This window comes from Saccharothrix sp. ST-888, from assembly GCF_000955975.1.
Classification (GTDB): domain Bacteria; phylum Actinomycetota; class Actinomycetes; order Streptomycetales; family Streptomycetaceae; genus Kitasatospora.
This window is the reverse complement of record NZ_JYJF01000036.1, coordinates 1-56341: the sequence shown is the minus strand read 5'-3', so window position 1 is coordinate 56341 and position 56341 is coordinate 1. Positions and strand designations below refer to the sequence as shown.

General features: G+C 69.7%; 43 protein-coding genes and 5 pseudogenes. 21 read left to right on the top strand and 27 right to left on the bottom strand.

All coding sequences use genetic code 11. The features are described from left to right. A partial coding sequence (locus UK12_RS14430) for a transposase domain-containing protein (RefSeq protein WP_197084854.1) occupies positions 1 to 446 on the bottom strand: 446 nt, incomplete at its 3' end. A 691-nt stretch (positions 447 to 1137) separates the two neighbouring features. Between UK12_RS14430 and UK12_RS14425 the strand changes: the two genes are divergently transcribed. The 3 genes and pseudogenes from UK12_RS14425 to UK12_RS14415 all read left to right on the top strand — a co-directional run bounded on the left by UK12_RS14425 (position 1138) and on the right by UK12_RS14415 (position 4218). Next, positions 1138 to 2265 (top strand): serine/threonine-protein kinase, encoded by a 1128-nt coding sequence (locus UK12_RS14425; protein ID WP_045303333.1) that lies wholly within the window; start codon positions 1138 to 1140, stop codon positions 2263 to 2265. 101 nt (positions 2266 to 2366) lie between these two features. Beyond that, positions 2367 to 2768 carry a hypothetical protein gene (locus tag UK12_RS14420; RefSeq protein WP_045303332.1) on the top strand — a complete coding sequence of 134 codons (402 nt, stop codon included), beginning with the start codon at positions 2367 to 2369 and terminating at the stop codon, positions 2766 to 2768. Between the two features lie 187 nt (positions 2769 to 2955). Beyond that, positions 2956 to 4218 (top strand): annotated as a pseudogene (locus tag UK12_RS14415) (ISL3 family transposase). Between the two features lie 811 nt (positions 4219 to 5029). Here UK12_RS14415 and UK12_RS41245 read toward each other — a convergent pair. The 6 genes and pseudogenes from UK12_RS41245 to UK12_RS45030 form a co-directional block, all read right to left on the bottom strand. Continuing rightward, positions 5030 to 5863 (bottom strand): endonuclease domain-containing protein, encoded by an 834-nt coding sequence (locus tag UK12_RS41245; RefSeq protein WP_197084853.1) that lies wholly within the window; start codon positions 5861 to 5863, stop codon positions 5030 to 5032. A 726-nt stretch (positions 5864 to 6589) separates the two neighbouring features. Next, positions 6590 to 7417: an IS21-like element helper ATPase IstB gene (gene istB, locus UK12_RS14400; RefSeq protein ID WP_045303329.1), complete on the bottom strand. Its 828-nt coding sequence runs from the start codon at positions 7415 to 7417 to the stop codon at positions 6590 to 6592. Further along, positions 7417 to 8682, bottom strand: coding sequence for an IS21 family transposase (gene istA, locus UK12_RS14395; RefSeq protein WP_045303328.1), 1266 nt, complete (start codon positions 8680 to 8682; stop codon positions 7417 to 7419). Before istA ends, istB begins: the two co-directional genes overlap by 1 nt. 138 nt (positions 8683 to 8820) lie before the next feature. Beyond that, positions 8821 to 11115, bottom strand: a complete 2295-nt coding sequence (locus tag UK12_RS14390; RefSeq protein WP_082119608.1) for a 2OG-Fe(II) oxygenase — start codon at positions 11113 to 11115, stop codon at positions 8821 to 8823. A gap of 829 nt (positions 11116 to 11944) precedes the next feature. Beyond that, a pseudogene (locus tag UK12_RS37950) lies at positions 11945 to 12232 on the bottom strand (IS5/IS1182 family transposase); the annotation flags it as partial. A 244-nt stretch (positions 12233 to 12476) separates the two neighbouring features. Beyond that, positions 12477 to 12917: a transposase gene (locus UK12_RS45030; protein ID WP_197084851.1), complete on the bottom strand. Its 441-nt coding sequence runs from the start codon at positions 12915 to 12917 to the stop codon at positions 12477 to 12479. Between the two features lie 380 nt (positions 12918 to 13297). Between UK12_RS45030 and UK12_RS14375 the strand changes: the two genes are divergently transcribed. Beyond that, positions 13298 to 14155 (top strand): alpha/beta fold hydrolase, encoded by an 858-nt coding sequence (locus UK12_RS14375; RefSeq protein WP_082119607.1) that lies wholly within the window; start codon positions 13298 to 13300, stop codon positions 14153 to 14155. Between the two features lie 298 nt (positions 14156 to 14453). After that, positions 14454 to 15230, top strand: coding sequence for an SDR family oxidoreductase (locus UK12_RS14370; protein ID WP_045303324.1), 777 nt, complete (start codon positions 14454 to 14456; stop codon positions 15228 to 15230). 550 nt (positions 15231 to 15780) lie between these two features. Here the strand turns inward: UK12_RS14370 and zwf are convergent. The 5 genes from zwf to UK12_RS14345 all read right to left on the bottom strand — a co-directional run bounded on the left by zwf (position 15781) and on the right by UK12_RS14345 (position 20162). Continuing rightward, entirely contained in the window at positions 15781 to 17229 is a 1449-nt protein-coding gene (zwf, locus tag UK12_RS14365) for a glucose-6-phosphate dehydrogenase (protein WP_045303323.1), read from the bottom strand. A 35-nt stretch (positions 17230 to 17264) separates the two neighbouring features. Further along, complete coding sequence (locus UK12_RS14360) at positions 17265 to 18182, bottom strand: Cof-type HAD-IIB family hydrolase (protein WP_197084850.1); 918 nt, start codon at positions 18180 to 18182, stop codon at positions 17265 to 17267. 105 nt (positions 18183 to 18287) lie between these two features. Then, complete coding sequence (locus tag UK12_RS14355) at positions 18288 to 19514, bottom strand: cytochrome P450 (protein WP_045303322.1); 1227 nt, start codon at positions 19512 to 19514, stop codon at positions 18288 to 18290. 39 nt (positions 19515 to 19553) lie between these two features. After that, the gene (locus UK12_RS14350; protein ID WP_045303321.1) at positions 19554 to 19922 is read right to left on the bottom strand and encodes an oxidoreductase C-terminal domain-containing protein; all 369 of its coding nucleotides are present in this window, start codon (positions 19920 to 19922) and stop codon (positions 19554 to 19556) included. A 12-nt stretch (positions 19923 to 19934) separates the two neighbouring features. Continuing rightward, positions 19935 to 20162: a ferredoxin gene (locus UK12_RS14345; RefSeq protein WP_045303320.1), complete on the bottom strand. Its 228-nt coding sequence runs from the start codon at positions 20160 to 20162 to the stop codon at positions 19935 to 19937. 615 nt (positions 20163 to 20777) lie between these two features. On the opposite strand from UK12_RS14345, the gene UK12_RS14340 reads away from it, so the two are divergent. The 3 genes from UK12_RS14340 (at position 20778) to UK12_RS14330 (ending at position 23892) form a co-directional block, all read left to right on the top strand. Then, complete coding sequence (locus UK12_RS14340; RefSeq protein WP_082119606.1) at positions 20778 to 22082, top strand: PP2C family protein-serine/threonine phosphatase; 1305 nt, start codon at positions 20778 to 20780, stop codon at positions 22080 to 22082. A 21-nt stretch (positions 22083 to 22103) separates the two neighbouring features. After that, positions 22104 to 23021, top strand: a complete 918-nt coding sequence (locus tag UK12_RS14335) for an NAD(P)H-binding protein (protein WP_045303319.1) — start codon at positions 22104 to 22106, stop codon at positions 23019 to 23021. A gap of 277 nt (positions 23022 to 23298) precedes the next feature. Next, positions 23299 to 23892 carry a transposase gene (locus UK12_RS14330; RefSeq protein ID WP_231591206.1) on the top strand — a complete coding sequence of 198 codons (594 nt, stop codon included), beginning with the start codon at positions 23299 to 23301 and terminating at the stop codon, positions 23890 to 23892. A 3-nt stretch (positions 23893 to 23895) separates the two neighbouring features. Here the strand turns inward: UK12_RS14330 and UK12_RS14325 are convergent, their stop codons facing one another. Both UK12_RS14325 and UK12_RS14320 read right to left on the bottom strand, forming a co-directional pair. Then, positions 23896 to 24432, bottom strand: a complete 537-nt coding sequence (locus UK12_RS14325) for a response regulator transcription factor (RefSeq protein WP_082119605.1) — start codon at positions 24430 to 24432, stop codon at positions 23896 to 23898. Positions 24433 to 24592: 160 nt separating this feature from the next. Next, positions 24593 to 24835: a hypothetical protein gene (locus tag UK12_RS14320; protein WP_197084849.1), complete on the bottom strand. Its 243-nt coding sequence runs from the start codon at positions 24833 to 24835 to the stop codon at positions 24593 to 24595. Between the two features lie 189 nt (positions 24836 to 25024). Here UK12_RS14320 and UK12_RS39700 point away from each other — a divergent pair, with 189 nt between their 5' ends. The 4 genes from UK12_RS39700 (at position 25025) to UK12_RS14305 (ending at position 29096) form a co-directional block, all read left to right on the top strand. Beyond that, the gene (locus tag UK12_RS39700) at positions 25025 to 25306 is read left to right on the top strand and encodes a hypothetical protein (protein WP_156178718.1); all 282 of its coding nucleotides are present in this window, start codon (positions 25025 to 25027) and stop codon (positions 25304 to 25306) included. A 500-nt stretch (positions 25307 to 25806) separates the two neighbouring features. After that, positions 25807 to 26559: a TetR/AcrR family transcriptional regulator gene (locus UK12_RS14315; protein WP_045303317.1), complete on the top strand. Its 753-nt coding sequence runs from the start codon at positions 25807 to 25809 to the stop codon at positions 26557 to 26559. Positions 26560 to 26639: 80 nt separating this feature from the next. Continuing rightward, complete coding sequence (locus tag UK12_RS14310) at positions 26640 to 28085, top strand: MFS transporter (protein ID WP_231591205.1); 1446 nt, start codon at positions 26640 to 26642, stop codon at positions 28083 to 28085. A gap of 99 nt (positions 28086 to 28184) precedes the next feature. Next, positions 28185 to 29096, top strand: coding sequence for an NADP-dependent oxidoreductase (locus UK12_RS14305; protein WP_045303315.1), 912 nt, complete (start codon positions 28185 to 28187; stop codon positions 29094 to 29096). Between the two features lie 69 nt (positions 29097 to 29165). Here UK12_RS14305 and UK12_RS14300 read toward each other — a convergent pair whose 3' ends face one another. Beyond that, a complete protein-coding gene (locus tag UK12_RS14300) occupies positions 29166 to 30050 on the bottom strand; it encodes an SDR family oxidoreductase (protein WP_045303314.1) in 885 nt (294 codons plus the stop codon). Between the two features lie 111 nt (positions 30051 to 30161). Between UK12_RS14300 and UK12_RS14295 the strand changes: the two genes are divergently transcribed. Further along, on the top strand, positions 30162 to 30782 hold the full coding sequence (locus tag UK12_RS14295; RefSeq protein ID WP_045303313.1) for a TetR/AcrR family transcriptional regulator: 621 nt from the start codon (positions 30162 to 30164) through the stop codon (positions 30780 to 30782). Between the two features lie 183 nt (positions 30783 to 30965). Here UK12_RS14295 and UK12_RS14290 read toward each other — a convergent pair whose 3' ends face one another. Continuing rightward, positions 30966 to 32108 carry an FAD-dependent oxidoreductase gene (locus UK12_RS14290; RefSeq protein WP_045303312.1) on the bottom strand — a complete coding sequence of 381 codons (1143 nt, stop codon included), beginning with the start codon at positions 32106 to 32108 and terminating at the stop codon, positions 30966 to 30968. Between the two features lie 142 nt (positions 32109 to 32250). Here UK12_RS14290 and UK12_RS41235 point away from each other — a divergent pair. After that, positions 32251 to 32457, top strand: a pseudogene (locus UK12_RS41235) (helix-turn-helix domain-containing protein); the annotation flags it as partial. On the opposite strand, the gene UK12_RS37935 reads toward UK12_RS41235, so the two are convergent. Then, complete coding sequence (locus UK12_RS37935) at positions 32447 to 33307, bottom strand: LysR substrate-binding domain-containing protein (protein WP_231591204.1); 861 nt, start codon at positions 33305 to 33307, stop codon at positions 32447 to 32449. The pseudogene UK12_RS41235 and the gene UK12_RS37935 overlap by 11 nt on opposite strands. Before the next feature lie 683 nt (positions 33308 to 33990). Here UK12_RS37935 and UK12_RS14275 point away from each other — a divergent pair. Continuing rightward, positions 33991 to 34939 (top strand): annotated as a pseudogene (locus UK12_RS14275) (transposase); the annotation flags it as partial. A 155-nt stretch (positions 34940 to 35094) separates the two neighbouring features. Here UK12_RS14275 and UK12_RS14270 read toward each other — a convergent pair. After that, on the bottom strand, positions 35095 to 35541 hold the full coding sequence (locus UK12_RS14270) for a nuclear transport factor 2 family protein (protein WP_045303309.1): 447 nt from the start codon (positions 35539 to 35541) through the stop codon (positions 35095 to 35097). A gap of 117 nt (positions 35542 to 35658) precedes the next feature. Between UK12_RS14270 and UK12_RS14265 the strand changes: the two genes are divergently transcribed. Continuing rightward, positions 35659 to 36210, top strand: a complete 552-nt coding sequence (locus UK12_RS14265) for a TetR/AcrR family transcriptional regulator (RefSeq protein ID WP_045303308.1) — start codon at positions 35659 to 35661, stop codon at positions 36208 to 36210. A gap of 726 nt (positions 36211 to 36936) precedes the next feature. Here the strand turns inward: UK12_RS14265 and UK12_RS14260 are convergent. Continuing rightward, positions 36937 to 38577, bottom strand: a complete 1641-nt coding sequence (locus tag UK12_RS14260) for an FAD-dependent monooxygenase (protein ID WP_197084848.1) — start codon at positions 38575 to 38577, stop codon at positions 36937 to 36939. Positions 38578 to 38660: 83 nt separating this feature from the next. Between UK12_RS14260 and UK12_RS14255 the strand changes: the two genes are divergently transcribed. Then, positions 38661 to 39647, top strand: a complete 987-nt coding sequence (locus UK12_RS14255; protein ID WP_045303307.1) for an Lrp/AsnC family transcriptional regulator — start codon at positions 38661 to 38663, stop codon at positions 39645 to 39647. A 40-nt stretch (positions 39648 to 39687) separates the two neighbouring features. Here the strand turns inward: UK12_RS14255 and UK12_RS14250 are convergent, their stop codons facing one another. From UK12_RS14250 to UK12_RS14235, 4 genes are all read right to left on the bottom strand, one after another. After that, positions 39688 to 41277: a carboxylesterase/lipase family protein gene (locus UK12_RS14250; RefSeq protein ID WP_045303306.1), complete on the bottom strand. Its 1590-nt coding sequence runs from the start codon at positions 41275 to 41277 to the stop codon at positions 39688 to 39690. Continuing rightward, on the bottom strand, positions 41274 to 42176 hold the full coding sequence (locus UK12_RS14245; RefSeq protein ID WP_045303305.1) for an MBL fold metallo-hydrolase: 903 nt from the start codon (positions 42174 to 42176) through the stop codon (positions 41274 to 41276). Before UK12_RS14245 ends, UK12_RS14250 begins: the two co-directional genes overlap by 4 nt. Before the next feature lie 47 nt (positions 42177 to 42223). Then, a complete protein-coding gene (locus UK12_RS14240) occupies positions 42224 to 43228 on the bottom strand; it encodes a hypothetical protein (protein ID WP_197084847.1) in 1005 nt (334 codons plus the stop codon). Positions 43229 to 43314: 86 nt separating this feature from the next. Continuing rightward, positions 43315 to 43746: an organic hydroperoxide resistance protein gene (locus tag UK12_RS14235; RefSeq protein WP_045303303.1), complete on the bottom strand. Its 432-nt coding sequence runs from the start codon at positions 43744 to 43746 to the stop codon at positions 43315 to 43317. A gap of 764 nt (positions 43747 to 44510) precedes the next feature. Between UK12_RS14235 and UK12_RS14230 the strand changes: the two genes are divergently transcribed. Both UK12_RS14230 and UK12_RS14225 read left to right on the top strand, forming a co-directional pair. Next, positions 44511 to 45755, top strand: coding sequence for a DMT family transporter (locus UK12_RS14230; RefSeq protein WP_156178716.1), 1245 nt, complete (start codon positions 44511 to 44513; stop codon positions 45753 to 45755). A 64-nt stretch (positions 45756 to 45819) separates the two neighbouring features. Further along, complete coding sequence (locus UK12_RS14225) at positions 45820 to 46743, top strand: helix-turn-helix domain-containing protein (RefSeq protein WP_045303302.1); 924 nt, start codon at positions 45820 to 45822, stop codon at positions 46741 to 46743. Between the two features lie 122 nt (positions 46744 to 46865). Here UK12_RS14225 and UK12_RS14220 read toward each other — a convergent pair whose 3' ends face one another. Together UK12_RS14220 and UK12_RS14215 are read right to left on the bottom strand one after the other, a co-directional pair. Continuing rightward, entirely contained in the window at positions 46866 to 48047 is a 1182-nt protein-coding gene (locus UK12_RS14220) for an IS630 family transposase (protein ID WP_231591202.1), read from the bottom strand. Between the two features lie 243 nt (positions 48048 to 48290). After that, positions 48291 to 48866, bottom strand: coding sequence for a TetR/AcrR family transcriptional regulator (locus UK12_RS14215; protein WP_045303301.1), 576 nt, complete (start codon positions 48864 to 48866; stop codon positions 48291 to 48293). Between the two features lie 291 nt (positions 48867 to 49157). On the opposite strand from UK12_RS14215, the gene UK12_RS14210 reads away from it, so the two are divergent. Then, positions 49158 to 49919: an SDR family NAD(P)-dependent oxidoreductase gene (locus tag UK12_RS14210; protein WP_045303300.1), complete on the top strand. Its 762-nt coding sequence runs from the start codon at positions 49158 to 49160 to the stop codon at positions 49917 to 49919. A 251-nt stretch (positions 49920 to 50170) separates the two neighbouring features. Further along, positions 50171 to 51435, top strand: a pseudogene (locus UK12_RS14205) (transposase); the annotation flags it as partial. A 130-nt stretch (positions 51436 to 51565) separates the two neighbouring features. Here the strand turns inward: UK12_RS14205 and UK12_RS14200 are convergent. Continuing rightward, positions 51566 to 52798, bottom strand: a complete 1233-nt coding sequence (locus UK12_RS14200; RefSeq protein WP_045303299.1) for an LLM class flavin-dependent oxidoreductase — start codon at positions 52796 to 52798, stop codon at positions 51566 to 51568. Positions 52799 to 52872: 74 nt separating this feature from the next. Then, entirely contained in the window at positions 52873 to 56328 is a 3456-nt protein-coding gene (locus UK12_RS14195) for a condensation domain-containing protein (RefSeq protein WP_269432014.1), read from the bottom strand. Positions 56329 to 56341 lie beyond the last annotated feature (13 nt).

Sequence of the window (56341 nt, the reverse complement as noted above, 5' to 3'; positions counted from 1 at the left end):
GCCGCGTTCTGCTCGCTATCCGGCACGTCCCACTCCACCCCGTCGATCGCCACCAGGCGCCACGGCCCGAGGAACGCGCCCGGCGTGAGCAGGTCCGCGGCCGGCTCGGCGACCCGCTCGAACACCTCCCGCAGCACCTCCGCCCCCAGCCGCTGCCGGGCCTGGGTGATCCCACCCGTCGTCGGTGGCACCCACCCCACACCCACACTGCCCCAGGAGACCAGGGCCTGCGTCAGCCGGGCCATGACCTCCTCGTAGTCGTCATTACCGAACAGCGCCAGCGCCATCGCGAAGTACACCACCACATGCGGCGGCAGCTTCCCACCCGCCCGCTGGGCCTGCCGCCCGCACACCGCGACCGCCTCATCGACCACGTCGCGCGGCACCGACGCCGCCAGCACCCCGATCGAGACCTGATCCGACAGGCCACCAACTCGCTGACTCACAATCAGCAACGTAGCCCATGCCACAGCTTCGCCCGGCAAGCGCCCATCGACACAAGATCAACTTAAGCTAAGCGGCATTGGGTCAAGGGGTCGCAGGTTCAAATCCTGTCGTCCCGACAGGGGTTCGCCCCATTGTCGCAGGTCAGAGGCCGTTTTCTCCTTCGCGAGGAAGCGGCCTTCGGCGTGTTCCAGGGCCTGCCTCTCACATTGGTCTCACGGTTTTCACGGTCCGGCGGCGGGGCTGGGGACCGCGCGGCGTCGCAAAGTCGGTGACTGTATGCGCTTTTTCTCCTACATGCCGGACTTGGCGATCACCGCAATGGGTTCGATGGTCACTTGCCGTGATCGGCGATTCTGGTTAGAGGGTTCGCACTTGACGTATCCGCCATCGATCAAGTGCGCGCCGGTAGGTCCAGCAGCTTCCCAGGCATCGGGCGAGTTGGGTGGCGATGGGGCGGCAGCGGCTGCCTTCATCGAAGGAGTGCGCGACGTCGAAGGGCAGCACTCCTGGCGCGGCGTCATGTACCTGCTACCTCAAGAGACCACTCCTCGGCGCGTAACCGACGCCCTGGGCTGGGGGTGGGCCAGCGACTGCCCGTAGGCCGACACGGAAAGTGATCCAGAACCAGTGCCGGATATCCTCGGGGTTTCCAGGGAGACCGGGGAGACCCCGGATGAAGGAGACCCGACTGTGAAGCCGCTGGAGGACACCGATCCGCGTCAGTTGGGAGGCTGGCGCATCGTCGCCCGGATCGGCGAGGGCGGCATGGGCATCGTGTACCTCGGTGTGTACCTGGACGACGATCCGCCGCTCGGGCTGTTGGAGTCGATGACGCCGCCGGTGGACCCGTTCTTCGAAGCCCAGATCGGCCGACTGAACCCGCCGCTCCTTACCCCCTGGAATCTGGTCCGGCGTGGTCCGGTTGCCATCAAGACGATCAGCCCCCGATATGCCGGCGATCCTTCGGCACGTGAGCGGTTCAGGAGGGAGGTCGCGGCCTGCGAGAAGTCGCACGACTGGGCAGCTACCGGCAGGGACGCCGCGCACTACCGGCATGAAGGCTTCGACCTCCGTGACGGTACTGCGGTCCTGCCGATGTTCGAGGAAGGCCCGCGGTTCATCCGACCCAATGACGCTCCCCCGATGCCAATTGCTCGCGGCGAGGAGCCGATTCCTTGGTTCGCCATGCAGTACATGCCCGATCCCAGCCTTGCCGAACTGCCTGGGCTGGGTATCGAGCTGGACTGCTGCGACCGCTTCCGCCTCCTTCACTCCGCTGCTCAGGATCTGAGTTGGTTTCACAGCCTGGGCCTCGTGCACCGCGACATCAAGCCTTCGAACGTCGCCTACACCGACAACTACGAAACCATCCTCTTCGACCTCGGCATTGCCCTGGACAGCAATAACGTCCCGCTGACGACAGTGGGCGCGGTGATCGGGACGGTGGCCTTCATGTCGCCCGAGCAGGTTGAGGGCAAGCCTGTGGGGCCGGCCTCGGACCTGTTCTCGCTGGCGTCCACGGTGGTCTGGACGGTGACTCGGAAGAGCCCGTTCTCGGGGACGTCGAGCATGGCGACGATGTACGCCATCTGCACCGCGGAGCCGGATCTGGCCGGCGTGCCCGACGACCTTGCGATGATCCTGCGTCAGTGCCTGGACAAAGCCCCGGAGAAGCGACCCACGGCCGCAAAGCTCGCGGAGGTGACGTACGAAGGTCATCCGTCCGACTGCCCCGGACGGAAGTACAGCACGCCGAGCATCGGCGACATCGAGGACGCTCGATGGAACGAAGCACTCAGGCTCTGCGGCTTGGACTAGCCGGAAGCCCAACCCCCTCCGGCAGCCGGTGATGGCTGGGACTATCACGCCGTGGGAAACACATCTACGACTGCTACGCGGCCACTGGCGACGCACAGGCCTTGGGCGTCTTCGAGGACAGCCGGATCGACTACCCCTTCGGCACGGTCGACCTCAAGGGCGCCGATCCCTACCTGCAGCTCGGAGCCGTCGAGGCGCACCTGACGGGAGTGCCCAAGGAACAGGTGGAAGCCGCCCCACGCTTCTGCGAGCTGCTGAGCGATCCTCAGCACGAGGGCCACTGGCTAGTCTCGCTTACGGACAGCCTTCGCGACGCGCTCGCGGTGGCCACCAGCGGGCGGCTGCAGGAGGTGGCGTCCGTCTGGACGCTCACCGAGAACCGTGCGGGGCAGGACGCGGGGCTGGTGACCGACTTCCTGCGGCGGCTGGCCGACCTCGCCCGCGACGCCAAGCAACGCGGCGTCCGTTCTGACCCTCGTCGTCTGGGCCCAGAGCACCAGTGACCTGCCCACCGTTCTTGTGGTATTAGGTGGTCTGGTAGGAATTCTTGTGGAACAGCGGCGCCCACCCGAATTCCCGCTCTTCTGCTCCATCTGTGGGTCGGTGCGGAGCGCCTGACACAGCACACGCCGTCCCCTGTGCAGATCTTGAGGTGTTGAGGCCCGAGATCGGTCGCGCAGGGAGAACGGCGTGCGGTTCACCACGGTATTGAAGTCGCTGGTCGGATGCGAGCAGGCGGTGCCGGAGGATGCCTGATTCGATGAGGAAGCGCAGGTCATGGTGGTGGCGGTGCGGCCGAGGTCCCGGGCGCGTCGCCGCTGCGGGATCTGCCGCAGCCGCTGTCCGCGGTTCGATGCCGGGGCGGGACGCCGGCGGTGGCGGCACCTGGACGCGGCCGGGCTGCAACTGTTCCCGGAGGCCGACGCCCCGCGTGTGTCGTGCGAGCGGCACGGGGTGGTGGTCGCGGCGGTGCCCTGGGCCCGGCACGACGCCGGGCACACGTACGACTTCGACCAGCAGGTCGCCTGGCTGGCCACCGAGTGCTCCAAGTCGGCCACCGCGCAGTTGATGCGGGTCGCCTGGCGCACCGTCGGCGCGATCCTGGCCCGCTACCAGCGTGATGCGGACGCCGGGATCGACCGCCTCGCCGGGCTGTGACGGATCGGGATCGACGAGATCTCCTACCGCAGGGGCCAGAAGTACATGACCGTGGTCGTCGACCACGACACCCGGCACGTGGTGTGGATGGCGGACGGCCATGGCAAGGACGTCCTGCGCTCGTTCTTCGACGCCCTGGGTGCCGAGCGCGCCCACCGGCTCACGCACATCAGCGCCGACGGCGCGGAGTGGATCGCGGACGTGGTCGCCGAGCGGGCCCCGAACGCCGTGCGCGCGATGGACCCCTTCCACGTGGTCGCCTGGGCCACCGAGGCGCTGGACGAGGAACGCCGCGCGAGCTGGAACCGGGCCCACCGCCAGGCCGCGGACCCGGACCTGGCCCGCAGGCTGAAGCACTCCCGCCACGCGCTGTGGAAGAACCCCGAGGACCTCACCGACCGGCAGACGGCCAAACTCGCCTGGATCGCCGCCAACGACCCGCGCCTGCACCGCGCCTACCTGCTCAAGGAGGGACTGCGCACGATCCACCGAATCGCCAGGACCGAGGGCGTCCACGCCGCAGTCGAGGCGCTGGACCGCTGGCTGTCCTGGGCCAGACGCTGTCGCATCCCCGCCTTCGTCGACCTCGCCCGCAAGGTCCGACGCCACCACGACGCCATCCTGCACGCGATCGTCGAGGCGTTGAGCAACGGGCTGATCGAGGCCACCAACACCAAGACACGCCTGATCATCCGGCGAGGGTTCGGCTTTCGCAGTGCCGAGGCCATCATCGCCCTCGTCATGCTTTGCCTCGGCGGCACCCGGCCTGCCCTGCCCCGCCGCCAACTCGCCTGATCACACCCACAGATCCAGCAGAAGAGCCCGAATTCCTGTCCGGCCTTGACCTTCACGGGCTCCGTGGTAGTGACCGTGTTCGCATCGGTCGTGGCGTCGGTCGTCTGGTTGCCCGTCTCGGTGGTGGTGTTCCAGGTCCCCTCGGCCTCGACCTTGACGACGTCCCAGGCCTCCAGCGATCCGGCGATCTTCCGGCCTTCGGACTTGGTGGTCTTGTCAGCGAGTTGCTTGGTCCACTGCTTGGTCTTCGACCTGCTCTCGGTGAGCTGTTTGACCGTGTCCTCCTTTGCCATCCCCACTTCGCATTCTCGCGGGCGAGCTGCAGGATCAACTTCTTGAGTGCCGACCTGGTTGGCGGTCGTCCGGTGCGGGTGCGCCGCGCGCTGTAGTCCCACTTCGCCGTGACGAGTCTGCGATGCCAGGCCAGCAGAGTGCCGGGCGTGATCGCGAAGACCTCCGCCACCGGGGACGGGGTATCAGGCTGGAGAGCGCGGCCAGCCAGAAGCGGTCGGGGCTCGTAGCGGACTGGGTCGGTGAACTGACGACGCAGTACCGCGTTCTCATGCCGGAGCACGAGCAACTCGGCATCCTTCGCCGTGTCGCGGCGCGGCAGCACCTTGGGGACGGACAGCAGCTCCGGCACCGTAGACGCTGGCCTGCCACCTGGGGTCCTCACCGTGGCCATACGGCTCACGCGGCCCGGCCGGAGCCGACACCGCTCAAGGCCCGGTCTCCCCAGCCGTCAGCGAATTCACCAGCTCTGACGTGTCCTGTCCCACCTGACCGGGGAGGAACACGCCCCCGACTGCGCTCAGAACAGCGCCAGGCCCTCGCTGCTGGTGTCCGGAACGACGGGTCGGAACTGCGCGGGGACGGTGTCATGGCGGCCGGGCCCCGCGGCAGCGGCCACCGGCGGGGCTGTCTCGGCCAGCCAGGTGCGGAATCGGTCGACGGCTTCGCGGTAGGGGACTTGCGCCAGGATGCGGTGCTCCCCGCTGGGACAGTAGTCCACACTCAGGGTGATCATGCAGGAGCCGGGCGCGTTGTGACTGCCCATCCAGGAGGCACGCAGTTCACCGCAAGGCTTGCGCCCGCGGGAGCTGTGGGGGGCGCGGTGGGTCGGGCGCAGCGGTTCGCCGACCAGGAGCGCGGTCAGTGCCGCCAAGTGCGGCAACGGCAGTGTGGTGCGGGCGCGGCAGCCGGGGCAGCGGTGCCAGTGCCGCAGCCAGTCCTCGGCGTGGGCATGGAAGAGGGGCGCGTAGCGGCTGGTCACGTAGACGTCGTTGTTGTAGAGGTAGTTCGGCCGTTCCCGCGTGTTGCAGGACTGGCAGACGGGCGCGCGGACGTAGCCGTGCTCGTGGCAGTGGTCGACAGCGAAGGCCGGTGCTTGTCGGCAGACGGCGCACCTCCACCTGGACACCTCCAGCTTGGCGCGCTTCTTGCTGAGCACCGAGTAGACGTGGCCTTCGAGCTCCCCGTTGTACGGGCGAAGCGTGGTTGTGCGGCAGTCGGGGCAGATCGTCTGCCAGCTGCTGCCGGCTGGGATCCGCCACTGCTCGGGCTGATCCGCCACGGAGCCGCACCTCTGGCAGGTCCGCGCGGCCAGCAACCACCGCTGCTCGGCGTGCTCGGCCGTGTCCAGCACCTTCACCAGCGTGCGAGGTAGCCACCACGTGTCCCCTGCCCCGGCTCCGGTCCGCTCCATCAGAGACCGGTGCCAGTCGATCCCCGCCAGATGCGGCAGATGGTCGCTGCCGCGCAGCAACCGCCCAGGGGTAGCATCGACGCGGGCTCGGGCCCATTCCTGGCCCAGGCGCTGACGCCACCGCAGCGCCGGCCCGTCCCTCTGCCCCGCTTTCAGTGACCCGCGGAAAGGAGCGACACGGACCAGGCCGACCCCGCTCACCGTGACCGCACGCAGCTCCTCGGCCGCCCGGCGCACATCGGCCTCTTGGACATGCCACCGGCCGCCGACTCCCTTCACCGTCGGCACCGCACGTGCGCCAAGCAGCACGTACCCCACCCGCGGATTGGCAGGGAGGCCGGTGAACGCTTGCCCAGCGGCCGGGAACACACTGTCGGCCATCAACTCGGGCCACAAGGCATCAGCGACGGCCAGGGGCAAAAGGTGGCCAGTGCGGCGCGGAGTGGCGCGGTGCGGCATGCCCGGCACGCTATCAGGCACCACGGACACGAAGGTCCGACACTGGTAGTGCTTGCGGCCCTGCGGGCTCGTGAGGTAGCGCGCGATCTCGCGGCCAGCGCCCGCCCAGGCCAGCTCGCTGGCTGGGCGACCCGATGTCGGCGGCGGTTGAACCGTGACCCACTCTGGCCGGTTGAGTTCTGACCCTCGCGTCGTTGGTTGTCTTGGTTAGTTGTTGTCGGTGGTTGTGGTGGAGCTGCGGCCGAGTTCACGGCCGCGCATGCGGTAGGACTCGCCCTTGAGGGAGTGGACCTCGGCGTGGTGGACGAGCCGGTCGATCATGGCGGCGGCGACGGTCTCGTCGCCGAAGACCTCTCCCCACCGGCCGAAGGGCTTGTTCGAGGTGACGATCACACTTGCCCGTTCGTATCTGTTCGATATGAGCTGGAAGAACAGGTTCGCGGCCTCGGCCTCGAACGGGATGTATCCGACCTCGTCGATCACGATCAGTGGGTAGCGGCCGAGCTTGACCAGCTCGTCCTGGAGCCGGCCGCTGTGGTGGGCGGCGGCGAGCCGGTCGACCCACTGGGCGGCGGTGGCGAACGCGACGCGGTGTCCGGCCTGGCAGGCCCGGACCGCGAGCCCGGTCGCGAGATGGGTCTTGCCGGTCCCGGGTGGGCCGAGGAAGACGACGTTCTCCTTGCCCGCGATGAAGTCCAGTGTTCCCAGGTGGGAGAGTTGTTGGCGCGTCAGGCCGCGCAGATGGGTGACGTCCAGTTCTTCGATGGTCTTGATCGCGGGGAAGTGGGCGGCTCGGATGCGGCCCTCGCCGCCGTGGCTGTCGCGGGCGGAGACCTCGCGTTGCAGGCAGGCGACGAGGTATTCGGTGTGGGTCCAGGACTCGGCCTGGGCGCGTTCGGCCAGGCGCTCGGCGGCGTCCAGCAGGGCGGGGGCCTTCATGGCGCGGGCGAGGAAGGCCAGGTCGGAGGCGGTCTGGCGGCCGGTTCGGGCTGTGGAGGCGGCGTCTGCGGCTGCGGGGGCAGTGGTGCGGGCCATCAGGGGTCCTCTTTTCCGGCGCCGCCCTCGATGAGGGTGAACATGCGGTCGTAGGTGCCCAGTTCGCGTTGTTCGACCTCGATTCCCAGGCTGTCGGGGGCAAGGGCCGCTGCTCGGGCGGCGTGCGCGCGGGTGGCCTTGTGGTGCCAGACCTCGCCGCGCAGAACCTGGGCCGCGGCGGCGTGGTCTGGATCGGTGACCGACTGATGCTTGGCCCAGCAGCGGGCGTGCCGGGCGACGACGTCCTCGCCGGCGATGGCAATGACCTCTTCGTTGTCGGCGCGGATCATGACGGTGTGCCCGATCGCGCGGGGGTGGACGGAGTAGTCGTTGGTGTCGACGCGGATGTAGTGGTCGCGGCCGATGCGGGTGTGGAAGCGCCACCAGGCGGGCGGGTCGACGGGCGGGATGGCGAGCATCGCCGCGCGGTCCGCCTCCCACCGGTCGGTGGGCCGGGCGGCGATCGTGCGGTGCTGGCGGCGGTTGGCGATCTGCAGCCAGGCGGTCAGCTGGGTGTTGAAGTCGTCGGGGCCGGTGAACGTGCGGCCGGGCAGGAAGCTGGTCTCCAGGTAGCCGTTGGCGCGCTCGACCAGGCCCTTGGCCTCCGGGTCACGGGGCCGGCAGAGGTGGATCCTGACCGCCAGCAGACCGGCGAACGCGGCGAACTCGCTGGTCAGCCTGCCTCTGCCGACGCCGGTCTCGTTGTCCCAGACCAGCGTCTTGGGGACGGCGCCCCAGGCGGTGAGCAGCCGCCAGTGGCCGTCGATCAGGTCGCCGGTCTGCCGTGAGGGCAGTATCCGGGCGGTGATCACCCGCGAGTAGCCCGACACGATGACCAGCACCGGCGGGCGCCCCGACTGGCCGTAGCCCAGCGGAATGTCCACGGGCGGGAACCACAGGTCACACTGGGCGAGCTCGCCGGGCTGGTAGACGGTCCGCGAGACGGGATCCACCGGCAGATAGGCGGGCCGCAGCTCGCGCACCCGTTCCTTGAGGATCGTGATCCCGCGTTCCCAGCCGATCCGCTCGGCGATGACCGTGGCCGGCATCGTCGGGGTTGCCTTGAGCAGCTCGCGGATCTCGGGCTCGAACGCGTCCACCGCCGAACCCTTCAACGGACGCTGGTAGACCGGCGGCCGATCGCCGTCCAGAGCCCTCTTCACCGTGTTCTTCGAGATGCCCAGGTGCCGGGCGATGGCCCGGATCGGCATGTGCTCGGCCCGGTGCAGCCGACGGATCTCGGCCCAATCCTCCACGGAAATCACCCTCTCCTCCTGACCTCTGAAGATCAGGATGATTAGACGACTGCGAGGTGGGTCCCATTTGATCCGCCGTTCAGCGGTCAGCTTTCACCCGGCGCCGACACCCGACCGAGAAAGGCAGCGTGAAACGGTTCTGGAGCACTACGCGTTCCAGGACGAGGCCAGCCAGGTCAGGTCGGCTTCGGCCTGGCGGCGGGCGGTCTGCTCGCGGGTGAACAACTGCTCGGTCTTGGTCAGCACGAGGGTGTACGGGCGTCCCTGCCGTCTGGTCTGGTGGTGTAGTGGGAGCCCGGCCGAGTCGATCTTGGTGTGCACGTGACGGCGTCCGTCCTTCGCCAGCGGCCATTCGAGGACTCGTCGTGAGCGGGAACCAAGGAACGTCTCCAGGGTGGCGCACAGTTCGCAGCCGCAACCGGTACAGGCGATCGACCAGTCGTCCGCGGCACGCGGTTGTCGTGCGGCGATCGCGCGGAGCCGGTCCGCACAGTCGCGGGCGAGCGCGTCGAGATCCGCCGTGCGCCTGGCGTCCGTCGGCAGTGCCTGCGCCGAACGGCGCAGCATCGGCATCAGGCATTCCAGCACCGTATCCGCCTGGGCGCGCAGCGCGGCCAGGATCTCGGCCCGCTGCTCCTGGTCGGCCGCCTGCAGGATGCGTTGCAGTGGCAGGCCCAGCGCCTCCAGCTGGGAGCGGCGGACCTCGGCCGGCCCGGTCGTGGACGACAGCCGCAGGTCGCCGTCCACCGCGGTCCAGGCCCCGGCGAACAGCAGCCGCGCCACCGCTGTACCCGGGCCGGAGGCCCGCAGCGCCGTGCAAAGATCCGGCAGCCTCTCGGTCCACTCGTACCGGTGGGGCTCGTAGCGGTTCCGCAGGCCGAACCAGCCGTCGACGACTTGGCGCAGCCACGCGGTGCCGTACCGCTCGGCCGCCGCAGCCAGCCCTCCCGCGTGTTCCGGCCCCAGCGCGCCCACCTGGAACGGCTCCAGCAGCATCGCCGCGGTCTCGGCCACTCCCAGGCCCGCGGCCACGTGCAACGCGCAGTCCAGCAGCTCGGGTTGGGCACCGGTGTGCTTCCAGAACGGGGCGAGGGAGTGCGCGGCAGTGCGTGCGCCGTCCGGATCTCCCTGCTCGATGCGGTCGCGCAGTTCCTCCAGGGCCCACCGCGATCCGGCCTCGCCACGTGCGGCGAACGCCCGCTCGCGCGGCCACACGACGACCGCTGCCCTTCTGTACCACCGGTCCAGCGTGTTGCCGTAGTTGCCCATGTAGCCCTCGTACTGGGCCTCATAGGGCGTGAGGTCCGCGCTCGGGGTGCTGGCACAGGCCTCGTAGTCGTGGACGTACAACGAGATCTCCTCGCCGCCGGCGCCGTCCGGGCTGGTCCACCAGTCGAGGGTGGTCTCGTCGTCGATCAGGTCCTGAACGACGTAGTCGTCGGTTGCGGGGCCGTCGTCCTCATCTTCGCCCTCTTCGTCTTCGTCGTGCCCGTAGTAGTCGTCCCAGGGGGCATCATCGGCGGGGTGGGCGTCCCAGGTCTGTTTGACCTCGGCGAGGGCGAGCACCGATTCGCAGCCGGCCTGCCCGGCGGCGGCGCGCAGCAGCGCGGCGCGCTCGGCGTCGGCACCCTTGAGCCGCTCCCAGCTCAGGCCTCGCTGGGTGTACTCGTGGTCGAGCAGATACACCAGCCGGTTCGGCGGGTCGAGGTCCCGTGTCGCGTAGCGCTGCCTGGCGGGCGTGCTGAAGTGCTGGTCCAGGCATTGCGCCAGCTCGGTCAGGGGGCCGGTATCCTGCGCCGAAGTCCCAGGCTTGGCAAGCAGGTTGAAGGTGAGGGTCACCCGGTACCCGGATCGGACCGGGGTGACCTCGTGCCGGCAGTCGGCGTAGAAGGCGACGAGGGTCAGCTCCGTCTTCGAGGCGCGGTAGGTGCTGCGCTGCCCGGCATGCTCGATGACCAGTTCTCCGCCGGTGTGCGCCGAGGGCAGGGAGAGCACCAGCGTGCCCACCATGGCGTCGTCCTTCTCCGAATCCTGATGGGGGAGGAAGAACTGGCCCTTGCCGTACACCAGCAGCGCGTGCGGTTCGGCTCGCAGCCGGGCCGTCGAAGGGAGCCCGAGCTCGTCCCTGAAATGCTCCAGCACGCCATTCAGCAGCATCGGCCAGGAAGGGCCGGCCAGAGTGATCTGATCCGGCGAGATTTGCCAGGTGTCGCGGACGCTGGTGTCGCTCAGCGTTTCCTTGCCCCGGCCGAACAACGCCGGGCGCGCCACCGCGATCAGCTTCTTCGCCTGGGGCGCGCGCAGCGGAAGACTCACCGGCCCGACACCGGCCACCTCGAGCCCGAGACCGTGCGCGGGCGCCTCGAACTGGGCGCTGAAGGCCCCCGCCGGCTTCGACCCGCCGAGCAGCTCAGCCAGCCGCTCCCTCGCGTTCCCCGCCACGTGTTTTCTCCCCGACCTGTCCGGTGTGCCACCCTCAGCCCGAATCTACCGCTCAGAGAGACCGGAGACGGCCGGTCCGCAGGGGCTCCGCCAGGCGAGCCCCCGGTTCCGGGGTGCGGTCAGATCCACAGAGCGCAGGGCTCGCGCACGCGCTCCCCCGAAGCAACGGGGTGCCTTCGTCACCTGATCCAACACCTCACGCGATAGCCGGCCATCCGCGTGCCTTACCCACGTCGCAGGGGCAGCTTCACCACCACGACCACGACCTGGGGCGCGACTACCTACCGCGCCGGGTGCTGGGGATCTGGCGCCGCTGCGCGCTGGTGGACGAGGCATGGGCGGTTCCGGACGGCTCCTACGTGTACGACCTGTATGGCATCGTCACCGCAGGGAACTGGAGTCGACGCGCGATCACCTCGGCCTCGTGGGGTCGGCCCAGTGCGTTGAGTGCCTCGGCCATGCACAGCCACAGGCCGGTCCGGTCGGACTCCCGACCGGCCGCGGCCCTGGCGTCAGCTCCGGCCTCGGCTCGGGTCAGGATCTCCAAGGCCGTGGCCGGCGAGCGGGTGACCAGCTTGCGGGCGTGGCGCGCCACCCATCCGTGCGGCCAGGGGTCCGTGGCCACCGAGGTGGCCTGGGTCACGTGGCCGGCCACCTGGTCGAGTGGTGCATCGGTCAGGTCGAGCGCCTCCGCCATCTGGCGGTGCAGCGCCCCGCGCAGAGCCGTCGGGGTGCTCTCCACGAGCGCCTGCCGGATCAGCTGGTGACGAAACCTGAGCCGCTCTCCGGCCGGGTCCAGCACCGCCCCGGCGAGGGCTTCCTCAAGCACCGGAACGAGGGCGACGAGCGGACGGCGCGACACCGCGGCGAGATCGGCCGGCCGGTAGTCATAGCCGGCGTCCAGAGCGAGACGCGGACGTTCCGGCAGCGGCCCGAGAGTCGGTTCGAGGGTGGTGAAGCGGTCGAGGGTGACGGGGAGCAGGGTATGGTCGCGGGTGTTGGCCGGGGCCGGCTCGGTGACCAGGGGTATGCCTCTCCTGTCGGTCAACTGCGAGCGTTTCAGCCCGAGTTTGGCCCGGTCGACCGGGCTTCTGCCAGCGCATTCACCGCCGGAGGGCGTGCCTCCTGGCTCGCACGGCTGCATGGGTGGATGCATGAGCGTTTGAAGGGGTGAAGCCCGTCCCGCCCCCGTCCACCTGGACACTGGTGGCGGGCGTGACGGCATCGTCGAGGAGGTCGGCGGCGTAGTCGCCACCGCCAAGCCCGGCCAGTTCGTCATCGGCTCGCTCTTCGCCTTGGACAACACCTGCCCCCCAGCTGCCGTAACGGCTACCAGTCCTCCTGTCTGCACCGGGAGCTCGTCAACGGCCGTCAGGCCGAGTACGTCCGCGTCCCACTGGGCGGCGGCCCGCTGGTTGCCACCTCCGAGAAGCCGACGGCCGAGCTGATCCCCGAGCCTGCTCGTGCTCTCGGACGTGATGGGCACCGGCTGGTACGCAGCCCGGGCCGCCGAGGTGAGGCCCGGCTCGCGCACATGGCCTGATCGGTGCGGCCCTACGCTTGAGCAGGCTGGGGAAGAAGCTGCCGGTTCGGGCCTTGGGGATGGCCAGTTCCAGGTCGCCGGCCTGCGTGGTCAGGGTCTCGTTGCGGTGCCTGTTGCTCCAAGTCGTGCGGGCCTCGGTGCGCTCGCCGGGTTCGGCGCCGATGCGGGTGGTGGTCTTGGTCTCGATCAACTCCTGCAGGGCCCGTTGGGCCACGACTCTGATCAACTCGATTCCGTCGGCCGTACGCAGTGAATCCATGAGGCGGAGTAAGTCAGGCCAGGACAAGGTCGTCGCGCAGGACCCGGTGAACTCGTGGTTCTAGTTGAAGAGTTGGGCGATGGTCGGCCCAGGGGCAGGGGTTACTCCAAGACCCCTCCTGCACCACTCCACAGGACGCCATCCTGGAAGGCGCCCGGGGGTTGGTGAACGACCCGGCGGACTCATTCCGGATGGGTGCGGGGGATGAGTGGTGCAGACCGTGTGAGTCGGTCCTGGTCGAGGGTGCTCGGGAAGGTGGGAGGACTCCAGGCCGCTGGGGTGCGTTCACTCGGATGGCCCGTACGCGGAGACGGGCCGACTGGTGTCCTCGACTCTGGAATCCCGGGCGTCGCCTGACGCCTTCGCGCCGAAGGAGTGGCATGGGAATATCCTGGAAGTCGCGCCGCGACTTGAACATCGTTCGTTGGGGTGCGGTATTTCTGGCGGTATCGGGAACCGCCTCCGTCGTGGCGGCCGTAACGGTGCAGGCCGGTGGTCCGAGTGGTGATCCCGGCGGGGAGAAGCCCACCATCGTGCTCGTACACGGTGCCTTCGCCGACGCGTCGAGCTGGAACGGCGTCGTGGAACGGCTCCAGAAGAACGGCTACCGGGTGGCCGCACCGGCCAACCCCCTCCGCGGCATTCCCCAGGACTCGACCTACCTCGCGAGTTTCCTGGAGTCCGTCAAGGGACCGATCGTCCTGGTTGGTCATTCCTATGGCGGAGAGGTGATCTCGCAGGCTGCCGTCGGAAACGACAACGTCAAGGCCCTCGTGTACATCAACGCGATCATGCCCGATGTGGGAGAGTCGTTCTCCAGCCTCTCGGCGGAGTTCGCTCCCCCTGAACTCACCAAGGCTTTGAAGCAGGTGCCCTTCCGCAATGGCGACGGCACTACCGGCACGGACGTGTATGTACAGCCGGACAGACTGCACCAGGTCTTCGCCGCGGACCTGCCCACGAGTCAGGCCAACATTCTGGCAGCCACACAGCGTCCGATCGCGCTGTCGGCGTTCACGGACAAGCTCACCGGCGCCGCATGGCGGAACAAGCCCGTTTTCGCCCTTGTCGGCAAGCAGGACCAGGCGATCAATCCGAGTCTGGAGCGATTCGAAGCGAAGCGGGCGAATGCCCGCAAGACGGTGGAGATCGACTCCTCACACGTGTCCCTCCTCTCCCAGCCGGAGGCGGTCAAAAACCTGATCGTCGACGCCGTCGAGGACTACATGCGGAAATAGCGCCCCCGAACCAGTCCGCGGCGTCAAGACCTCGGCGGCGGGAGGCCAGAGCCGTCTGTGCGAGTCGCTACGCTCACTGAGCTCATCCTCCTGGGCCCGCACCTCCTGCGCCGCCGCGGATTCCAGCCGTTCGCCGTGCCCCTCGCGCGCTGACGGCTGCCGCGCCGGGTGCCGACCGCAACCTCGGACCAGTTGCACCGTACGGCTGCATGCATAGGGCGGTATGTCCGTAATGCCGGCCCTCCGCGCAGGCGGCCGCGGCCCCCCTTGAGTCATCCCCTTTCGGAAGGTGTGCCGCATGTCCACGGAAACCCTTGCCAAGCCCCTGACCGGCCGCGTGGCGGTCGTCACCGGAGCCTCCAGCGGCATCGGAGAGGCCTCGGCCGAACACCTGGCGGGGCTGGGCGCACGCGTCGCCGTTCTGGCGCGGCGCGCGGACCGGCTGAACGAGCTGGTCTCCCGGATCGAGAAGAGCGGCGGCACCGCCCTGGCGATCGCGGTCGACGTGACCGATGCCGCGGCCGTGCGGTCGGCCGCCGGCCGGGTGGCGGCCGAGCTGGGCGGCGCCGACCTGCTGTTCAACAACGCGGGCGTGATGCTGCCCGCCCCGATCGAGGAGCTGGCCACCGACCAGTGGCGGCGTCAGATCGACCTCAACATCACCGGACTGATGAACGTCATCGGCGGGTTCATCCCGCAGTTGGTCAAGGCCGCCGGGGAGCGAGGCGTGGCCGACCTGATCAACACCTCGTCGATCGCGGCGCAGAACATCTTCCCGAACTTCGCCGTGTACTCCGGCACCAAGGCGTACGTCACCCACCTCTCGCGTCATCTGCGGGTCGAGCTGGGCGCCAAGAACGTGCGGGTGTCGGCGCTCGAGCCGGGCATCGTCGCGACCGAGCTGCAGAACCACGTCACCGATGACGGTGCGCTTCAGTGGCTGGAGGGCTCCAAGGAGACGATGGAGTGGCTCACGCCGCAGGACATCGCCGAAACCGTCGGCTTCATCGCCACGCTGCCACCGCGCGTGAATCTCCAGCAGGTCACGGTCATGCCGACCCGCCAGCCCAACTGACCCTCCCGGCACCCCTGCAGGGCCCGCCCGCGGCACGGGCGGGCCCAACAGGGTCCAGCGCCGACGCCAACCGCGCGCCGCCCGGACCTCGCAGAAGTACCCACTCAGCCACAGCGCCCGCGCACGGGGTCGGCTTCGCCCGGGGCCGGGTGGACTTCGCGCTCTACGGCCACGACGGCGCGGCCCGACCCGATCGAGACTGGGGCAAGCTGCGAAACCGCCGCGCCGCCCAGGGCTGGTCCCTGGCGCTCGACTTCGTGGGCGCCGACCCGTCCGTCGCACCGGTGGGCGAGCGGCCGACGGGCACGGTGTTCTCGGTCTACCGCTCCGCCGCGAGCGGTAGCGCTGGCGGGTACAGCGTGGTGGCCTACCAGCCGGTAGCCCCAACCCCGCGTTCAACGATGCCCATCGGTAGAGCGAGCCGAAGCAGGACATCTGGACGTCGAGGCCGCGCCAGCCGTGCTGTTATGCGGCGACCACGCTGAGATCACCCGAATCGGGAACCCGCGAACACTTGTGCTGATCCCAAGTCCCGCAGCGGGTTTGCGGATCACTTCTCAGTCCTGTCCGGCGGGTCCACCTGCACGCGGTGTTGGCTCATGGCGCGGGAGTGGAGCCAGGGGCCGCGCCAACGCGGGTGGCCCGCGAGCAGCTTGTCCGCGCCGGCCGGCCCCCAGGATCCCGACTCGTACGGCTCCACCGGGGGCGGGGTGTCCAGCAGCGGCTGGACGATGCGCCATGTCTCCTCCACGCTGTCCTCCCGGGTGAAGAGGCTGGAATCCCCTGCCATGGCGTCGCCGAGCAGCCGCTCGTACGGCTCCGGTGCCTCCCCGAGCTGCTCGGAGAAGGTCAGCGACAGGTCTACCGTCCGGCATGCCTGGGCCCCGGGCTGCTTTGCCTGCATGATCAGGTCGACACCTGGGTTGGGATCGATCCGCAGGATGAGCTCGTTCGGGTCCGGCGGCGCGCACGTCGGCGCGAACGCGAGCGTGGGGGGCGGCTTGAAGACAGCCCTTATCTCGGTGGCCTGCTCCGGGAGGGCCTTACCGGCCCGGATGAAGATCGGGACGCCCGACCAGCGCCAGTTGTCGATCTCCAACCGCAGCGCGGCGTAGGTTTCGGTCTGCGAGTCCGGGCTCACCCCCGGCACGGCCAGGTACCCGTCGTACTGGCCGCGGACGTAATGCCTCGGGTCCGCCGACGGGATGGCCCGGAACACCTCTACCCGCTTGTCGCGCAGTCCGTCGGCGGCGGTGCTCGGTGGCTCGGCGGCGAACAGCCCGACGAGCTGGAGCAGGTGGTTCTGCACGACGTCGCGGAGCGCCCCGACCGGGTCGTAGAAGCTGCCCCGGTCCTCCACGCCGAAGTCCTCGGCCATGGTGATCTGCACGCACTGGATCCGGTCGCGGTTCCACAGCGGCTCCCAGACGGAGTTGGCGAACCGGAGGAACAGGATGTCCAGGGCCGGTTCCTTGCCGAGGAAGTGGTCGATGCGGAGGATCTGCCGCTCCTCCAGGAGCCTGCTCAGCTGGGCGTTCAGCGCCCGGGCCGACGCCAGGTCGTGGCCGAACGGCTTCTCCACGACGACCCGGGCCCGACCGGTGAGGTTGGCACCGGCCAGGCCCTCGATGACGCGGCCGAACAGCGACGGCGGGATCTCCAGATAGAAGACCGGAGCGTGCCGGGCCTCGATCGCCCGGGCGAGACGGTCATAGGTCCCCGGGTCCCCGAGATCGCCGGAGATCATCGACAGGCGCTCCGCGAACCGCTGGAACACGTCCTCATCGATCGTCTCGCCGGTGTCCTCGATGGCGCGGCGTGCGTGATCCCGTAGGGTCGCGGCGGACCACTCGCGGCGGGCCACGCCGACGATCGGACACCGGAGCAACTGGCGGCGCTCCAGGCGGTACAGGGACCGGAAGGTCATCTTCTTGGCCAGATCTCCGGTGATGCCGAAGATCACCAGGACATCAGCGGCGGTGCTCGCCGGTGCAGTCATGGCACTCCTTGTCGTCGGCCTTGGCAACGTCGGGGTCAAGGCAGGATGAACCGCTCCACCGCGTTGGCGAAGCCCTCATCCTCATTGGTTGTGGTGACACGACGGGCGGCCCGCTGGACCTCATGGCTCGCGTTGCCCATGGCGATACTGAGTCCTGACTGGGCGAACATGAGCACGTCGTTGGGCATGTCGCCGATCGTGGCGATCTCCTCGGCAGGGATCCGGTAGGCCCTGGACAGGTAACGGACCACGCAGCCCTTGTTGGCGTGGGGGTGGGTGATGTCGGCGTAGTAGGGCTGAGACCTGGCCGCCGACACGTGGTCGCCGAACCGCTCGCGGGCCGCTACCACCGCTTTCTGGACCGCGTCGTGGTCATCGCTCACCCCGACGACTTTGGCCACGCCGTCCGAGACCGGGGTGAAGCTGTCGACGGGCGTCGGGTCGAACCGGACCGTCCAGGACTCGCGGGCCACGTGTGGTCCCTGGGCGTCCAGGACCAGCCAGTCCGCGCCCCGGTAGATCCACACGCTCATCCCGTGGGCGGTGAGCAGTTCGATCACCGCCGGCGTCACGTCGTCGGGTATGACCTGCTGCTCGATCACCGACATGTCGGGGCGGGCGAACAGCCCACCGTTGAACGCCGCGATCGGCGTGCTGAGCTCGAGCGGCTCGATGAGCATGGACATGCCGCGCGGCGGGCGGCCGCTGGTGACGGCGAACAGTATCCCGGCCTGCCGCAGGTCCGCGACCGCGCCGATGGCCCGCTCGGTGAGGACCTTGTCCTGGGTGACGAGCGTGCCGTCGACGTCGGCGAGAAGCAATCGGATCGGTAGGGGAGCCATGCTGCCTCCGGGTTGGTCCGGTGAGTCCGGGAACTCCAGCTGGGCGGCGAATCCGCGGACCGTCGCCACGTACCGGGCGGCGATCCGGTCCACCGCTTCGCTGCGCCCCACAGTGCCCGCGATCAAGTCGCGCAGCGGTCGGGCGCGGTAGCCGGGCCGCGACCTCCCGCGGCGGCGCCTGGCCCCGATGCCGACCGATCCTCCTTCCAGTGGTGCTCAAGCCGTCAGGCCCTCGATCGCCACGGGAAGGTGGCGCGGGCCGCGCAGTACGGCGTTGGCGCGGTAGGGTGGCGGGTCCTCGAGCAGCCGGGAGAACTTGACCCGGCGGAACAGTTCGGGCAGAGCGAGCTGTGCTTCGATGCGGGCGAGCGGGGCACCGAAGCAGTAGTGGATGCCGGTGTAGAAGCCCAGGTGCTGGTTGTCCTTGCGGTCGGGATCGAACCGGTCGGGGTCCTTGAAGCGTCTGGGGTCGCGGTTGGCCGCGGCCAGCATGAGCCAGACCGGCGAGCCCTGGGGGATCATGGTGCCGGCGATGTCGATGTCGGCCAGGGCGGTGGTCCACCTGACGAACTGGACCGGGGGCTCGTACCGCAGCACTTCCTCGATGAGCGGGACCGCCAGGTCCGGGTCCTTCTGGAACCGCTCGAGGACGTCTGGGTGGCGCAGCAGCGTGAGGGTGGTATTGGTGATCAGGTTGACGGTGGTCTCGTGGCCGGCGACCAGGAGCAGCACCGCGGTGGCCTCCAGGTCCGCCGGTGTCATGCTGCCTCCGGGACCGGTTTCGGGGGCGAGCGCGCTGAGCATCCCGGGGCCGGGTTGGCGGCGTCTGGTCTCGATCAGGTCGGACAGGTAGGCGCCCAGGTCCCGGCGCGCCCGCTCTGCCTTTCCCGGGACGTTGTCACCGCCGGGGTGGGGATCGAGTTCGGACGTCAGGGCGTCGGCCCAGCCGTGGAAGCGCCGTTCGTCCTCGCGCGGCACGCCCAGGACCTTGCAGATGGCCGTGACGGGGAGGGGGTAGGAGAAGTCCTCGACGATGTCGACCTGCTCCTTGCCATCGAAGGCGTCGAGCAACTCGGTGACGACCTTGGCCAGTTCTCCGCGCAGGCCGTCGAGGAATCTGGGGCTGTGCGGGGGACCGAACGGCCGGTTGATGGTGTTGCGCAGCCGGTCGTGTACAGGCGGGTCGGTGAAGATGAAACTGGGCGGCAGGCCGGTCTCCTCCGCCGGTTGCCCGATGCGGGCGTAGCCGGCTGGACGGTTGCTCGTGTCGTTGCTCAGCCGTGGGTCGTTGGCCAGGCTCCGCACCTCGTAGTAGGTGCTGACCAGGTAGGTGCCGTCGTCCTCCCGCCTGACCGGTGTCTTGCGCAGTTCCGCGTACAGCGGGTACGGATCGGCTCGATTGGCGTAGTCGGCGATCTGCGCGGAGATGCTGCCGAGCGTCATGGTGGCTCCTGAGGGCTCCGGGCGGCACAGGGTCGGTGATCAGGCATGCGACGGAACGAACTCGACACGCCGCTCGCTTGGTGAGTGGCCCGTCAGCGTGACGGTGGGCCCGTGGGTGGGCAGGTGGGGGTCGGGGAACGCCGGGTCGACCGGCTGCGGCGCTTCGGTTCGGCGGTCGACCACGCGGTACTCCGGCGGGAACGGCGCGGCGGCCTCGATCTGCTGCTGGTAGAGCCCCAGACACTCGGCTTCGTCGAAGGACGCTGCGGCGATGACACGGCCGCGGTAGCCGTACACCGCGACGAACCGCTCCTCGGCGAGCGCCCCCTGGGCGACGAGCAGCTGGTCGTCGAGCGAGGGCACACCCACGGACTTGATGTTCACGCCGAACTGGGAGGACCAGAACATCGGCGGTCCGCTTCAGCCGACATGGGGCTCCACACCCTTCGTCGGCTCGTCCGAGTAGTCGACAAGGATGGCCTGGACCGGGCAGGCGGCAGCAGCCTTCGCCACCCGGTCGCGCTGCGCTTCCTCGAAGCGAGGAGAGAACAGCAGCGCCTCATCGCCGTGCAGGGCGAAGACGTCCGGGGCGAGGAAGACGCACTGCGCGAATCCCTGGCACCGGTTGAGATCGGCGACAAGCCTCATCTGGAACCCGCTCCCTGCACGGGGCCGCGGTGCCGAGCCCCGCAGCTGTCTGCGCTCGGTCCGTGTGGTCGGTAGGCATGCCTCACTTTTAGGATCAACCCTCCGCAGAGGTCTCGCAAAGCGAGGGCGGTGCTGGGCGGGCCAGGCGCCTACGGCACTTGCGTGGATGCGTGGAGCTGTCGTTGGCGGCTCCTCACTTGGTCCCGCCGAGGCCGTCAACAACGCGGAGTTGAGTGCGGAGGAACGAGCTGCCGAGATCGCGAGTCACGTGATCGAATCCGGTCGGCTCGGCACGCTTGTGCCAGCGCGCATGAGGCGCATCGACACTGCCATCGCTCGGATCATCCGGGGCACCGGCACTGAGTGGCCGCCGCCTGAGCTCGCGAGCATGGATACCCGGCCGCGGCATGACGAGCCTTACACCGCCAAGGACTTCACGATGAGTGCCGTCTCTACCGTGCTTCTCGGTAGCCAAGAGGACAGATCGAGCCGGCCCAGCCGGTCCGGAGCGGTCGGCACGTCGATCGTGATCGTCCGCCTGCGAGCGCCGCCGCTTCCCGGCCGGAATGAGACCCGGACGGATGGGTGCAAGACTGAGAAGGCGGAGGTGGTGTCATGGCCGACGAGGACGACCGGGCGGCCACCACCGGGGCGGACGAGCGACTGCTGGAACAGCTGCTCGCCGAGGCCAGTGCGATCGTCCCCTACCGTCTGCCCGCACTGGCGGACCGGTGCGCCCGGGCGCTCGGCCTGGACAGCGCCACGATCTACCTCGCCGACCTCCAGCAGCATCTGCTCATCCCCCTCGACGAACAGACCGACCGGCTGCCCGTGGACTCCAGCGAGGCAGGCTGGGCCTACCGCACACTGTCGCCACGGGTCCACGACTCCCGGGACGGCGTGACGGTGTGGCTGCCGATGGTGGACGGCGCGGAGCGCCTCGGCGTGCTGGGCGTGCGGGCCGGCGTCCTGGACGGGGTGCGGCTGCGCCGCTGCCGGATACTGGCTCGGCTGCTGGCCATGGTGGTCACCTCCAAGCGCACCTACAGCGACTGGCTCGTCGCCCGCACCCGCACGCAGTGCATGACGCTGCCCACCGAGATGTTGCGCGCCTTCCTGCCACCGCACAGCGTCGGCCGCACCGGCGCGCTCTCCACCGCCGTGCTGGAACCTGCTTACGCGCTCGGCGGCGACGCCTTCGACCACTCGGTGACCAGGAACATCCTGCACGCGAGCATCTTCGACGCGACGGGCCACGACCTCTCTTCGGGGCTGACCACCGCGATGGTGATGGCCGGCTGCCGCAACGCCCGCCGCTCCCGCGCCGATCTGCCGAGCACGATCGGGACGGTGGACCAGGCGCTCGCCGAGTGGCTCCCCGAACAGTCCTGCACCGGCGTGCTGTGCCGGCTGGACGTGGACACCGGCATGCTGCAGTGGTGCAACTGCGGTCACCCGCCTCCCCTGCTGATCCGCAACGAACGCGTGCTGGAGCACGCCCTGGAGAGCCCCCCTCAGCCGCCGATGGGCCTGCCGTTCCGGCTCGGACCCACCCACCGCGAGGTGCACCAGACGACGCTGGAACCCGGCGACCGGGTGCTGCTGTACACCGACGGCGTCACCGAAGCCCGCGGCGAGGACGGCAAGGCGTTCGGCCTGGATCGGTTCACCGACTTCATCATCCGCTCCTCCGCGGCCGGCCGGCAGCCCTCCGAGGTCCTGCGACTGCTCATCCACGCGATCCTCGAACGCCAGGGCAACGACCTCAGTGACGACGCCACCATCCTGCTCGTCGAATGGCACCCCGACACCCGCAGGTCGCAGGCCGCCTCTCACAACACTCCAGCCGTCCACCCGGCGCGCTTCGGAACACGCGCACCATCCCCTGGCGCGACCACTTCGCCGCCGAGACGGGCGTGATCCGCAAGGAGGTCGACGAGCATGACGAAGAACGATGACCGGCTCTTCCTGATCACCGGCGCGACGGGGAACACCGGGAAGACCACCGTGCAACTGCTCCTGGAACGAGGGCACCGGGTGCGTGCTCTCGTGCACCGGGAGGACGACCGCTCGCGGCAGCTCGCTGCCACAGGCGCCGAAATCGTCGTGGGCGACCTGCTCAACCTCTACGACGTGAGCTCCGCCATGCGAGGAGTGAGCGGAGCTTACTTCTGCTACCCGATCGCCCCGGGCTTGCTCGACGCCACGGTCACGTTCGCGCAGGCGGCCACCGAGGCTGGCGTCCGATCGGTCGTCAACATGTCGCAGATCTCAGCCCGCCGGGAAGCCGTCAGCAACCAAGCGCGCCAGCACTGGCTCGGCGAGCGCCTGCTCGACCGCACGACGATGCTCACCGCGCACCTGCGTCCGACGTTCTTCGCCGAATGGATCAGCTGGTGGTGGGGCCGTCAGGGAGACGAGGGCGTGCTCCGCCTTCCGTTCGGAAGCGGCCGTCACGCTCCCGTGGCCGGGGTTGACCAGGCGTACGTGATCGCCGCCATCCTTGAGAAGCCGGAGCCGCACGATCGCCAGACCTACCCTCTGCACGGCCCGGTTGAGATGGACCACTACGGGATCGCCATGGCGGTCTCGCGAGCACTCGGGATCCCCGTTACGTACGAACCCATCAGCATCGAGGAGTTCGCGGACGGGTTGGCCTCCCTGGGCAAGCCGTCCCACCTGATCCAGCACCTGAGTAATGTCGCCACCGACTACCAGCACGGCATCTTCCAGGGCACGAACAACCTCATCGAGGTCATCGGCAACCGCTCTCCCATGACCGTGGAGGAGTTCGTCATCGACAGGAGGCACGACTTCGATCGCAACGGTTCGAACTTCATGCCCCCAAAATCGAGCTGACCGCCAAAGGGCCCTGAACAGCCAAGTTGGACCTGCCGATCCACCAGTAGTGCTTGGCCAGGTGTGTTTGTTGGCGTGTCCTTGTGCCGGGTAGTGCCGTTGATGTGGTGTGACACCTGGGGAGAGGGGCGTCACGGTCTTCGGGTCACCCGGACGGTCACGCGCGGAAAAGGTACCCGGAGAGTGAGAAATCCCGTTCGTCGCGCGGTGCGCGTCAGTCGGTGAACGCCTTCGCGGCCCGGCCGTCCAGCGGTGGATGCGGGAGGTCCGGCCCGAGGTGGAGAAGACCGTGCGGGAGCAGGGGTCATGGCTGGTCTTCGAGGACGAAGCAGGTCAGAGCCTTCGGCCGCCCAAGGCGAGGACCTGGTCACGCCGCGGGCACACCCCGGTGGTGAAGGTCACCGGCAGGGGCTCCGGACGCATCTCGCCGGCCGCCCTGCTGTGCGCCGGCCCCGGCCCTCGCTCCCGGCTCATCTGCCGGATGCCGGTCCACACCGGCCGCAAGGGCGAGAAGAAGGGCTTCCGTGAGGACGACTTCGCCGCTCTCCTGGACGCCGCCCACCAGCAGCTCGGCGGGAAGATCGTCCTGGTGTGGGACAACGCCACCCAGCACAGGGACGCGGTGATGCGAGCGCTGCTCGAGGCCCGCAGTACCTGGCCGACGGTCTTCCGCCTACCGCCCTGCACACCCGACCTCAACCCCGCCGAAGGGGTCCGGGCCCACCTGAAGAAGTCGCTCGCCAACCTCGCCGCCCGCACCACCCGTCAACTCGCCGCCAAGGCCCGCACCCGGCTGAAGAAGATGCAGTACCGCACCGACCTCCTCGACGGCTTCATCCGCGAAACCGGACTGACCCTCACCCCACCCTGACCCTCACCCCGAACCGAAAGCCTCAGTTGCTTCCGCACCGGCTGCGTGTACCGGAAGCCGGCCCGGAGATGCTCCGTGAAGCCGCTCGCGGTCTTGAGTTGCGCCACGCCCGGTCCTCTGTCTCCGGGGCGTTGTGCCGGAGCCGTTCTGCCGGCTTGCGGCGAGGCCGCTGCGGTGGGCGAAGACGACGAGTTGGGCGTGGTCGCGGGCGCTGACTTTGATCATGGCGCGGTTCACGTGCGTCTTGACGGTGGCGGGGCTGAGTACGAGCTGCGTGGCGATCTTGTCGTTGGACAGTCCGGTCGCGCCGGGGGACAGCAGCGCGTCGCCCCGGTTGACGGTGCGGATCGCCTGCAGCAGTTCTTTCGCGTCGGCGCTCGTGCCCAGGAAACCGCTGGCCCCGGTGCGCAGCGCCTCGAAGACATACTCGTCGATCTCGAAGGTGGTGAGGATCAGGACCTTCACTCCGGCGAGGTCCTCGTCCGCGGTGATCAGGCGGGTCGCCGCGAGGCCGTCGAGGAGCGGCATGCGGATGTCCATCAGGTCGCGACGACCACGATGCGACACTCTGCCTTGACGCCGGACGGCGTCGTACTCGGCGCTGGCGGGGCAGGCCGGGATGCGGCTGGTATTGCCCCGAGATCCGCTCGCCGAGGACGCCCGCGCGACCACAACCCTGGCCGCGGACTCCGCCGAAACCTCAGGAGAGGGCCTTTCGCCAGCCGAAGCGGGTCCGACCCTGGGGCTTGTACACCGACAGGGCGGTGGCTACGAGCAGGACGACGAGCGCGGCCCCGGACTGGAACACGAGCTGGCTTCGCAGCCCGCGGAGCGCGTCGGTCGACCAGTCCGGGTCGGCCGCCGCGTCAGCGACCTCGCTGATCGGACCCATGTGCACCAGTAGGAGGACCGTGGACAACAGGGTGATCGCCAGCTTGATCATCACCCAGTAGTGCCGCATCAGACCCCACGTGGTGCCCCCAGCCTCACAACCCATCAGGGCCCGGCGACCAGCGGTCGCCGGACGGGCCTCCCCGAGGACGGCCAGCGCGACGCGTGAGGGGCGAGGAGCTTCGGCTCCTCGCCCCTCACGCGCGCCTCCCTGTCGACTCGATCACCGGTCGAGTCCTCGGTGGCTGCCGCGATCCGGGAGCCCTTGCAGCGCCAGACGGATGGGACGCCGAAAAGGGCTCCAGCAGGGCAGGGAGGAAAGCCAGCCGGTCAGGATCCGGTTGATCTCGGCGGGGCGCTCCTGGTTGCTGCCATTTCGGCAAAACAGGCCGCACCCATCGGCATGGCGGACGGCGCGCTCGACCAGTTCGGCGCAAAGGTACTGCAGACCTTCCTCAACGCCACCGGCGCAGGCCTCACCGTCGACGGCCAGTTCGGACCGGCCACCATCGCGGCTCTGTAGAACGCGCTGAACCAGGGCAGGTTCTGACCCTCCCGCCTGATCCGGGCTGGCGGCCTCAGCCTCCGGCCCGGATCAGGCGGGCGTCGCAAGCGAGGACGACGGCTTGTATGCGGGCGCGGAGGTTGAGCACGGCGACGGATCGTGGGTGGCCCCTCACGGCAGGCGCAGCAGAATCCGACAACCCCGTCGGCCGGCCAGCCAGACGATCTTCACCGTGGACACCAGCCGCCGACCAGCGTGAGCACGCTGTAACCCGCACCACCAGACCCGTGACCTGCAACTTCACGATGCATACCGCTCGGTCGCCGCCTGGGTCGTTCTCACGCAGCGGTAGGGGATACGGGCGCAGCCGCTCCGCTGCGTCGCCGCGGCGTCCGTAGCCATCGCCTGCGGCGTCACGCACGTAGCGCCTGCCTCCTATGCAGCGTTACACATCGCGCCAGCCATTAAACGTCGTTTAGTGATTGAACGTCGTTTAGTTTGGCTGCTACGGTTGTGCCATGACCGAGAAGAAGCAGTCGCGAGGCATCGTTTCGAGCGATCAGTGGGCCGCGCAGGTCGCGGCTCTCGGTGAAGCGCCCAGAGCTGCGCGTGCGCGCCGGGAGCCGCTCACCGTCGAGCGGATTGTGGACGCCGCGCTGCGGATCGTTGAGGCCGAAGGGTTCGACGCACTGACCATGCGCCGTGTCGCCGCCGAGCTGCATGTCACGCAGGGGGCGCTGTATTCGCATGTGCGTGACAAGGCGGAGCTCGACGATCTGATGGTCGGCAAGCTGTGTTCGCAAGTGACGCTGCCCGAGCCGGACGCCGACCGGTGGATGGATCAGGCGCTGGATGTCTGCCGGCAGTTGCGTGATCAGTACCTCAGGTATCCGGGGATCTGGCGGGCCACAGTGGCGCGCGCTCCGCACAGCCTGGACACGCTCCGTATCAACGAGGGGCTACTCGCGATCCTCGTGGCGGGCGGCGTCTCTTTGCGGTCCGCAGCATGGGCAGTGGATGCGGCCTTCCTCTACATCGGCGCCTACAGCGTCGTGGCACCCAGGCGGACCACCGGGCGGGGCCCGGACGGCAGTCCTGCGGCACGGGACGAAGTCGTCGAACGCCTGAGGATGCTGCCCCCGGATCTTTTCCCGATCACGGTCGCATCGGTGGATGTGGTGAACTCCGGCGAGGGACACGAGCGCTTCGACTTCACACTGGGGCTGCTCTTCGGAGGGCTCACCGTACGAAGCGAGGGACCCACCTCATGAGCACTGAAACATCGTCGGGCGACACGGCAAAGCGGCACTCCGGAGCCGGCCCTCTTGAGGCCCCCGCACGTGGGAGTCGTGTGGCGAACCGGTGGCTGGCACTCGTCGTCCTGAGCCTGGCCCAGCTGATGGTCGTGCTGGACTCGACCATCGTGAACATCGCCCTGCCTACCGCTCAGCGCGATCTCGGGTTCTCCAACGATGCCCGGCAGTGGGTGGTGACCGGCTACGCGCTGGCGTTCGGCAGCCTGCTGCTGCTCGGTGGCCGTCTGTCGGACCTGCTGGGTCGCAAGCTGCTGTTATTGATCGGCGTTGCCGGATTCGCTCTGGCGTCTGCCGCCGGCGGGGCGGCCGGCGGCTTCGCGCTGCTGCTCGTCGCGCGCGTCGCTCAGGGCGTGTTCGGTGCGCTCCTCGCACCGGCGGCCCTCTCGCTGGTCTCCGTCACCTTCGCCCACGATGCCACCGAACGCGGCCGGGCGTTCGGAATCTTCGGCGCGGTCTCGGGTGCCGGCGGCGCCATGGGACTGCTGCTGGGCGGCATCCTCACCCAGAGCGTGTCGTGGCGCTGGTGCCTGTACGTGAACCTGATCATCGCGGCCATCGCGTTCATCGGTGCCATGCTCTGGCTGCACGAGGGTGAGCGGCCCGAACGTGTCCGCCTCGACCTCGCCGGAACTCTCACCGTCGTCGTGGGCATGGTCGGCATCGTCTACGGCCTGGGCAATGCCGCCTCCAAAGGCTGGACCGACGTCTCCTCGCTCGGCCCGGTGATCGCGGGCGTCGTCCTCGTGGTCGTCTTCGTATCGATCGAGCGGCGTATCCGCAACCCGCTGCTGCCGCTGGGAGTGATCCTGGACCGCGACCGCGGTGCGTCGTTCGTGTCGATCGGCCTGTCCGGTGTCGGGGCGTTCGCGGTGTTCCTGTTCGTCACCTACTACCTGGCTGAAACTCTCAAGTTCAGCCCGATCCAGACCGGCAGCGCGTTCCTGCCCATGGTCGGCCTGCTGATCGTGGGGGCGATCGTCTCCGGGGCCCTGCTGCCGCGCATCGGTCCCCGCCCCCTCGTTCCGATCGGATGCCTCCTGTCCGCGATCGGCATGGCGCTGTTCACCGGGCTCGGCACCCACTCCAGCTACGCCGGAACCGTGCTGCCGGCCCTGCTGGTCCTCGGCCTCGGGACGGGACTGATCTTCGGATCCGCGCAGAACGCCGCGACCAGCGGCGTCCAGCCCCACGAGGCGGGCGTGGCCTCCGCCATGGTCAACACCACCCAACAGATCGGCGGCTCGATCGGAACGGCCGTCTTCAGCTCGCTCGCCGCGACAGCCGTCACCTCGTACATCAAGAACCACGTCGGCGCCGCCCCCCAGGGACAGATCCTGGCCGACGCCACCATCTCCAGCTACCACCTGGTGTTCTGGATCTCCTCAGCGGTGTTCCTGGCCTGTGGCGTCCTGACCGCGCTCATGTTCCGCAGCGGCCCGCTGACGGTCCCCGACGACGCGCCGCCCATCGCCGCGCACTGACACCCCGAGCATTCACCGGGCACACGAGTCAGCTCCATACACTCCGCAGCCGCAGCAGGCATCAGCGGCGGACTCCGCCGCCCCATCGAAAGGAAACACATGAAGGCCGTGCAGTTCAGCGAGTACGGGGGCCCCGAGGTCCTGAAGATCGTCGAGCTCCCGGACCCGCACCCCGGCCCCGGCCAGGTGCGCATCAAGGTCCATGCCGTCGGCATCAGCGGCACCGACTGGAAACTGCGCGCCGGCACGCTCTCCTTCGGAGCCACGCTCCCGCAAACCACCGGCAACGACGTTGCGGGCGTGATCGACGAGATCGGCGAGGGCGTGACCGACGTAACCGTCGGAGACCGCGTCTTCGGAGTTTCCGACGACGCCGCAGGGGCGGCCGAGCTGGCGCTGCTCACCTTCCGAGCGCTCATCCCCCCGTCACTCGGATTCGTCGATGCCGCGGGCCTGCCCGTCGCCCTGGAGACGGCCACCCGCGCTCTCGACCGGCTCGGCGTCACCAACGGCACCTCCCTGTTCATCAACGGCGCCTCCGGAGGGATCGGCAGCACCGCGATCCAGCTGGCCGTCGCCCGCGGCGCCCGCGTCATCGGCGCCGCGAGTGCCGCCAACCAGAACTACCTGCGCCTGCTCGGCGCGGAGCCCGTCACCTACGGCGACGGCATGACCGAACGGATCCGCGTCCTCGCTCCCGACGGCGTGGACGCCGCCCTCGACGTAGCCGGAAGCGGCGTCCTGCCCGAGCTGATCGACCTCGCCCACGGAGCCGACCACGTCATCACCCTCGCCGACTTCCAGGGCGCCAAGGACCACGGCGTGCACTTCAGCAACGGATTCGCAGACGGACACGCCTTCCACTCGCTGCACACGATCGGCGAGCTGATCGACGCTGGGCGATTCTGGCTCCCCGTCGACAAGACGTTTCCTCTTGCCGACATCGCCGAAGCCCACCGGGTCAGTGAACTCGGCCGGGTCCGCGGCAGGCTGGTTCTTGTCGTCAACTGACCGACACGACAGGCGATCCGGGCGTAGCTGACCATGCTGCAAGTGGCGGGGACGGTGGCTGATCGCTGCTCAGTCGGTGGTGAAGTAGTGGCCGTCTGCGAGGTCGGCGATCAGGCCGGGGTGGGCGGGCTCCCAGCCGAGCAGCTTGCGGGTCTCGGTGTTGTCCATCGTGATGTCGAGGTTGATGAACGGGAAGCCCTGGAAGTGGACAGCGGCCTGGTCGGCGGGGATGCTCACGGCGGGAAGGTTCAGGTGGCGGCCGATGACCTCCGCGATTTCGCGCACGGTGATGCCTTCCTCGGTCGCGGCGTAGAGCTGGGCTCCGGCCGGTGCCTTGTCCAGGGCGAGCTGGAACAGGCGGCCGACGTCCAGGGTGTGGCCGGCGGGCCAGCGGTTGGCGCCGTCGCCGACGTAGCCGGACACGCCGGTGGACCGGGCGATCTTGATCAGGGTCGGCATGAAGCCGATCCGGTCGCGCGAGCTGTGGGTGACCGGCGGGATCGCGACCAGGATGCTGCGCACGCCCTGGTCGGTGAAGCCGGCGATGGCGCGGGCCACGGCTGAGCGCGGGTTCGCGTCGATCACCGCGTCCCGCTTCGGGTCACTGGTGTGGGTCAGGCCGACGCCGATCAGCGCCTTGCCGGTGCCGGCCAGAGCCTGGCCGAGCGCCTGGACCACGGCGAGGTCGGTGGCCACGGCCCTCGCGAAGTCGCCCGCGGCTATGGCGGCGTGGTCGAAGGCCAGGTGGACGACCGCGTCGGCCGCCGCTGCCGCTTCGCGCAGACCGGCCAGGTCGGCGAGGTCGCCGCGGTGCGCCCGAGCGCCCATGGCCTCGACGGCGGTGGCCGAGGCGTCGGAACGGACCAGCCCGACGACGTCGTGTCCGGCCTGGACGAGTTCGGGCACCACGGCCGAGCCGATGTGGCCGTTGGCGCCGGTGACGAATACGCGCATGGCAGTGCTCCTCGGTATGCCTCGCCGGTTGGGCGAGCCCCGTTGATGTGACTTAGTAACATCACCATAGCCCGAGTGACGTTACTAAGTCACATCGCCTAGTCTGTCCGTATGGCTCGATGGGAACCCAATACGAGAGAGCGGCTGGTGCGTGCCGCGCTCGACCTGTTCGTGGAGCAGGGTTACGACGCCACTACCGTCCAGCAGATCGCCGACCGGGTGGGCCTGACCAAGATGACGTTCTTCCGGCACTTCCCGGACAAGCGGGAGGTGCTGTTCGCCGGCCAGGAGACGCATGCCCGGGCGCTGACCGAGGCCATCCTCGCGGCACCGGCCGGGGCGACCCCGTTGGAGGCGGTCCGCGCGGGCCTGAAGGGGCTGGCGTCCCTGTTCACCGACACCCACCGTGCCATGAGCGCTCAGCTGCGCACGGTCATCGCCGCCAATGCCGAACTGCTGGAACGCGCGGCATTCAAGCGCGCGATACTCGTGCAGGCCGCAACCGCCGCACTCGGCGAGCGCGGCGTGCGCGAGCCGGCCGCAGGGCTCGCCGCCGAACTGGGCATCAGCGCCTTCTACCGCGCGTTCGACCAGTGGGCCGAGCGACCTGGCGAGGAGATGCTGGCCGATCTCACCCGCCAGGCGCTCGACGAGCTGCTGGCCACCGCGGCCGGGCTCGTATCCGACTCCCGTCCAGTCGACGGTTCGTCGACCGCGCCGCTGACCGCTTAGGCCCCGGGCCGCCCCGACCGCGGCCCTCGCCGGGGCGCCATCGTGGAGCCGGGGGTTCACGCCATCGTGGAGCGGTGGTTCAACCGGTGGGCGCAGCAGCACCCGGCCTCGCCGCCGGCCGGCCTTCCCGCGCCGCGCAGGCGGCCTCCAGTCTGCGGCGTCGCCCCCGTCCCCGCATCAGTGTCAGTGGTGCTGGGTCATGTGGGCGAGGACCTGGGTGGCGCTGTCGGGGGCGAAGGCGCTGTTGATGCCTTCCGCGGCTCCTCCGGCTGCTGCGACGGAGCGGGGCTGCAGGAGGGCTTCGTAGGCGTGGATGGCGTCGTCGACGGTGGGGCTGTTGATGAGGGCGTGGGCGAGGTCGGCGCCGTCGAGCATGGCGAGGTTGGCGCCCATGCCGGAGAAGGGCGACATGAGGTGGGCGGCGTCGCCGAGGAGGGTGACGCCGGGAGTGTGGGCCCAGGCATGGGGGACGGGCAGGGCGAACAGGGGCCGGTTGGTGTAGCCGGTGTCGGTGTGGGTGATGAAGTCGAGCAGGTCGGGGCCCCAGCCGGTGAACTTCTTGAGGAGGGTGTCGCGGACGGCGGCGGTGTCGGCCAGGGCGACGTCGGCGTGCTCGTACCAGTCCTCATCGGTGCGCATGCCGACGTAGACGCGGATGTGTCCGCCGCTGTTGCGCTGGGCGACGAAGCCCAGGTTGTCGTCGAGAGCCATCATGGTGCCGTTGCCGGTGAGCTCGGCGAGGCGCGGGTGGCGGGTGTCGGCGTTGTTGAAGCCGGTCTCGACGAAGGTGACGCCGGTGTAGAGGGGCGCCGCGTCGGACACCAGACGGCGGATCTTGGACCAGGCGCCGTCGGCTCCGATGACGAGGTCAGCGTCGGTGGTGGTGCCGTCGGTGAAGTGCAGGCGGTGGGTGCCGTTGCCGAGGGCTTCGGCGTGGGTGAGTTTGTGTCCCCAGCGCACGGTGTCGGGCGTGAGGGAGTCGAGGAGGAGGTCGCGGAGCTGTCCGCGGTCGATCTCGGGGTTGCCTTCGGTGGTGTCGGCCTCCGGCGGGATTGCGTCGAGCAGGATGCGGCCGTCGCGGCTGACCAGTCGCATCTGCTGGCCTTCGGGCCGGGCCTGGAGGAGGAAGGCGTCCCAGAGGCCGGCCTCGCGTAGGGCGTGCTGTCCGGAGTCGGGGTGCATGTCGAGGGTGCCGCCCTGGTTGCGGACGGTGCGGGAGGCGTCCAGGTCGTAGACGGCCGCGGTGATGCCGTGTTGCTGCAGGATGCGGGCGCAGGTCAGGCCGCCGGGGCCGGCGCCGATGATGGCGATACGGGGGGTGGGCATGGTTGATCGCACCTTTCGAGCGGAGGAGAGCGGCGGACGGGGTCGTGCCACGCGTCCGCCGCTCCAGAAGAGCACAACAACTCAATAAGTGCAACGAGACAACTTTTGAACTCGATCAACCAATGGAGGTAGAATCCTTGGCATGACCGACACCACGACCGGCACCGACGGGAAGGCGCCTGCGGGGCGCCGCGAACGCAAGAAGGCCGCCACCCGACGGGCTCTGGCTGACGCCGCGCTGCGGCTCTTCCTGGAGCGTGGATACGAGCAGGTCGGCATCCGTGAGATCGCGGATGCCGCCGACGTGTCCACCACCACGCTCTTCAAGCACTTCCCGGTCAAAGAGGCCCACTTCGCCCTCGAAGCGCCCCGAGCCGTCCGCGGCCACGACGACCCCCGCCAGGCCCTCCTGCGCGCCTCCGACCTCCTGGAGACGGGCTGGGGTGCCACTGTCGGTCAGGAAGGCCGCCGAGAGTGACGCATCGAGGGCCGCTTGGCACTCCTACCCTGCAGTCCCAGCACCTGACCGGCCCTGACGCGGCGGGGCGACGGCCCCTGGTAGGGCCACGGAACACGATGGGGACGGCGGTGGCGGGCTCCGGCGACGGGTCAAGCGACCAAGGTGATCGCTCGGATGACAGCCGAGATTCCGGGGCCCGGTCGGCCGGGAAGCCGTACCAGGAGAATCCGGCGGACCTCGGGGGCGCTCCGTCCACGCGCAGCAGGCTCACGCCGTGCGGTAGCACGGTCGACATGCGGGACGGGACGGTTGTCACGCCGAAACCGCCGGCGACCAGCTGCAGTTTCGTCAGCCAGTCGCTCGTCGTGTGGACAATGCGCGGTCGCCCGGGCAGGCCGGGCCAGACACCGAGCAGGGGTTCGGCGCTCGATGACGGGGCGGCGGTCCAGGGAGCGTCGACGAGCTCGTCGACGTGCACCGCGGTGCGGCCGGCGAACAGGCCGGTGGTCGCCGCCCCTACGAGCAGTTCGGTGTCCTCGACCGTTTCGATGTGCAGCTGGGGGGACTCGCCGTCCGACGGCCGGTGCGGCGGGCGGGAGGTCAGCACGGCGACGTCGATCGAGCCTGCCCGCAGGGCGCGGATCAGTACGGGCGTGGTGCCCTCCCACGTCGTGACCGTGAGATGCCGGCTGACCGTGGCGAGCCGTGTGAGCACAGGGGGCAGGATCCGCGCGCGCATGACCTCCGTACTCCTAACCTCGCCTCAAGCGGGCAATCAAGGAGGTCAGCAGATGCGAGCAGCAGTCCTGACAGAGTTCGGTGCCCCACTCACCGCGCAGGAGATGCCCGATCCCGTGGCAGGCGGTGGCGAGGTGGTGGTCCAAGTCCTGGCGGCCTGCGTCCCCCGTATGCCGAGGAAGTCTTCAGCGGTCGGCGGAACCACCCGCTCGAACCGCCGGTAGTCCCCGGTACCGGTGGCGTGGGTCGGATCGTCAGCGTCGGCCCGGATGCCACCCGGCTGCGCGTCGGCAACCTGGTGTGGTGCGACTGCACGGTCCGCTCGCGCGACGACGCTCTGACCCCCGACATCGCGTTGGTCAACCGACCCAATGAAGCCGGTCAACCCGACGGAGTGTCGGGTTGACCGGCCTCATTGCTGTCCGAGTACGTGATCGGGCCCTCCGCGGTTGCGGGGGGCCCAATCACGTACTGGCTGGTCAGGCGGGTGCTGGAGGGTGCGGGTCAGCCGGTGTGGGGTCGCTGCGTGTCGGCATCGGGGCCGGCTCCCGTGTCGGCGTCACTGTCGGGGCGGTTCGTGGCGGCGGCCTGCTCGGCGCGGTCGGCTATCTGGTGGAGCGCGGCCACGTGCGCGCGCAGCCGGTCCCGGCCGGCGGCGGTGGCCCGCACCCAGGTGCAGCGCCGACTCTGGTCGCGTGGCTGCGCGAGCATCCCGGGGCCGAGTACGTCTGCCGGGACGGCTCCGGCTCCTACGGCGAGGCGATCCGCCAGGCCCTGCCCGAAGCGGTGCAGGTCGGCGACAGGCATGTGGAGCAACCTGTGCGGCAAGGTCCTGGCCGAAGTCCGCTCCCATGCCGCTTGCCGGGCCACCGCGGTGTACCCCGCCCGGCCCGGGGGCACACGCGAGCAGACCACCCGCGAACGCCGGCACAAGGTCCACAATCTCCTCGACCAGGGCGTGGGCCTGCTCGAATGCGCCCGCCGCCTCGACGTCGCCCTGAACACCGTCAAGCGGTACGCCCGCATGCAGGAGCCCACCGGCGACCGCCGCGCACCCCGCTACAAGCCCACGCTCGTCGACCCCTACCGCGACCACCTGCGCGCCCGACGCGCCGCCGACCCGGCCGTCCCCGTCAAACACCTGTTCCGGGAGATCCGGGAACAGGGACACACCGGCAGCCTCAACCTGCTCTACCGCTACATCACCCAGGGCCGCGCCGAGGGCGAGCGACCGGTCACCACCTCGCAGCGCTTCTCCCGCCTCCTGCTCACCCGCCCCGAGAGCCTGCGCGACAAGGACGCCGCACTGCTGCGAGGACTCACCAAAGACTGCCCCGAGATGACTGAACTCGCCTTCCTCACTGACAAGTTCGCGCAGCTGCTGACACCGGCCGAGGGCAACGACGCCAAGCTCACCGACTGGATCACGACAGTTCGCACCGTCGGCCTTCCCCGCCTGCACTCCTTCGCGAACGGCCTTGAACTCGACCGCGCCGCCATCGACGCCGGCCTCACCCTGCCCTACCACAACGGCCGCACCGAAGGCGTCAACACCCGCACCAAGCGGATCATGCGCCAGATGCGCGACCGTGCCGAATTCGACCTCCTCCGCCACCGCATCCTCCTCTCATAGCAAGGACGCAGCGTCACCACCGACTACTGAACAGAGCCGAAGACCGTACAGACCCCTGGGCATCGACACGCCCCCGGTGTGGACCGCCAGCGCGAGCGGGGTGGTGGGCGCCGTCGGCGAGGTTTGAGGTCGAAGCGCCCACCGGCGCGGTTCTTCTATGCAGGCTGGGCGCTTGTCAGCTGTGTGCAGAGGGCGTCGAGTGTGTTTGTGGCACGAGCGAGCCCGAGATGGTCGATGTAGTCCCGCGACTCGACGATCAGCCCTTCGCGGATCCGGAAGACGATGATGCCCGGCGCGGCCCAGCCCGCGTCGCCGCGGTAAGTGAACTCGCCGATGACCACCTCGGGGTCGGCAGTGTGATGGACGCGTACATCCTCAACGCGAAAGCCTGCCAGGCCAGCCGGCCCCGCCGCGGCGAAGTGCTGTCGGAGTGCTTCGCGGCTGAGCATCGGGGTGTCGCCGAGTGGGGCCATCGGGTGCCGCACGTCGGTTTCTTCGGCGTAGAACTCGGCCAGCTTGTCGACCTGGTCGCGATCACCGTTCTGCAGCCGGCAGGCGCCGTCGAGCATGGCACGGAACATGTCTTCGGGGGTTCGCATCATGGTTACCCTTCTAAGCGGAGCCTTCACTCCGAATAATACGGAGTCGAAACTCCGAATAGCAAGACTTGATCACCGGGGCCTGCGGGAGCAAGACTGCCGGGGAGGGAGGATGGTGGGATGCGAAGCGACGCGCAGGCGAATCGGGACAGGGTGCTGGCCGCGGCCGAAGAGGTCTTTGGCGAGTCCGGCAACGCCGGCTCGACCGAGGAGGTAGCGCGCCGGGCCGGCGTCGGAATCGGCACCGTCTTCCGGCACTTCCCGACCAAGCGGGTGCTGATCAAGGCCACGATCGTTCGGCACCTCACCCTGCTCGCTGAAACAGCGCGGGCGCGGGGCGAGGGCGGCGAGGCCGGGGCGGCGTTCCGGGAGACGTTCCGGGAGATGGTCTCAGGCGCTCCGGCGAAGCTCGCGCTCGTCGCGTTGCTGGAGGAGCCCGCCGACTCGACAGGCTCCGCTGATGAGGTGGAGGCTGCCGCCACCATGGTGCGCCAAGCTGTCGAGGAGTTGCTGTCCCGCGGCCAGCAAGCCGGTGAGGTGCGCGCGGACGCAACGGTAGATGAGGTCTACATGCTGATCAGAGCGCTGGCCAACGCCCGGGGCGAGCGGACCGTCGTGGACAGAGCGGTCGGCATAGTGCTGGACGGCCTGTCCCCGCGGCGTTCCGAGTAGCCACCCCGCGCAGTCTGCGCACCCTCCTGGCCCTGAACCGCGGCGGCGCCGGTGGGTCGACCCGCAGGCGCGTTGCCGGCGTACGGCGTAGACGGGGCGCCGAGGGCGAGGATTCCGGCGCCGGCGAGCACGGACTCAGCCGGCGGCCGAGTGTAGGGGGTTGGGGAACTCCATGAACTTGGACAGCCGTGTCGGCCCTGCCGCTGGGAACCCGTGAACTGGCAGACCGTCACGGACGAGACATCGGCGGACCAAGCTGAAGCCCTGGGGCGCTGGGATACCGGAAGGTGCGGGTGTGGCGAAGTCCAGTCAGTCCCGGTGGAACTTGCCCGATCTTGGTGGCTAATTCCAAGTTCCTTGTGATGAATCCGAGTTGGGATGCTTTGGGGCGGTCCTGGGGGCGGTCTGGGGCTTGTTCCTTGAGTCAGGGGTGACAGCGTGGCCACGGTGCAGTGGATCATGAGCGCTGGTGACCTCTCGGGTCTCTTCTTGGAACGGAGCATGTCGTGTCGGTGCAACCGCAGCCCTGGCCCCAGCCTGATCCGCAGACCGCAACGGCTATCCGGGCGATGTACCGGGGCAAGCGGGAAGCCCCGCTGGCGGAGCAGGTCCGCGACCGGCTCGGCGAGCTGTTCCCGGACGCGGCCTTCGCCGATGCGTTCGGGCGGGCGGGCGAGCCGGGCTGGTCGCCAGGCCGGCTCGCGCTGGTCACGGCCCTGCATGCGGTCACTGCAGCAACGCCTGCTGCAGCACGTCCTTCAGCACAGCATGCGGAGCGCGGGCGGCGTGGGCGGCGCGCCAGCACACGACACCGTCGGGCCGGACCAGTACGGCACCGTCCTCGCCGATGCCGCACCGGTCCGTGAAGCTCGCACCCGGTGCCAGGGCCTGCGGCGTGAGGACGACCGTGTCCAGGACGGCGTGGTCGGGGTCGAGCGCCCGGGCTGCCTCTGCCCAGGACCAACCCTGACGGCCGGTGAGGAGTGCGTGGCGTCCGCCGCGCACCAGATCAAGGGTCGAGGAGCCTGCGGCCGCTTCGAGAGGGCGGTGCGGCAGCCGGGTACCCGGTTCAGCCCGCCAACGGTCGGGCTCGTCGGCCCAAGGCAGCGGAGTCCCGGCGGACGACCCGACGGCGTCGACGACGGGCGCGGGGTAGCGGTAGCCCCCCGCCACGGCGGCCTCGCTGAGCAACTGACCACCGCCGGAAACCTGTTCGCGGGCGCCGGCGAGGCGCTGGACGGACTGGCGCACCGTCAGCTCGGCGACGGGGCGGCGTTCCGGCTCGTACCGGTCGAGCAGTCCTGCGCCCGCGTGCCCGCGCAGGACGGACACCAGTTTGGCGGTGAGGTTCCAGGCGTCCTGGATACCGGTGTTGGCGCCGAACCCGCCGACTGGCGGGCAGACGTGGGCGGCGTCGCCGACGAGGAACACCCGCCCCTCACGGTAGGTGCCGGCGACCCAGGCTGACATCTGCCACGGCCGGGCTCCGGTGATCCGGAAGGCGGACGCGGGCAGCCCGAGCGCCGCAGACACGACGGCCTGGCAGCGGTCGGGAGTGAAGGCGGTGTCCGGGTCCGTGGTCGCGGGGTCGTAGCCGACGGAGACCGCTCCGGTGTCCTGCTCCGTGGTCCAGGAGATGAACGGGCGGCCTGGCTGGTCGGCGAAGGCCAGGGCCAGCGCGCGGCCCTCGAGCACCGGGCGCAGGTCCGCGTTGAAGGCCAGCTCCATGGAGTGCGCGAGGGTCAGGTCGCCCCGCTGGGCTATGCCCAGGCGCTCCCGGATCGAGCTGGCGCTGCCGTCCGCCGCCAGCAGGTAGTCGGCCTCGACGGTGTACGGGACGCTGCGGTCGTCCAGGACACGGGCCGTGACCCGGTGTGCGTTCTGCTCCCAGTCGACGAAGCGGTGCCCGAAGCGCAGGTCCGCACCGTCGGCGGCCGCACGCGTCCGCAGTACGCGCTCGGCGTCGCCCTGCTTGACCATGGCGCCCTGGCAGGGGGAGACGGCGCTGTGGTCCTCCGCGGCGGGCAGGCGCCAGCGCCGGATCTCGGCACCGGCCAGCGACTCGACGACGGCGGCGAACTCGCTGCGGGGACGGTCACGTTCGATCGCATAGATGTCGTCCGCGGCCCCGACGGCCCGGTACGCCTCCATCGTGCGGGGGTAGAACAGCTTGGCGCGCAGCCGGGGCGAGATGCCGGTGTGCCGTTCGACGAGGATCGGTGTGACACCGCGCGCGGCGAGGAAGAGCGCGGCCGACACACCCACGATGCTGCCGCCCACGATCAGGACGGACGTGCGGTCCGGAGCCGCGCCGTGCGGCGCCGGGCTCGAAGTGTTCTCGTTCATGCTGCTCTCGTTCACGTTCATGATGTGATCGTCGGCCCCCGGATGCCCGCCCTCCATCCAACCGGCATAGGGTGAACAGATCCGATGCGGTGAAGGGAGTGCTGATGCGTTCCGACGTCTTCGACCGGATTGACGTGCAGATCCTGCACGCACTGCACGTCGACGGACGCGTCCCGTTCGCCCGGGTCGCCCAGGTCATCGGTGTGTCGGATCAGACCGTCGCCCGCCGCTACAGCCGACTGCGGTCGTCGAACGCCGTGCGCGTGTGGGGCCTGGTCGACCGGGCCAGGCTGGGCCACGTGGAATGGCTGGTGCGTATCCGCTGCACCCCGGACTCGGCGCAGGCGATCGCGCAGTCACTGGCCCGGCGCAGCGACACCTCGTGGATCAGCCGCACGTCGGGCGGCACCGAACTGGTCTGCGTGACCGTCGCCGCGACTCCCGGCGAGAGCCTGCTCCTGCGGGAACTGCCCAGGACCGCCCGGGTCCTCGACGTGACCGCCCACTGCCTGCTCCACGTCTACTCAGGACGCGCCAGCGGAATCACCGCCAAGCTGACCGCCCTCACCCCCGAGCAGGTCGCACACCTACGCCCCACGGAACTGCCGGACACCGACCCGGCGGAACCGGTCGAACTCGACGACCTGGACCGGCACCTGCTCAACCTGCTGCGCGACGACGGTCGAGCCGCGACCGCCCGACTGGCCGCCGAGACGGGCACCTCGCGCTCGACGGTGCAGCGGCGGATCGCCGAACTGCGCGGCGCCGGAGTGCTCTACTTCGACGTCGACGCGAAGCGGGCCATGCTCGGGCTCGGCGTGCGCACCCTGCTGTGGCTCTCGGTGAAACCCGCACGGCTGGAACGCGTCGGGCTCGCCCTCGCCCAACACCCCGAGGTCGCCTTCGTCGCCGCCACGAGCGGGTCCCACAACCTCCACGCCTCAGTGGCAACGCGCGACATCCCCGCGCTGCACACGTACCTGAGCACCCGGATCTCCACCCTGCGCGGCGTGCAAAGCATCGACAGCGCACCGGTCCTGCAGACCTTCAAAGGCGCCGCCGGGCCCTGCGGCCCCGCAGCCGACACGTGAATGGCTCGAGCTCGATAGTGCGGAGCGTGCCAGAAACCGGCTACCCGCTCCGGAGGTCGTCGGCTGCTCGATGCCGTCCAGAGGCGGTCCCGATGTCCTCATCGAGGGCGGGGAGGCTGACCGTGCTCCACTGCTCGTCGATGAGGGCGGCGGTGCGGGTGCTCGTATCGTACGGGGTCCAGCCTGGGTCGCCGTGGCGTATGAAGTTGAGCCAGGCGCCGTGTACCCGATCGGCAAGGCCGCCGGGTGGGCGGCCGGGGCCGAGCAGTGCGGTGTCGCCGTAGAGGCTGGGGATGTCGGTGCGGTGGAAGACGAACGGCAGTTCCACGCAGTGGCAGGCGCCGAGCCTGCCGGTGAACGCGGCCGAGCGCCAGGCGAACTCGTAGGCGAAGGTGCGGGCACGTTGGTGGTGGGCGTGGGCGTGGGCGTGGGCGTGGGCGTCGGTGAGGAGTCGGCTGCCGTGCGTGAACGCGTCGGTGATGAGTCGGCCGGCCAACCGGCCTGGGCTGCAGGTTGGTTCGTTCGCTCGGTAGGCGGCAAGCCGCTCCCGGGGGTCGGTGAAGCGCCGTACTGTCAGGGCCAGGAGTTGGGCTTCGGTCATGGTGACGTCCGCGCCGGACGGCACGGTGTAGAGGTTCGCTTCCTCCCGGTTGGTGCCGATCAGCAGATCGACGTCGGCGCCGCGACCGTCGCGTACCGCTATGGCGGGCTGGTCCTCCAGTATCTGACCGTCTATGACGCACCTGAACGGGCTGTTGCCGAGCGAGACGTCGCGGGGCCCGCCCGGCAGGACTGCGACCGGGCCGATCCTCCCGAGTGCGTCCGTCAGGGTGCGGTCGTCGATCGCGCCGAGTTCCCCAGGCGTCGGGCGCAGGTTCAGGACCTCGGCCACGGCCCGGGTGGTCACTGCGGCCTGTTCGGCGGTGATGGCGGTCGTACCGCTGCCGCTCTGGCTGATCGCCCGGGTGAACAGCGTCCCGGCGTCCCGGCTGGCGAGCAGCGCGGCAACGATCATCGCTCCGGCGGAGTGGCCCGCGACGGTCACCTTGCCGGGGTCGCCGCCGAAAGCGCCGGCGTTCTCGGCCACCCAGCCGAGTGCCGCGATGACGTCGAGCAGTCCCCGGTTGGCCGGTGCGCCGGGGACGTCGAGCCAGCCCGCGATCCCCAGGCGGTAGTTGAGGGTGACGACGATGACGCCGTGGCGGGCGAAGGACGACCCGTCATAGAGCGCTGCCTGTCCCGTTCCCGAGAGCAGGCCCCCGCCGTGGATGAAGACGAGGACCGGAAGCCCGCCGCCGGGGTCATCGGGGCCGGTGACGGTCACCGTCAGGTAGCCGGCGTCCGGGACGGATCCCGGCTCCGGCAGCGGGGACGGCGGGCCCCAGCCCGGTCCCAGCACCGCCGACAGGTCCATGCCGCCGAAGTCGGGACGGCGCGGGGAGGGTGCGGCCCTGCCGGGTACGGTCGCGTCCCGCACCCCGTCCCAGCGCGGTGCCGGGGTCGGGCCCGCGAACCGGGCGGGACCGGTGACGGGCGCGGCGTAGGGGATGGCGGCGAAGGTCCGGCTGCCTGCGCGCACTGCGCCGCGCACGCGGCCGGCCTTCGTGCGGACCACCGGAGCGGCACTCACGCCTGCTCCCCGAACGGTGCCCACGACTGGATGCGGTAGGACGAACCGGCGCGGCGCACCCGCACGGCTGATCGGCCACGCAGGTGGGCGGGGAAGACCAGCGCGCCCTGCTCGGCCGCCCGATCGAGGATGCGCCGGCGAGTGGCCCGCGCCGCGGCCGGGTCCTCGCAGAAGCAGCTGTTGGCCTCCGGCTCGATGATCTGCACCGGGTTGTGCAGGATGTCGCCGACGAAGACCGCACGGTCGGTGCCCGACCGCAAGGTCAGCACCGAGGACCCGGGGGTGTGTCCGGGCGCGTGCTCCAGCCGCAGACCGCCGTCGATGTCATGGCAGCCCTCCCACAACACGGCCTGGCCCGCTCGTACCACCGGCTCCACGCTGTCCGCGAGGACGTTCTCGTTGGCTGCCCGCATCCGTGCAGGATGCGGGTTACCAGGCTGCCAGAAGTCGTAGTCGGCGCGTGGCATCAGGTATCTGGCGTTGGGGAACGTCGGCACCCAATGCCCGTCCACCAAACGGGTGTTCCACCCGACGTGGTCGGCGTGCAGGTGGGTGTTGACTACCATGTCGACGTCTTCCGGCACCACGCCGGCTGCCGCCAGCCGGTCCAGGAAGTCGGTGCTGCGGTGATCGAACAGGGGCAGGAGCGGGCGGGGCTTGTCGTTGCCGACCCCGGTGTCCACCAGGATCGTCACGCCTTCGCTGCGCAGCACGAAGGTCTGTGTCCGGGTGATCAGCAGTCCCGCGTCCGGGTCCCAGAAGTCCGGAGAGAGCCAGGAGCGGTTGTCGTCCCACACCCGTGGGTCGAGGTCCGCGAACATGGCGGACGGCGGACGGGTAGGGGCCTCGAACTCCACCACACGCGTCACCTGGACACGGCCGAGAGCGAAGGAAGTCATGCTCATGCTGTCCCTCTCTGGAACTGGGTGTGAGAGCGGTCAGCTCGTCAGTGGAGGCGGCGCAGACAAGCGGCCAGGATGTTCGGCTCCTTGGTCGTGACGTAGGCGGCGTTCAACACGTACACGGTGCCGCCGTGTACCTGAACCGAGGTGGGATTCTCCAGACCGTCGGCAGCAGACAGGACGGTCGTCCGGGCACCGTCAGGACCGATGCGCACGACCGTGTTGGTGTGGTTGAGAGCAGCCAGGATCTCGTCGCCGGCACCGGTGAAAGCGAAGTCGTCCACGGTGGTCAGCCCGCGCGCCCGGATCTGAACGGGCCCTGGGCGGTTACCCGACCGGAACGGGATGCGCACGATGGTGCCCTGGTCCGTGTCGGACACCCAGACCGCATGGTTGTGGATCTTCAGGCCGTTCGCGCCCGCGATGCTGGAGAACGCGAGTTCGGGCGCGGTCGTCCAGGCGGTCGCCGTTCCGCCGGCGGTGGGAACGGTCCAGATCGTGCCGAGCACGCTGTCGGCGATGTAGAGCACACTGCTTCGCGGGTCCAGCGCCATTCCGTTGGGCAGGCCGTTGGCGGGCAGGGCTGCGATCCGTTCCGGATTCCCGTGCGGACGCATTCGCCACACTCCGGTCAGGTCCGCAGTGCCGGCCGCATACAGGAAGTACAGGGTTCCGTCCTGATCTCGGACGATGCCCATGGTGGCCGCGAAGTGCAGGACCGGCGTGTTGACCCCGCCGTCAGCAGGCAGCGGCATGGTGGCCAGGATGCGCGTCGCACCATCGGTACCGACCCTGGCGACCTGCCGCGCCACCGAGAAGGTCACATCGAGGTCGCCGTCCGGCTCCTGAGCGACGTTCTCCGGCGTCTGGCCCTTGCTGAAATCGAAGTGCGCGGCGAAGTGGGCCGCGCCACCGGGCACGGCAGCGGCCGCCATCGGCACCGAGCCGAATGTTCCGATCCCGGCGGCCAGGGCGAGGATGCTCACTGCGGCCAGTAGCCTTTTCATGGTTTCTCCACGGATTTCGGGCGCGTGGTCGCTTACCGGCATCGCTCGATTCCGCGATGCCGGTAAGCGACCCGAGCTCACTGCGGGCTGATGTCGAATGTCCGTCTTGGCGTCTGATCGAGTGCGCGTCAGTTCTCTTCGATCAGCACCAGTTCGACCGGGACGTTGCCCCGCGTAGCGTTCGAGTACGGGCACACCTGGTGGGTTGCCTCGAGCAGTTCCCGTGCGGCCTCGGGGTCCACGCCGGGCAGCTGGGCCTCGATCCGGGCCGTCAGGCCCAGCTTGCCCTCGGCGAGCGATCCGACCATGGAGACGGTCACCGAGATCGCCGATTCCCTGACGTCCAGCTTCTTCGCCCCCGCGACCAGTCGCAGGCCGCTGTGGAAGCAGGCCGCGTAGCCGGCGGCGAACAGCTGCTCCGGATTGGTACCGGGGCCGTTGTCGCCACCCAGTTCCTTGGGCATGGACAGAGACGCCGTCAGACGGCCGTCCTCGGTGGCGACCTTGCCGTCGCGGCCGCCCCGGGAGGTGGCGATGGTGGTGTAGATGGCGTCGTTCATGTCCAGTTCCTTCGATGAAGACGCGCCGAATGAGGGCACGCCTGATGGGCGCACTTGCGCAAGTGCGATGTCGACCAGCTCCCGCTGGAACGGTTGGTCAGTTCGTGCTGGTGCTGATGCCGGCGGATGCGGATGCGGCCGGCATCGCGTCATGCCTGGTCCGCCTCGTGGCCGGGTCTCGGTGACCACGTGCCGGAGCACGCCGGCCCCAGTTGCGGCCTCTTGTCCATGCATCGAAGTATGTGTATCCGGGTGCCGCACAGCCTGCCCCTGCCAGGGGTAGGTCTGGGAAAGGGGCTTGTGGATCCAGAGGGTCGGCCGGGCACCGAGCGCTGGCATCCCGGAGCCCGCGACCAGCAGGCGGTTCGTGCGGGCGGCACCGCGGCCGGTAGCTTGCGATTGCCGCTCCCCTGTTCTTTGAAAGCCCCCAAGTGTTCTTTGAAACGCAGGACTGCCCGCAGAGCAGCACAAGGTCACCCAGCGGCGAGGATCCCCACCCGCCCGTCGCCGCGGGGGCAACGCCCACGGTTGGCTGACCCCGGCAGGGGCAGGCTGGACGGCGGCGGAACATCAAGACTCTGACGCATGAACAGAAGCCTGAAGCCGGGGGAGCTCTCGCAGCCATGCCGATTGCGAACGCAGTCGGCAGATGTCCGGTCGCGGGTGTGGGGAGACCGGTGGCGAGTGCCGGGACTTCGGCGTGACGAACCGGCGCCCCCGCCTCTTGCCACCGCCAGAGTCACCGCGGGCGGCGGTGTCTCCGCGTGAAGTCCAGGATCGATCCACTGTCCGTCGCGGCGATGGCCGTCACCGTTGTCTCCTTCTCGGCCACCGCTCCGCTCACCGCCGCAGCCTCCGCCGCGCCGCTCGCCATGGCTTTCTGGCGCAGTGCCCTGGGCTTCGCCACACTCGGACCGTTCCTCCTGGTGTTACGCCGTGGCGAGCTCGCGCGCGTGGTCCGCGGCGAACGCGGCATCCTGCGCCGGGAGCAGTGGCGGCCGATGGTTTTCGGCTTCCTCGCGGCCACGTCCCTGTCCCTCCACTTCGCGGCCTTCATGACGAGCACCAGGCTGACCTCGGTGGCCATTTCCACAGCTTTCGTAGCCACCCAACCCGTCTGGCAGGCCCTCATCGCCGCGGCGCAGGGCGTCCGGACGTCTCGCCGGACATGGGCCGGTCTCGCGGTCTCCGTAGCGGGAGCAGCCGCGGCCGGCGGTCTGGACATAAGCTCTGGCGGAACGGCACTGCTGGGCGATCTGCTCGCCCTCGCGGGGGCCGTGACCCTGGCCGGGTACACCACCCTGAGCCAAACGGCGCGCACAGATGTGAGCACACCGCTGTATTCGACGGTCAGTTCGCTCGTCTGCGCGTCGGAACTCCTCGCTATCTGCCTGCTGACCCACACCCCGCTCACGGAATTCGACAGGTCCACACGGCTGTCGCTGCTCGGGCTGCTCATCCTTCCTCAACTTCTGGGGCTGGGCTCGCTGAACTTCGCCCTCGGCAGGATTTCGGTGACGACGCTGAGTGTCGTCCTCCTGCTGGAGACCCCTGTGGCCGCACTCGCCGCCTGGTGGCTGCTGGGACAGGACATCGACCTCGCGACCGTACCCGGACTCCTGCTGATCATCGTCGGCGTCACGGTCGTGGTGACAAGCGGCCGGGGGGAAGCGGCCACAGTGCGGAGAGGCAGACACCGTACAGGAGCGTCGTCCTGCCCGACCGGGACCGATCCGGATGCCCCCCAACCACAGCCGGCGACCGAGGAATTCATCGATGTGTGGCCGGAACACCACACACCGGCCGACACCCGGGCTCGGCCTACGACACCCCGACACCTCGCGGTCCCACATCTCGCGTCCCGGCACGGCGCCGAACAGGTCGATGGAGGAGGCCTGACACGGCACCTCCTGGACGATCACCCGACCCTGGTGCTCGGATACCACGGCGCCGCGCCGTTCGACACCGTTTACGGGGCCAAGCCGTCCGTCGACGAGGCGGGGCCGTGAATGCAGTCTGCGTAGCACTGGCAGGGGCAGGCTGCACGGCACGGGGGCATGCATACTCGGCTGCATGAACAAGACAGTGCGGTTGGGGGAGTTCCTGCAGATGCGCCGGTCGCTGCTGCAACCGGCGGATGTGGGACTGCCGGACTTCGGAGAACGACGGCGCGTGCCCGGGCTGCGACGGGACGAGTTGGCTCAGCTGGCGGGGGTGGGCCTGTCCTACTACACACGGCTGGAGCAGGGGGTGTCGCTCAACGCTTCGCCGGAGGTGCTGGACGCTCTTGCCCGGGCCCTCGGTCTGGATGAGGTGGAGCAGGCCCACCTGCACGATCTGGCTCACGCCACGCGTCGCGGCAGCAAGCGCCGCAAGCTGGCGCCCGAGCACGCGGATGACGCGACCAGGCAGCTGCTCGGAGCGTTCGGTGACGCACCCGCGGTGGTACTGGGGCGCCGCAGCGACGTGCTGGCCTGGAACCGTACGGGACACGCCTTGTTCGCCGGACATCTGGACTCGCACATCCCCGATCAGCCGGACCAGCGCCCGAACATGGCGCGGCTGGTCTTCCTGGACGCTCATACCCGGGATCTGTTCGTGGACTGGCCGAGGAAGGCCAGGGCGGTGGTGGGGAAGCTGCGGCTTGCTGCCGGCCAGTATCCGGACGATCCGATGCTGGCCCTGCTGATCGGCGAACTGGCCATGAAGAGTACGGAATTCGCCACCCTGTGGTCCGAGAACCGGGTCAGGAACTGGGATATCGCGGTCTATCGCATGCGCCATCCTCTTGTCGGTCAGATGCACCTCAACCTGCAGACCCTGACGATCCCGCAGGAGAGCGGGCAGCGCATCGTCGTGGCGACCGCTGAGGCCGGTTCAGGCTCACAGGCCGCACTGCACCTTCTTGCCCAGGCCGGCGCCCCGGTCGACCGGCAAGCAGGGCCCGGGTCCGAGACCGCCGGGACCTTCGCCAGAGCCGAGTTGCATGACCGCTGATTATCGGTTGGCCCGGGGTCGACAGCCGCAACAGCGCCGTGGCGAGGAACATCAGGGCGCCCGCTGGGGGTCAAGGGGCAATGCCGCTTAGTGGTCGGCTTTGGAAGTCCTTCGGGGGTTGATCAGCCTGCCAGGGCGATGGAGGATTCTTCTTGTCGGGCGGCCGGTGTGTGTCGGTCGAGCCGGGCCAGCAGATCGTCCAGATCGGAGGTGGTGAACCTCCACTGGAACGGCTGTGCCGTGGCGTTGTAGCGGTCTTCGAACGCTCGGAGCCGGTCCCGGACCTGGGTGAGGTCCGTGAAGTCGTTGGGTTGGACGACCTTGCGCTGGACGATGGAGAAGAAGATCTCTATCTGGTTCGTCCAGGAGGCGTGGACGGGGGTGTGGACCATGACCGTGTTCGGGAAGGCACTGGCCAAGCGGTCGATGGCCTTCTGGCCGCGGTGGGAAGAGGAGCCGTTGTCGACGACCCAGTGGACGCGTTTGGCGCTGGCGTAGGGCTCGGTGGTCATGACCTGCTCGACCAGGTTCATGAAGGGGACGATGCCGGTCTTGGGCTCGCAGCGGCCGAAGACCTTCGCGCGGTGGACGTCGTAGGCGGCGAGGTAGGCCAGCGCGCCGCCGCGGCCGTACTCGTGGTTGACGCGCATCGCCCGGGCCTGGCCCGGGGCCAGGGTCGGATGGCAGCGGCAGCGGGCCTGGATGGAGGTCTTCTCGTCGCTGGAGACGACGTACTCGTCCTCGCCCAGCGGGACGCCCTCGAACGTGCGGGCGTACAGGTCCAGGACACGCTGGGCCTTGGCGCGGAAGTTGGGGTCGCGGATGAAGATCCAGGACCGGTGCTGCCAGGGCTTGAGGGCGTCTTCGCGTAGCCAGCGGCGCACCGTGGACGCAGAGACGGTCTCGGTGATCCCGCGTGCGGTCAGCTCGGCGGCCAGCTCCGGGCAGGACCAGCGCGACGGCGGTACGCCTGTCTCGGCGGGGAGTTGGCAGGCCGGCGCTTTGGCCTCGGCGACCTGCACCGGGGTGAAGCGGGCGGGACGCCCGGAGCGTCTGCAGTCGGCCAGGGCCGGCAGCCCGCCATGGGCGAACCGGCCGCGCCACCGACGCACCGTGTCCAGGTGCAAGCCCGTCTCTCGGGCGATCTGGGCATTGGAGTGACCCCGCGCGGCGTGGAGTACGACCTGCGCCCGTATCCGGGCCTGGTGAGGGCTCTTGTGACCGTAGGCCGCCTTCTTCAGGCGCTGCCTTCGCGAGGCGGTCAGGGATATCGGGCAGGCGGCGGCAACGGACAGGGCAGGCAAGCCGATCAGCAGAAGTGGATCTTCACTGCGGGAGTCGGCCGACCCCCTCCACGGCGACCGGGCTGGATGGGCGCATGCCCGACATGCCGGAGTCGGCCAAGGCCCCCTCGCCCAGAAACTGCCTACCTCACCGGGGATCGGCCACGGGCGTCCGAGGATGTAGTCCTGCTCCTCCGCTCTGTTCGACCGGGTCGGCGAGTGGGGCTCTCCCGGAAGCAATGAGATCTTGGGTCCCGCCGCCTGTCAGCGCCGGTCGGTGCTCAGGCCGTCCAGGGTGAGGTCGAGGAGGCGTTCGGCCTGCTCTCGCTGCTCCGGCTTTCCCGAGGTGAGGGCGATGCCGGTGAGGGCGGCGAACATATCGGTGGCGCCAATGTCGGAGCGGATGGTGCCGGCTTCGATGCCGGCGGCCAGGAGCGAGGTCAGGGCGGCCATCATCATCTCGTGGCTCTGGGCGTAGGGGTTGACGCCGGATTCGACGAGGGCGCGTAGGGCGTCGGCCATGCCGAGCTTGGCGGTCGCGTAGTCGATGAAGCGGCCCGTCCAGGCGCGCAGGGCCTCGCGCGGGGCCAGCGCGGCCAGCAGGTCGGGGGCCGCGTCGCACAGCCGGATCAGCTCGTTGCGGTAGGCGGCCTCGATGAGGACCTCCCGGGTGGGGAAGTTGCGGTAGAGCGTGCCGGAGCCGACGCCGGCCTCCTTGGCGATGCGCTCCAGGTGCGCTTCCAGTCCCTCTTCGGCGAAGACGCGCACTGCGGCCGAGAGGATCTTGTCCCGATTGCGCTGCGCGTCGGCCCGTAGCGGGCGCCCTGTCTCTCTGGCCATCCGCGGTCTCCTGTCGTCCCGGGCTTGCTAACCGGCGACGCCTCCACTTACAGTGAGGGAACTGGAGGTGCCTCCACTTCCACTCTAGGGCATGCAGGCCCGCATCGGCCGCACACGAGCGCATGCGTGCCTCCGACCCACATTCCCGACGTAGCGCGGCCACGGCCGCCAGCCCCGGGAACAACGGGTAGGCCACCAGCCCCAGCCCCGTCACGCCCTGGGCTTTCACATCCGCACGGCTCCCGCTGCGAACGCAGCACATGGCAATCCACTCATTCAGAGGAGAAGAAGATGAGTCTCTCGCTCGTAGAAAAGGTCGCCGTCGTCACGGGCGGCGCGTCCGGGGTCGGCCTGGGCATCGCCCAGGAGTTCGTTGCCAACGGCGCCCGCGTGGTCATTACCGACCTGCACCAGGAGGCGCTCGACGAGGCGGTCGCGGCGATCGGGCCGAACTGCTCGGGGATCGTGGCCGACGTCACCAAGCTCGCGGACATGGAGGCCGCCTACCGACAGGTGAAGGAGCGTCACGGGCGACTCGACGCGGTCGTGGCCAACGCCGGGATCGGCGCGCACGCCCCGCTCGGCGCCATCACCGAGGAGCAATTCGACCGGACCTTCAACGTCAATGCCAAGGGCGTCCTCTTCACCGTTCAGCCCGCGCTCGCGCTGCTGCCCCCCGGCGGCACCGTCGTCATCATCGGCTCCACGGCATCCATCCAGCCGCCGCGCGGGATGAGCCTGTACGGCGGCTCGAAGGCCGCGGTACGCAACTTCATCCGGGCCTGGATCCAGGACACCAAGGGATCGGGCATCCGAATGAACATCCTCAGCCCCGGCGCGGTCGACACCGACTCCCTGCGCAGCGCACTGGCGATGGCCCAGGGAGCCGATCACGTCGACGCCGCCGTCAAGACCATGGGAGAGGGCAACCCGACCGGACGGATCGCCGACCCGCGCGAGATGGGGAAGGCCGCGGTCTTCCTCTCCAGCGACGCCTCCAGCTTCATCACCGGCGTCGAACTCTTCGCGGACGGCGGCATGGCACAGGTGTGAGCCACCCAGCCCAGCGGTCCGGCCCACCCGGCCGGGCCCCCGCCTGGCGCATCGCAGCGATGCGCCGGCACCCCCGAGGACGCCCTGGACTACGCCTGCAGCCCCTACCTCGCCATGCCCGGGATCTGACCGACTGCCAGACGCGACAGCGGCTCCCGGGTCAACCCCCGAAGGACTTCCGGAGCCGACCACTTAGCGTCAAAGTTTCGAGACGATCAGTGACTGGGGGTCGGAACGATCTCGAGGGGCTGCTGACCTACTTCCGGCGCCGCCTGCAACGCTCCAGTGATCCGAACCGGCTGTTCACCAAGGTCAAGGAGGTCGTGGCGGCCACCGGCGTGCTGAAGGGCAAACGTCGGCGGGCGCTGGACTCCACCGTGCTGGACGACGCGGTCGCCACCCAGGACACCGTCACCCAACTCGTCGCCGCGATCCGGCGGGTGATCCACGGCGTGCCCGGTGCCGAACAGGTCGCCGTCCAGTGGTGCACCGCCCACGACTACACCGACCCCGGCAAGCCCCGCATCGCCTGGAACGACGAGCAGGCGCGCTCCGCGCTGGTGGACGCCCTGGTCACCGACGCGCTCAACCTGCTCGGCCGCCTGCCCGAGCGGCAGCTGGACGAGAAGGCCGCCGACGCGGTCGGTCTGCTGGCCCTGGTCGCCGGGCAGGACGTGGAGGTAGCCGACGACTCGGACGGCCGCGACGGACGCTGGCGAATCGACCGCGGCACCGTCCACGACCGGGTGGTGTCCACCGTCGACACCGAGGCCCGGCACATCCACAAGAACCGCACCCGTCACCAGGAGGGCTTCCGCGCCCACGCCGCCTGCGAGCCGGAAACCGGCCTGCTCACCGAGGTCGCTCTCACCCAAGGCGGCGGTCAGGAGAACCACGAGGCCGCCGTCGCCGAGGACCTCCTCGCCGACGAGAGCGAGGACCTGACCGTGCTCGGCGACACCGCCTACGGCACCGGCGACCTGCGCGAGGCCCTCGAAGCCGACGGCCATACCCTCGTGATCAAACCCCCGCCGCTGCGGCAGGCCGTCCCCGGCGGCTTCACCACCGACGACTTCCAGGTCGATACCCAGGCTGGCACCGTCACCTGCCCAGCCGGCCACATCAAAGCCCCCGGCCGCCCCCCTCGCGAACGGCAACCGCCAGGCCCAGTTCAAGAAACTCTGCCTCGACTGCCCCCTACGCGAGCGCTGTACCAGGTCCAAGACCGGACGCACCTTCAACGTCCACCCCCCAGTACGACCGCCTCAAAGCCGCCCGTGACCAGGCCGCCACCAGCCAGGAATGGCAGGACGAGTACCGCCGCTGGCGGCCACCCGTCGAACGCGCCATCGCCTGGCTCGTCGCCAAAGGCAACCGCCGCGTCCCCTACCGAGGCGTCCTGAAGAACAACACCTGGCTCCACAACCGCGCCGCCGCACTCAACCTCCGCCGCCTCATCAACCTCGGACTCACTCGCACTGCCCACACCTGGGCACTCGCACCCGTCCCCGCGTGACGCTGGAGGGGCGCCCCCTCGGGACGCCCCTCCAGCAACAAGATCTTCAGGAGACTTCTACCGTTAGGTCCGCCGATGAAGGTGGTCGGCCGGGGTACCGCACACCGCGGTGCCCCGGCCGACCACGGAGTCACAGACGCTCGATCGCACCCGGCGGCGCGATGGTGGGCGGAACGCGGTAGCTCGGGTCCGCCTTCTGCGCAGGCTGGCGGCGCGCCAGCGCCGCGTCGATGGCCGGGGCCAGCCGTGCCATCTTCTCCGCTTCGGCCTTCTCGTGGCGCTCGGCGAACTCCGGCATCACCTCCCGGGCGAACAGTTCCAGCGACTCGCAGATGTGCTCGTGCTTGATGCGCCCGGACTGGGCGATCAGCAGGATCTGGTCCACGCCGGCCGCCTCGTACTCCCGCAGCGCCTGCCGGATCTGCTCGGGGGTGCCGACCGCGGCGTACGCCCCGTCCAGCTGCTGCGGGAACGTGCCCAGGACGGATTTCTTGGAGAGGTTGAGGCCCAGCTGCTCCGCCAGCACCGTCTGTCCGGGCGCCGGCGAGCCGACCCCCCAGTAGTAGGAGAGCGACCGGGCGAAGAACTGGTGATCGGCGAGACTGCGCTCACGCGCCACCGACTCGTCCTCGTGGCACATCATGTACGCCGTCATGGCGACCTGGGGGTTGACCGAGAACCCGACCGGCACGCACTCCTCGGAGGCGATCGTCGAGTAGTAGTCCCCGACCCACTTCTTGGCCTCGTCCGGCTGGACGAACGACAGGGTCAGTGCGCCCAGGCCGTTCCGGGCGGCGTACACCAGGCCCTCCTGCCGGCTGCAGGCCGTCCACATCGGCGGGTGGGGCTTCTGCACCGGCTTCGGCACGACGTTGCGCGGCGGCATCTTGAGGTACTTGCCGTCGATGCCGGCGAACGGCTCCTCGACGAACATCCGGCTCGCGGCGTTGACGGCCTCCAGCCACTGTTCGCGCTTGGTCTCGCGCTCCACGCCGAAGGCGGAGAGCTCCATCACGGTGCTCGACTCCCCGGTGCCGAACTCCATGCGGCCGTTGGAGAGCAGGTCGAGCATCCCGACCCGTTCGACCACGCGCGCCGTCGGGTTGACCCCCGGGGGCATCACCGCGATCCCGTGCCCCAGCCGGATCCGGTTGGTGCGCTGACTCGCCGCGCCGAGCAGGACCTCGGGCGCGGAGCAGTGGCTGTACTCCTCCAGGAAGTGGTGCTCCACCGCCCACGCGTAGTCGAAGCCGAGACGGTCAGCCAGCTCGATCTGACTCAACGCCTCCTGAACCAGCTTCAGTTCGGAGTCCGGCTGCCAGGGGCGCGGCAGCTGAAGCTCGTAGAAGAGTCCGAATCGCAAGTGGATTCCTTTCATCGGTTGTACGGGCTCCCGCACCAGCGACTGTGCGGGAGCCGGTTGGGACAACAGCTGGTTCAGAGTGCTTCGGGCAGTCCGGCTCCGGCCCGCAGCGCCTCCAGGGACGCGTCCGGACCGGCCGCGATCTCCCGGAGCAGGCGCTCGAAGCCCAGCGCCATGCGCTCGACCGTGTCCCGGGCGAACAGGTCGGTGCTGTACCCCAGGGAGCAGTGCAGGCCGGCGTCGGTCTCGACGGCCGTCAGGGTGAGGTCGTACATGGCCGGACCCTGGTCGGTGCGCAGTTGGGTCACCCGGAGGTCCGCCGATCCGTCCGCACCGCCCTTCGCGGACGCCGCCCGCGGGAGCAGGTTGAACATCACCTGGGCCAGTGGCGGACGAGCCGGGTCCGGCTCGGGCACCAGGGCGCGGACCAGGTCGGCGCGCGGCAGGTCCTTGTGCTGTTGCCCCTCGACCATGACCTTCCTGGCCCCGGCCAGCACGGCGGTGAACGCCTGCTCCCGGGTCACGTCCAGCCGCATCACCAGCTCGCTGACGAACATCCCGACGACCTGTTCCAGTTCGGGGCTGGGGCGGTTGGCGACCGGCGTGCTGATCGCCAGCTCACGGTCCCAGGTGTAGCCGCCGAGCAGGACGGCGTAGGCCGACAGCAGGGCCATGTACAGCGTGACGCCCTCCTGCCTGCTCAGCGCCCGGATCCGGGTGAGCAGGTCGAGCGGGACGTCGAAGTCCACCGAGGCGCCCTGGTAGGACCTCACCGGTCCGCGCGGGTAGTCGGTGCGCAGCGACATGCAGGCGGGCAGGCCGGCCAGCTGCTGCCGCCAGTACTCCTCCTGCGCGCCGAGCTCCTCCGCGTCCATCGCGCGGCTCTGCCAGCGGGCGAAGTCGGCGTAGTCCACCTGGAGGGGCGTCAGCCGGGGCTCCTCGCCCTTGCCGAACGCGCGGTGCATCTCGAACAGGTCGGTCAGCAGGAGGTTCACCGACCACCCGTCGAAGACGCCCCACGGCCGGGTGAAGGCGACGACGTGCTCGTTCTCGGACAGCACCAGCAGGTGCGCGCGCAGCATCGGCCGGTCGTCCGGCGCGAACGGACGCACGCGCTCGGCCCGGAGCCACTCGGTCACGGCGTCGAGGTCCCGGACCTTCATGACGTTCACGGCGATGTCGGCGCCGTCGGTCACCTGCTGGAGGACCCGGCCGTCGTCGTCGTGGACGTACACGGTGCGCAGGATGGAGTGGCGCTCGACCAGGGCCCGGACGCTGCGGGTGTAGGCGCCACGGTCCAGCGGGCCGGTGACCCGCAGGGCCAGCTGGGCGTTGCGGTACGCCGAGCCCAACTGCTCCGGCCGGTCCAGGAACCACAACTCCCGCTGCTGGAGCGAGAGCGGGGCCGGTGCACCGGTCCGCCCGGCGGCGGCCGGCAGCAGCGGCTCGACCGCCCGGGTGCCGGCCGGCTGCTCCAGCGCCGCGGCCATCTCCTCGATGGAGGAGCTGGTGAGGATCGCCTGGAGCGAGATGTCCATGCTGGTCTCCTCCCGGAGCCGCATGGCGAGCCGGACCGCCAGCAGGGAGTCCCCGCCCAGCGCGAAGTAGTTGTCCTTGATGCCGATCCGGTCCACCCCCAACGTGCTCTCCAGCATCCGGCAGAGCGTCCGCTGGGCCTCGGTGCGCGGCTCGACGTACGCCTCCTTGGCCACGGCGTTCTCGTCCGCGGCGGGCAGGGCCCGCTTGTCGAGCTTTCCGTTGGGGGTCAGCGGGAGTTCTTCGAGGAGCACGAAGGAGCTGGGCACCATGTACTCCGGCAGGCGGGCGGACAGGTGCTCCCGGAGTAGCTTGGCCGTGGCGGGCACCAGGTCGGCGAGCCGCGGCACGTTGGCCGACTGCGGCGCGCGGTAGTCGGCCCGGGCCCGCACCCGGGGCAGCTCGCCCCGGCCGAGGACCAGGTCCAGGCCGTCGAGGCGGCTCTGTGACCAGGTGGCCGACACCCGGTAGCCGAGTTCCTCGGCACGGCGCAGCAGCGCTTCGAGCTCCCGCACCTCCTCGGCGTCCGCGGCGGACAGCCGGGCCTCGCCGGGCAGCGGCGCCACCTCGTGGTTGGGCGACCAGACCGTCACGCCCTCGGCGACCCGCACGTCCTCCCTGACCCGGGGATTGGTCAGGCCGGTGACCCCGAACCGGTCGGGGAGCTCCCCGTCCAGCAGGTCGCGCAGCGCCGCCAGGTCGGCGACCTCCAGCCAGGGGAGCGGCGCGGCAGCAGGGGCGGCCGACCTGGTCAGCACCACGTCGTAGCGGTAGGCGAGCATCTCGTTGTCGCCCACCCCGCGCTTGACCATGAGGTCGACGGCCCCCACCTCGGGGAACCGCTCGTTCAACCGGGCGAAGTAGCCGGGGCTGAGGAGCAGCTCGCTCTCGTGCCGCCGGCGGCGGTGCAGTTGCGCGGCCAGCGCCGCGGCCGTGGTGCCCGACCCCGCCCTGCTCCGCTCCACCGCGCCCAGGTGGGCCGAGAGCAGGTCCAGGTTGCGGACGTCACCGATCAGGATCCGGCCGCCGTCGCTCAGGAGCGGCAGCAGCCCGGCGACGGCCTCCTCCAGGTAGCGCCGGTTCGGGAAGTACTGGACCACCGAATTGATCACGATGGTGTCGAACCCGCCCTCGGGCAGTGCCGCCGCCGACAGGGCGTCCCCCTGGGCCAGCGTGACGTGCGACCAGCCGCGGCGCTCGACACCGCTGCGGACGTCGGCGAGCGCGGAGGCGGACAGGTCGACGGCGTGCACCGTGTCGCAGGCCCCGGCGTAGCGGTACAGCAGCAGCCCGGTGCCGCAGCCGATCTCGAGCAGCCGCTTGGGCCGCAGGTCCTCGATCAGCCGGACCGTGCCGTCGATCCACTCGCGCATGTCGGACTCGGCGATGGATCCGCCCGTGTAGCTGTTCTCCCAGCCGGCCAGGTTGAGGTCGTCGGCGGGGGCCGCGTCCAGGGACCCGGTGTACTCGTCCTCGAAGACCTGCTGCCACTGCTCGACCAGGGCGGCGTTCTGCTCCTGGGCGACCTCGTCGAGCCACTCGGGGCTCGGGCACACGTACCCGACGAGGGTGCGGCTGTCGCCGGACTCCTGCGGCAGGACGACGCCCTGCGCCACCGTCCGGTGCTCGGCGAGGACGGCTTCGATCTCGCCGAGTTCGATCCGGAAGCCGCGGATCTTGACCTGGTCGTCGTTGCGGCCCAGGTACTCCAGCGAGCCGTCGGGCAGTTGGCGGGCCAGGTCGCCGGTGCGGTACATGCGCTCGCCCGGACGGTCGTTGAACGGGTCGGGCAGGAAGCGCTCGCGGGTCAGCTCCGGACGGTTCAGGTAGCCGCGGGCCACGCCGGCGCCGCCCACGTACAGCTCACCGACGGCACCGACCGGGACCGGTTCGCCGTGCCCGTCCAGGACGTAGGTGCGCAGGTCGGGGATCCGCCGCCCGACCGGGCTGACCGCGCTGTCGAGGTCGTCCTCGGTCACCACGCGGTACGTCACGTGCACGGTCGTC

Coding starts and splice junctions, on each gene's coding strand:
- UK12_RS14245 (WP_045303305.1), bottom strand. CDS start 42,176: ATGACTTCCTTCGCTCTCGGCCGTGTCCAGGTGACGCGTGTGGTGGAG.
- UK12_RS14340 (WP_082119606.1), top strand. CDS start 20,778: ATGGCCGACGAGGACGACCGGGCGGCCACCACCGGGGCGGACGAGCGA.
- UK12_RS14320 (WP_197084849.1), bottom strand. CDS start 24,835: ATGATCAAGCTGGCGATCACCCTGTTGTCCACGGTCCTCCTACTGGTG.
- UK12_RS14270 (WP_045303309.1), bottom strand. CDS start 35,541: ATGATGCGAACCCCCGAAGACATGTTCCGTGCCATGCTCGACGGCGCC.
- UK12_RS37935 (WP_231591204.1), bottom strand. CDS start 33,307: ATGCGCGCGCGGATCCTGCCCCCTGTGCTCACACGGCTCGCCACGGTC.
- UK12_RS14375 (WP_082119607.1), top strand. CDS start 13,298: ATGGGAATATCCTGGAAGTCGCGCCGCGACTTGAACATCGTTCGTTGG.
- UK12_RS14225 (WP_045303302.1), top strand. CDS start 45,820: ATGAACAAGACAGTGCGGTTGGGGGAGTTCCTGCAGATGCGCCGGTCG.
- UK12_RS14335 (WP_045303319.1), top strand. CDS start 22,104: ATGACGAAGAACGATGACCGGCTCTTCCTGATCACCGGCGCGACGGGG.
- UK12_RS14300 (WP_045303314.1), bottom strand. CDS start 30,050: ATGCGCGTATTCGTCACCGGCGCCAACGGCCACATCGGCTCGGCCGTG.
- UK12_RS14350 (WP_045303321.1), bottom strand. CDS start 19,922: ATGTTCTGGTCCTCCCAGTTCGGCGTGAACATCAAGTCCGTGGGTGTG.
- UK12_RS14260 (WP_197084848.1), bottom strand. CDS start 38,577: ATGAACGTGAACGAGAGCAGCATGAACGAGAACACTTCGAGCCCGGCG.
- UK12_RS14325 (WP_082119605.1), bottom strand. CDS start 24,432: ATGGACATCCGCATGCCGCTCCTCGACGGCCTCGCGGCGACCCGCCTG.
- UK12_RS14305 (WP_045303315.1), top strand. CDS start 28,185: ATGAAGGCCGTGCAGTTCAGCGAGTACGGGGGCCCCGAGGTCCTGAAG.
- UK12_RS14370 (WP_045303324.1), top strand. CDS start 14,454: ATGTCCACGGAAACCCTTGCCAAGCCCCTGACCGGCCGCGTGGCGGTC.
- UK12_RS14345 (WP_045303320.1), bottom strand. CDS start 20,162: ATGAGGCTTGTCGCCGATCTCAACCGGTGCCAGGGATTCGCGCAGTGC.
- UK12_RS14210 (WP_045303300.1), top strand. CDS start 49,158: ATGAGTCTCTCGCTCGTAGAAAAGGTCGCCGTCGTCACGGGCGGCGCG.
- istB (WP_045303329.1), bottom strand. CDS start 7,417: ATGGCCCGCACCACTGCCCCCGCAGCCGCAGACGCCGCCTCCACAGCC.
- UK12_RS14235 (WP_045303303.1), bottom strand. CDS start 43,746: ATGAACGACGCCATCTACACCACCATCGCCACCTCCCGGGGCGGCCGC.
- UK12_RS45030 (WP_197084851.1), bottom strand. CDS start 12,917: ATGGATTCACTGCGTACGGCCGACGGAATCGAGTTGATCAGAGTCGTG.
- UK12_RS14215 (WP_045303301.1), bottom strand. CDS start 48,866: ATGGCCAGAGAGACAGGGCGCCCGCTACGGGCCGACGCGCAGCGCAAT.
- UK12_RS14295 (WP_045303313.1), top strand. CDS start 30,162: ATGGCTCGATGGGAACCCAATACGAGAGAGCGGCTGGTGCGTGCCGCG.
- zwf (WP_045303323.1), bottom strand. CDS start 17,229: ATGACTGCACCGGCGAGCACCGCCGCTGATGTCCTGGTGATCTTCGGC.
- UK12_RS14240 (WP_197084847.1), bottom strand. CDS start 43,228: ATGCCGGTAAGCGACCACGCGCCCGAAATCCGTGGAGAAACCATGAAA.
- UK12_RS14315 (WP_045303317.1), top strand. CDS start 25,807: ATGACCGAGAAGAAGCAGTCGCGAGGCATCGTTTCGAGCGATCAGTGG.
- UK12_RS14265 (WP_045303308.1), top strand. CDS start 35,659: ATGCGAAGCGACGCGCAGGCGAATCGGGACAGGGTGCTGGCCGCGGCC.
- UK12_RS14255 (WP_045303307.1), top strand. CDS start 38,661: ATGCGTTCCGACGTCTTCGACCGGATTGACGTGCAGATCCTGCACGCA.
- UK12_RS14290 (WP_045303312.1), bottom strand. CDS start 32,108: ATGCCCACCCCCCGTATCGCCATCATCGGCGCCGGCCCCGGCGGCCTG.
- UK12_RS14355 (WP_045303322.1), bottom strand. CDS start 19,514: ATGACGCTCGGCAGCATCTCCGCGCAGATCGCCGACTACGCCAATCGA.